Consider the following 57,671-nt stretch of genomic DNA (forward strand, 5'->3'; position numbering starts at 1 on the left):
GATCAAAGGGTTGAATCTGAAATCGACCATTAACATCGAGTTTGAAAACAACAAGTTCTTCTTCTTCAACCCCTCGACGGCCACCAGCGCCATCAACGTACCGATTCCGACCACGGCGGTTTCGATCCGGCAAAGCCTGGAAAACATCGGCTGGCTGAACGAAAACACCGCGACGTATTCACGCGCGTTCGGCGATCATAACTTCGAGGTGCTGGGTGGTTTTACCAATCAACGCTACCGTCAGGAATTCTCCCGGATTCAGGCCGACACCTACGCGGATGACCGGCTGCCAACCATCCAGGGCGCACTCAACATCAACCGGGGCGGCACCCAGAACGGGATCAATGAATGGACGCTCACCTCGCTGCTGTCGCGGTTGAACTACAACTACAAAGGGAAATACCTGTTTACGGCTTCGATCCGTCGCGATGGTTCTTCGCGATTCGGGGCAAACAACCGCTGGGGTACGTTCCCATCCGTTTCGGCGGGGTGGGTCATTTCAGATGAAGATTTCCTGAAAAGCACCCCACAGATTTCGTTTGCCAAACTGCGGGCCAGCTATGGGGTCATCGGGAACAACAACATCGGTAACTACACCCAGTATGCGCTGGTCAACAACACGGTCAACGCTGTCTTCGGCAATACCGTTGCTACCGGCGCCGTCGTTACGTCGCTGGCCAATGCGAATCTGGGCTGGGAAACCACCAAGCAGCTGGATTTAGGGCTGGACCTGGGCCTGTTCAACGACCGGATTCAGTTTACCTATGACTATTATCAGAAGAACACCACCAACCTGCTGTACAGCGTTCAGATTCCGCAGGAAGCCGGTTTCGGGAACTTCTTTGACAACATTGGTGAGATTAAATTCTGGGGTCACGAATTTGCGCTGAACACCCGCAATACCGAAGGCAAACTGAAATGGACGACCAACGCCAACATTTCGTTTAACCGCAACAAAGTGCTGCAACTGGCTCCGGGCATCGACCGGGTCTATGGAACCTTCCACATCACGCAGGTTGGACAGCCCTTCGGCCAGTTCTACGGACTGCAAAAAGAAGGATTTTACCGGAGTGCCGAAGAACTCGCCAATTCGCCGATCATTCCGGGCCGCTCGGCCATCGGGACCATCAAGATGAAAGACGTCAATGGCGATGGGGTCATCACCTACGGTGGTGATGCCGACGACCGGACCATCATCGGCACGCCGTTCCCGAAATTCACCTACGGCATTGTCAACAACCTGACCTACGGCAACTGGGATCTGGCGATCGTTGGCTCCGGCTCCTATGGCAATCAGCTCTGGATTCGTCACCTCTACAGCACGGCCAACCTGGACGGCGTTTTCAACATGGTAGCGGGCGTGAAAGACCGTTTCCGGGTTAAAAATGTGACGAATGCCGCTGGTCAGGGCGTGGCAACGACCGTGATCACGGAAGGAAGCGGGATGTTCGGTGCCACCAACAACGGGGGAAATTACACCGGTATCGAACGGGACTGGAACAGCTCACACTTCCTGGCCGATGCCTCGTTCTTCACGATCAAGAACATCACGCTGGGCTACAACATGGGCGCGGTCAATAAATTTTTCAAATCCGCCCGGATCTATGCTTCCGTTCAGCAGGTGTATGTCTTTACGAAATACTGGGGTGGACCAAACCCGGAAACCAGTGCGCAGGGGGATGGCAACGGCGATGGCGGAAACCTCAGCCAGGGTGTCGATCTCTCGAACTACCCGGTTCCGCGTACCTATACGCTGGGTGTTAACCTGAATTTTTAACAGACAAAATTCAGATCAACTTTCGACCATCTTTATCTCCTTTACCGGAATGAAAAAAACAATCATACTCTTTGGTCTTCTGGGGCTTCTATCGACGGGCTGCCAGGACGATTTTCTATCGGTCGTTCCCGAAACCAGTCTGAGTTCGGCCACCTTCTTCAAATCACAGGCCGATTTTCAGCAGGCTGTCAATGCCGCCTATGTGCCGCTGCGGCAAATCAACAACGAACGGGCCTGGGTGTTGGAAGAAATGCACTCCGACAATACCTACTACGCCCGGAACATCCTGTTTGGCGCGGTGGACAATACTGAAAACGTGGCCGACTTTGCCATCCCTACGGCCAATGGCGTGACCGCCAACGATAACGTCCTGGTGATTTACCGGCTTTATTTTCAGATCGTTGCCCGCACCAACCAGATTCTGGCCCTGATCGATGGCGTGGAATTCGATGCTGCCGTTAAAAGCAATCTGAAAGGACAGGCGCTGTTTCTGAGATCATATGCGTATTTTGAACTGGCCCGCCTGTTTGGGAAAGTGCCGCTGCATTTAACGCCGGTCACGAACCGCGAAGAAGCCGCCCTGCCCCTGGCTACGACTGACCAGCTCTACGCCCAGGTGGAAAAAGATGCGACGGAAGCCGGCAGTCTGCTACCGGGCAAAGCCACTCAGGAAGCCGGCCGGGCCACTTCCGGAGCAGCCAAGACGGTTCTGGCCAACCTTTACATCGTTCAGAAGAAATGGGCACAAGCCGAAACCGTGCTGAAGGATGTCATGGCCAACGGTGGCTACGCCCTCGTACCGGACTATGCCAACACCGTTTCTACGACCACCGCCAACAAAAATAACGCGGAGTCGATCTTCGAAGTACAGTACATGGAAGGGGCTGCGGGTTTCAATGGAAACCACATTTACCGCTTTATTCCCGCACCCATTACGATTGCCGAGTTGGCTCCGATAACCGGCACCTCGAATCCGCAGGCAATTTCGGGTGAAAACAACAACATTCCGACCCCCGACCTCATCGCGGCTTACGAAACCGGCGACAAACGGAAGGATCTTTCCATCGGTTATGTCACGCTGAGCCAGAGTGCCCGCGAAAACAAGGTGTATCCGTACATCAAAAAATACGCAAAAACGCATTCGGTTCACAACAACACCGGCCAGAACTGGCCCGTTTACCGGTATGCTGAAGTGATTCTTTTTATGGCCGAAGTGCTGAACGAACAGGGAAAAACCGCCGAAGCAGCTCCCTTCCTGAACCAGATCCGGACGCGGGCGGGGCTACCCGCAACCACAGCCGCCAACCAGACGGCCATGCGGGAAGCTATTTTCAAGGAACGCCGGGTCGAACTGGCTTTTGAAAACAAACGCTGGTTCGATCTGGTCCGGACGGGCCGGGTCAAAGAAATCATCGGTGCGTATGGCGCCCGGGTGAAAGCCAATCCGCTGGATTATTATTTTCCGAAAGGGGCTGTTCCTCCGCCAAATGCCTTCACGGTTTTGGACGATTACTATCCCCTTCCGGCCGTTGAAGCGGCTTTGACTCCGCATTTTTAAGCGTGGTTATTCTGCCGGTTTCGCTTTTGAAACCGGCAGAATAGTTCATAGTAGGCCTGACCTGAATGTTGTTGGTGCTTTCTTTTTTATTCAATCAGTAAGAAGGCTTTTCTTTTACCTTATTACACCACGGTTTAGCCACCGGAGAATACGATCAACGCCAAACCCGAAATAATCCGGAGCCGCAAGGCCCATTTTTCCAATTTAGAAGTATACGTGTAGAATCGAACCATCTCGCAGAACGGATACCCTACTCAACGGCTTTGCCCGACGTCCGGGTCGACAAGCATTTTTTACTGTATAAACCCTAATTACTTATGTTTTCTACGTACAGATCGGTCAAGTTAATGCTATCGGTCTCGGCACTTGCTCTGGTGGGCGCTTCGTGGGTCGGTTTAAACTACCCGGAAACAAACCGGCAGGGGGCCGAAAGTCCGAAGGTCGACAAACTAAAACTACTGCCCGGTTTCAAGGCAGAACATTTGTACAGCCCTTCCGAAAATAACCAGGGGTCCTGGGTTTCGATGACATTCGACGACAAAGGGCGTATGATCACTTCCGATCAATATGGGGGACTTTTCCGGCTTAAAATTCCGGCAATCGGTTCCGGTTCGACCAAACCAACTGTCGAAAAACTCAGCGTTGGCAAGGATACATTAGGAATGGGTTACGCGCAGGGGCTGCTGTATGCGTTCAATAGCCTCTATGTTATGGTAAACAACCGGTCGAATCCCCGGTTTCCCAAGTCCAGCGGTTTATACCGCCTGCAGGATACCGACAACGACGATCAATACGACAAGATAACCTTACTCCGGGAATTGAAAGGGGAAGGCGAACACGGTCCGCACAGCATCGTGTTGTCTCCCGATAAAAAATCGCTGATCGTGGTGGCGGGTAACCACACCGACGTACCCCCGATGGATGCGTACCGGCTTCCCTCCAACTGGAAAGAAGACAACCTGTTTCCGCTCATCAAGGACCCACGCGGCCACGCCAATGACCGGATGGCGCCCGGCGGCTGGGTTGCCACAACCGACCCCGAAGGCAAGCGCTGGGAACTGCTTGGCGCCGGTTTCCGGAACGAGTTTGATGTGGCATTCAACGAAAACGGCGATATGTTTACGTACGATTCGGACATGGAGTGGGATTTTGGCACGCCCTGGTACCGCCCGACCCGGATCTGCCACATTCCCAGTGGGGCCGAATTTGGCTGGCGCACCGGAAATAGCAAATGGTTACCCGGCAATCCGGACAACTTACCGCCCTTGCTGAACATTGGTCAGGGCTCGCCGACCAACGTATTCTACGGCGCAAATGCGAAGTTTCCCCAAAAATACCGCCAGTCCCTGTATGCCTTCGACTGGAGCTTTGGGATCATCTATTCCATCCATCTGAAACCGAAAGGTGCAACCTACGAAGGCGAACGGGAAGAATTTATCTCGGGTTCACCACTTCCGCTCACGGATGGCTCGATTGGCCCCGACGGTGCCATGTATTTTCTGGTGGGCGGTCGCCGGCTGGAGTCCGATCTGTACCGGGTTTATTACAACGGTTCTGAATCCACTTCGACCACTCCCCTGACACCAACCGTTACGGCTGAGCATAAACTCCGGACCAGTCTGGAACAATACCACCTGGAGCCCAACCCGGCAGCACTGGCAGCCGCCTGGCCCCACCTGAGCCACCCCGACCGTTTTGTTCGTTACGCGGCCCGGATTGCGGTTGAACACCAGCCCGTAGCCCAATGGCAGGACAAGGCACTGAGCGAAACCAACCCGCAACGGGCCACGCAGGCCATTGTTGCCCTGGCCCGGCAAGGCAGCGAATCCGCCAAAAGCGGAGCCATCAATACCTTGTTGAAGATCAATTTTGCACAGCTTCCGGAGTCGCAGCAATTTGACGTTCTGCGGGCTTTTGAATTGATTTTCCTGCGCATGGGTGCGCCAACCGACGCCGACAAAGCCAAAGTGATTGCATACCTGAATCCTCATTATCCGGCCAAAACCGCCTTGATGAACCGGGGTTTGAGTAAGGTATTGATCTACCTGGAAGCGCCGGGCGTGGTTGCCAAAACACTGGCGTTGATGGACAAAAAAGACGAGCCCGGTATGGCCGACCTCAACCTGACCCCTGCGACGGCTTCTTCGGATCTCATTTTGCGCAATCCGCAATACGGACTGGATATTGCCAAAATGCTGGAAAAAGTGCCACCGCTGCAACAGACCTATTACGCCGTTATGTTGAGCCGCCAGGAAACCGGCTGGACACCTGAACTGCGGAACAAGTATTTCACCTGGTTTGGCAATGCCTTCAAATACCAGGGCGGTCGCAGCTATGTAGGCTTTATCGACCGGGCCCGGAAACTGGCGCTGGCACACGTTCCCAAAGATCAGTTCGAGAAATACAACAAAATGTCGGGAGCGGACTTGCTGACGACGAACGGGAATGATCTGGCAATGGGCTACGCTCCGAAAGGGCCGGGCCGTCGCTGGCAGCTCGACGACGCCGTTGCGGCTGTCGGAACGGAATTAACGGGACGGAATTTCGAAGAAGGCAAAAAAATCTACGGTGCCGTTCTGTGCAGCCGTTGCCATTCGATTCAGGGTTCGGGCGGTGACATTGGCCCGGATTTGACGCAACTCGGCACCCGGTTTTCAAACAAGGACATGCTGGAAGCGATCATCAACCCGAACAAGGCCGTTTCCGATCAGTATGCGTCCACGATCTATTACCTGAAAAACGGACAGTCGGTATTGGGTCGGCAGCTTTCGGAAGACAAGACAAGCTACACCATTTCGCAGAATCCGTTTGCCCCGGATCAAACCCGGAAGATTCTGAAGAAAGATGTAACTTCCACCAAGTATTCTACCGAATCGGTCATGTTACCGGGTCTGATCAACAGCCTGAACCCCGAGGAACTGAAAGACCTGATGGCGTATCTGAAAGCCGGTGGCAATCCTGAAAACCCCGTCTACAAAGGCGGAACCGGAGCCGCAAAAGGTGATAAGTAAATAAACGCCCCTCGATCCTGAAGCCTCAGGATCGAGGGGCGTTGTTCGTTCAAGTGTAAAAATTGAAAATGCGATGTTGAAAAAAGCAAAGTATAAATTACTTCCAGTCGGATTTCTCCTGGCGGCCGTCCTAACCGGCGGTTTAACCACCGGCTGCGTAGGGCAAACGAAGAAAGAAAAGAAAGAGGGTTTCGTTAAAATATTCGACGGAAAATCCCTGAAAGGCTGGGATGGCGACCCGGTTTACTGGAAAGTCGAAAATGGCAATCTGGTGGGTGAAATTACGCCAACCACGCTCCTGAAAACCAACTCCTTTATCATCTGGAAAGGTGGCCAACCGGCGGATTTTGAACTGAAAGGCGAGTTCAACATCACCGAAAGCGGCAACTCCGGCATTAATTACCGTAGCGAGCAACTGACCGACATTCCATTTGCCCTCCGGGGCTATCAGGCCGACATCGACGGCGCCAACCGCTACACCGGTCAGAATTACGAAGAACGCAAACGGACGACGCTGGCGTATCGCGGCCAGAAAACGACCATCAAGCCGTACACCGGCCCCGCAACGCCGGAAGGAATCCGGTCCAATGTTAGCAAAAATGCCTGGAATGGCCTGACTGTAACCGGTTCACTGGGTAGTTCCGACTCCCTGAAGACTTTAATCAAGAAGGAAGACTGGAACACGTTTCACCTGATTGTGAAAGGAAATAAGCTGCAGCATTACGTCAACGGGGTTTTGATGAGCGAAGTGACGGACGAAGACACCGTCAACGGAGCCGCCAAAGGACACCTGGGTGTCCAGGTACACGTCGGCCCCCCCATGAAGGTGCAATACCGCAACCTGATGCTGAAGCAGTTGTAGATTTTTTATGGTATTCGGTTTACGGTTTACGGTTTACGGTGGGCTGACGCGAGAGAAAAGCATGCGTCAGCCCACCGTAAACCGTAAACTGTAAACCGTAAACGATACGTAGTTTTGACATCACCAAACTGGCATAAAAAACTTTCTCATCCGGCCCAATGGGGAGGCATCGAAACCGCCGTGCTCGATAACGGGGCCGGACGAGGCACCCGAATTGCCTGGATCAATACCGGCACCGGACTCCGTTACAAAGTGGTGATCGACCGGGCAATGGACATCGCCGATGCGTTTTACAACCAGCACGGTTTGGCCTGGCTGAGTCATTCCGGGATCACTCCCCCGCAGCCGTTTTCGGACAAAGGCATCGACTGGCTCCGGACGTTCAACGGCGGACTGCTCACCACCTGCGGACTGACGCACGTGGGCGGCCCCGAATCGGATGCCTACGGTGAACGCGGTCTCCACGGTGAAATCAGCAACATTCCCGCCGAAATCGTCTCCATCATCCAGCCCGACCCCGCCCTGGGGAAGCTGGATATGAGCATCACGGGCATCATCCGGCAGACGCGGGTTTTTGGCCCCAGCCTGGAACTCCGGCGCACGATTTCGGGCACGCTCGGCCAGCCGACGATCCGGATTCACGACGAGGTGATCAACCGGGCCAACACCCCGGCTCCGCACATGCTGCTGTACCATTTCAATTTCGGCTGGCCGCTGGTCGACGAAGGAACGGAACTGGTGTGGCAGGGGCCGTGGCAACCCCGCCACCCGGATCAGGAATACAAAATTTTCGTAGCCGGAAACGACTTCAAAAAATGCCCGGCTCCACTGGATGACCACAGCGGTTTTGGTGAGGAAGTCGCCATCATCGACCCCACGCCGGATGCCGACGGCTGGTGTACCGCCGGGCTCTACAACGCCCAACTCGGTTTTGCCCTGTCGATGCGGTTTCAAAAGGCGCAGTTGCCCTGGCTGACCAACTGGCAACACTGGGGCGCGGGCGAATACGTAACGGGCATCGAACCGGGCACCCACGCACCCATGGGACAGGCCAAAGCCCGGGAATTGAATGAACTGCTCTTTCTGGCACCGGGCGAAAGCCGCCAGTATGAAGTCGAACTGGCCATTTTGACCGAACAGGACACCATCACACGTTTTTTAGGAAAATAAGTTTAGGTAGATTAAAAAGTGACCCTTTCATGGAAACAACCGAAAAAGTGAGTGTAGCTCAAAAAGCATTAGAACAGGGACAAGGCATTCTGCGGCTGGCTCCAACCTGGGTGCCCCGCTCCTTCTGCGTACCCGGCCGCCGGATCAAGTTGCATCCCGATGATTATTACGTGCTGGGCGGAGAACGCGGTGGCATCGACGAACGCTGGCTGTCCTCGACAACCCCCGCCAAAAATGGCCCGCTGACCGGCGAAAACGAAGGCTTGAGCCAGGTGGTGTATTCGGACGGAACCACCGAAGAGAAAATCCTGCTGAAAGATGCCATCGATGAGCTGAAAGGCGAGCTGATTGGCGACCGGCTGTGGAACGAATACGGTGCGTGGCCGATGTATTCCAAGTTTTTCGATAACATGGGGCCACTCCCCCACCACCTCCACCACAACGACGAGCAGGCTGCGCTGATCGGGCAGTTGGGCAAACCGGAGGCCTATTATTTTCCCCCGCAACTGAACAACCACGGCGGTGATTTTCCGTATACATTCATCGGTATTGCCCCCGGCACCAGCAAGGAGCAGATCAAGGAATGCCTGCAAAACTTCACCAAAGGCGATAATAAAATCACGAATTATTCGATGGCCTACCGGCTCGAACCGGGAACCGGCTGGGATGTTCCGCCCGGACTGCTCCACGCACCGGGCAGTTTGTGTACCTACGAACCGCAGAAAGCGTCGGACGTTTTCGCGATGTACCAGTCGCTGGTCAACGAAGCCATTATTCCGGAAGAACTGCTCTGGAACGGCACGCCAAAAGACCGCATCGGCGACTACGACCAACTGATGGAAGCCATCGACTGGGATTTGAACGTCGATCCGCAGATGATGGCCAACCGGTACATGGTTCCATTGCCGGTGAAAGATACCGCCGAAATGGAAGCCGAAGGCTACCGCGAAGTCTGGGTTTGCTACAAATCCGATGCGTTCAGTGCCAAGGAATTGACGGTATTGCCGGGCCAAACCGTGACCATCAAAGACAGCGCGGCTTACGGGATTATCGTGATGCAGGGACACGGCAAAATGGGCGTTTGGGACATCGAAACCCCGGCCCTGATCCGCTACGGCCAATTGACCAACGACGAATTTTTCATCAGCGAAAAAGCGGCTGTCGAAGGCGTTACGATTGTCAACCCGTCGTCCACCGACCCCATCGTCATGCTGAAACACTTCGGCCCGGCGAATCCTGATCTGGTTCTATAAGTTTACGGTTTTCGGTATACAGTTTTCGGTGGCTGACGCACGCTGCTGGCCGCGTCTTTATAAGATGCGTCAGCTAACCGAAAACCGCAAACGGAAAACCGTAAACCGTAAACCGCATAAAAACCTTAAACCATATACCCTCCATGAGCACGAATAATTATCCTAAACTCCACAACGCCACCTGGCCGGGTGTGGTAGGAAAAGGCCCTGACTCTGAACCCCTGATTCCGATCGATACCATGCTGGAACTAACGGCGGCTGCCGAAGTGGACGGGGTGAAGTTCGACGGCGTCGATGTCGGCCTTTTCGACCCCAGTATTGACATTAACGATCCCAAAGAAGGAGCTAAAAAATTAGCCGATAAAGTTGCCGCCCACGGTTTGGTGATCGGTTCGCTGGTGGCCCCGATCTGGGGTGGTCCGGTGTTGGGCAGCAAGGAAGACCGGGCGGTTTTTATCGACATGGTCCGCAAAGCCTGTCAGTACGGTCAATACCTGAAAGAAATCGGCATTCGGACTTATGGCGTCATTCGGATCGACTCGGCCAGCTCGCCCGAAACCTGGGCAAAAGACCCGGCGGGGAGCACCAAACAGATTGCCGAAACGTTCCGCGAAGCCTGCGATGTAGCGGCTGAATATGGCGAAAAACTGGCCGCCGAAGGCGAAATCTGCTGGGGCGGGATGCACAGTTGGAAAGCGATGGTTGATACGCTGGTTGCCGTAGATCGTCCGAACATGGGTTTCCAGGCGGACATGTCGCACACACTGCTGTATATGCTCGGCTACAACAGCCCCGAAGACCGTATTTTGCCCGCCGACTTCGACTGGAATGACCGCGCGGCACTGGAAGAAGGACTGAAAAAAATGACTGCCGCCCTGCGCCCCTGGACCATCGACTTCCACGTCGCGCAAAACGACGGAACCGTTCATGGAACCGGCTCACACGACAAAACCGGTCGTCACTGCCTGGCCACCGACCCGAACGGCAAGCTCGACATTGCCAAAGATGCCGGGTACTGGCTGCGCGACGAAAACGGTAACCTGACCAAGGCCTTCAAACACATCTGCTGGGATGGTTGCATGTTCCCGAATGAGGTTATGTATAAACAACAGACCTGGAACGACATCCTCGCGGCTTTGATCAAAGTCCGTAATCAACACGGGTGGAGTGAATAACTGTATACGGTTTTCAGTTTTCGGTTTACGGTTGGCTGACGCATTCGTATTCGCGTGCGTCAGCCAACCGTAAACCAAAAACCGTAAACCGAAAACCTTACCTTAACAATGGCAACGAAAAAAGAACTCAGAATTGGATTGATCGGGACCGGTTTCATGGGCCGGACGCACTCCAATGGTTATAATCGCGTACCCAATTTTTTTCCGGAACTGGAATACACGCCGGTTTTGAAGGCGGTTTGCTCACGCAACGCCGAAAAAGTACAGGCTTTCGCCGATCAGTGGGGTTACGAATCCATCGAAACGGACTGGAAAGCCCTGATCGCCCGGGATGACATCGACGCGGTGGACATCTGTACGCCGAACGATACCCACGCCGAAATCGCCATTGCTGCGGCTGCCGCGGGCAAAATGATTCTCTGCGAAAAACCGCTCTCCCGCAATCTGGCCGAAGGTGAGCAAATGGTGGAAGCCGTTGACAAAGCCGGCGTTGCCAACACGGTTTGGTATAATTACCGCCGTCTGCCCGCCGTTTCGCTGGCGAAACAGATTGTGGCTTCCGGGAAACTGGGTCGGATTTTCCACTACCGCGCCAACTTCTTGCAGGACTGGACCATCAATGCCGACGTTCCGCAGGGCGGCACCGGCACCTGGCGCATGGATCTGGAAGCCGCCGGTTCGGGGGTAACGGGTGACTTGCTGGCTCACTGCATCGACACGGCCATGTGGATCAACGGTGGCATCACGGATGTGTCGGCAGTGACCGAGACGTTTGTGAAAGAACGGATGCACGCCCTGACCGGGAAAGTGCAACCCGTCGGCATCGACGACGCCTGTATTTTCCATTGCCATTTCGAAAACGGTTCGCTGGGCTTGTTTGAATCGACCCGCTACGCCCGTGGTCATAAGGCGCTGTATACCCTGGAAATCAACGGTGAACACGCGTCGATCCGCTGGGATCTGCACGACCTGAACCGCCTGGAATACTTCGATCACTCCGACGAGTCGATTGTGCGCGGCTGGCGTTCCATCCACGTCACGGACGGCGACCAACCCTACATGGACAAGTGGTGGGTGCCGGGTCTGGGCATTGGCTACGAACACGGTTTTGTGCACCAGGTGGCCGATTTCCTGAAAAGCCTGGAAACCGGCGAGCCTTGCTCACCGACGTTCAAAGACGCGCTGGAAACCCAGAAAGTGTGCGAAGCCGTTATCAACTCCGCCAAATCGCGGAGCTGGCAGGATACCGGCGTTGAATGGACGGAGAAATAATTCGATGGATCGTCCCTACGGGACTTGTCACATTCGATCCCTGCTTTTTCGGCGGGTTAAAACCCACCGCTACAAGATGATTCATCCCTCCGGGATTGTAAATTTGATAATCCCGGAGGGATAGATCATCTTGTAGCCTCCGGTTTTAACCGGGATGACATGAACGAGATAGACCTCAAATCCCGTAGGGATGACTCAATATTGTAGCCCCCGGTTTTAACCGGGGGACCAATCCCCGAATCATACCGTACAAACCAAACCGTTTTAACGGTTTCCGAATCATACCGGAAAACCGTTAAAACGGTTTTGATTTAGCCATTATTTATCCCTCATTCCCACGGTTTAAACCGTGGGCTGTTCGTTATGAATCCCGATTACATTCTCACCGTACGCGGGTTGACCAAAACCTTTTCGGGCGTCAAAGCGCTGAACCAGGTGCAGTTGAACCTGCGCAAGGGCGAGGTTCATGCGCTGATGGGCGAAAATGGGGCCGGAAAATCCACCTTCATGAAAATTCTGATCGGGCTTCACACGCCCGATTCCGGGGAAATTATCTTTGAAGGGAATGCCTTAAAGGACAGTAATGTAAACGAGATTCTGAAAAAAGGAATCTCGATGATTCACCAGGAAATCCTGATCGTTCCGGAACTGACCGTTGCCCAGAACATCTTTCTGGGGCGGGAGTCGAACCGGGGTTTCTTTAGCTGGATCGACGAGAAAAAACTGAATCAAAAAGCGGGTATTCTGCTGGAGCAGATGGGCGTCACGATTTCGCCCACGACCCCCATGAAATACCTGAGCGTTGCCGAAATGCAAATGGTGGAAATCGCCAAAGCCATTTCCAACGACGCCAAAGTAATTATCATGGACGAGCCGACCTCCGCGCTGTCCGACAAAGAAGTAGCCACGCTCTTCGGCATCATCCGGGATTTGAAGAAAAAGGGCGTCGCCATTATTTACATTTCCCACAAAATGGACGAAATATTTGACATCGCCGATACCATTACGGTTTTACGGGATGGCAAATACATCGACACCAAACCGGCCGCCGAACTGGACACGCCTGCGCTGATCAAGCTGATGGTGGGCCGGGAAATTGACAGCCTGTTTCCGGATTCGGCCACGCAGAAAGGCACTGAAATTCTGTCAGTTAAAAACCTCAGCCGGGCCGGAAAGTTTTCCGACATTACGTTTGCCGTTCACGCCGGAGAGGTGCTGGGCATCGCCGGTTTGATGGGCGCCGGCCGCACCGAAATTGCCCGCGCCATTTTTGGACTGGACCCCGTTGACAGCGGTGAACTGTATTTGAAAGGAAAACAACTTATTATCAAGACTCCACAGGATGCCATTCGATCCGGCATTGGCTATGTTAGCGAAGATCGGAAAAAACTGGGGTTCATTCCCGGCATGTCGGTGAAGCACAACATGACGCTGGCGAGTCTGCCGAACCACGCCAAAGGCCTGTTTATTCAGGACAAAAGCGAGACGGCAACGGCGGCCCAAATGATCGCCGACCTGCGGATCAAAACCGCCGGGGCCGATCAGAAAGTGACGTTTCTGAGTGGTGGAAACCAGCAGAAAGTTGTGATTGGAAAGGTATTGCTGGCGTCACCGGATCTCGTTATTCTGGATGAACCGACACGCGGAATCGATGTGGGGGCCAAGTTTGAAATTTATAAACTCATCAACCGGTTGGTTTCCGACGGCATCGCCGTGATCATGATTTCGTCCGAATTACCCGAAATTCTGGGCCTGAGTGACCGGATTCTGGTGCTGTCGAAAGGAAAACAGACCGCTTTACTGACCAAAGCGGAAGCGACACAGGAAACCATCATGCAGTACGCAGTGCATTGAATCATTACGCATCCTAACCCGAATGGAAAACCCTGTTCAAACCGACCGCAACCCGGTTGGGATATCGACCAAAAACCGCATCCGGGGGATCGGCCAATACGGTATTTTCATTGCCTTTATTCTCATTTGCCTGGTTCTTTCGGTTGTCACGCCCAGATTTCTGACGGTCTCCAACCTGACGATTGTCGTCACGCAGGTGTCGATCAACGCTTTGCTGGCTTTTGGGGTTACGTTTGTGATCATTACGGGCGGCATTGATTTGTCCATCGGTTCCATCGTGGCCGTTACGAGTGTGGTAGCTGCGTCCTTCGCCCATCCCGACACGTATCCCGTTGTCGTACCCATTCTAACCGGTTTAGCCGCCGGTTTGCTCCTCGGTGCTTTCAACGGTTTGGTCATTACGAAAAGCAAGGTGCCGCCGTTTATCGTCACGCTGGGAACGATGACCATCGGCCGCGGGCTGGCGCTGATTCTGAGCAAGGGCCGCCCGGTATCCAACCTCTCCGATTCCTTCAATTTCATCGGTGGCGGTCATCTGCTGGGTATTCCAAACCCGATTATCATCCTGGTCGTGTTCTTTATCATCTGTTCGGTGGTGCTCAAAAAAACCGTGCTAGGGCGCTACATGTATGCGGTGGGCGGCAATGAACAGGCCGCTCAGGCATCGGGTATTCAACTAAATAAAGTCAAAATGGTGGTGTATACGCTGTGCGGAGGACTCGCGGCCCTGGCCGGTATTTTGCTGACGTCGCGCATCACCACGGGTCAGCCCAACGCCGGCGTCGGTTTCGAACTGGACGCGATTGCGGCCGCCATCATCGGCGGAACCAGCACCTCGGGCGGAACCGGCACCATGACCGGAACGCTGATCGGGGCGTTGCTGATCGGGGTCATCAGCAACGGGCTGGATTTGATGAATGTTACCTCGTATTACCAGCAGGTCGTGATGGGCGTTATCATCATCGGCGCAGTGGTTTTGGATAGTTTGAATAAACCGAAAAGCTAATATTTTAAAACCCGGAGGGGTTAAATGTTAATAGCCAATTGAAAAAGTCCATGTTCAAAACCCCGGCAGGGGCGTACTGAAGGCAAGTCCATTTTTAGGACGCCCCGCCGGGGCTTTTAGGTTTATGAAAAACGTTCTATTGACATTTAACCCCTCCGGGGTTTGAACTGAATCAGTTTAACAGAAATCAACTTTACAAACCTTCCAGAGAATAGGAACAATAAAACAAGATGAAACAAATTACCTTCTTTTCTATTTTTGTTACCTTCTTCACTACCAGCCTGCTAACAGGTTGCAACCAATCTTCATCGGGCGAAAAAACCGGCGACAAAAAGCTGACCGTGGGCGTGACGATGCTCAGCATGCAGAACGAGTTCATTGTCAACGTCAGCGACGAGATCGACAAAAAAGCGAAAGAATCTGATGTGGAGTTGATCACCGTCGACGCCGAGCGTTCGGCCCTGAAACAGATCGAGCAGGTGGAGAGCTTTATTGCGCAGAAGGTCGATGTGATTATCATGAATCCCTGCGAGGTGGAAGCCAGCTCGCCCGCGGTGACGAAGGCGTTGGCTGCCAACATTCCGATCATCAACGTCAACTCCGAAACCACCGCCAAACCGTCGGCCTTCATCGGTTCCGACGACGTGGAATCGGCCCGGATTGCGATGAAATTCATTGCCGAAAAACTGGGCGGAAAAGGCAATGTGGTGATGATGCACGGCTACATGGGCCAGGCCGCCCAGATCAAACGCGAACAGGGCGCGCGGGAAATTCTGAAACAGTATCCGAACCTGAAACTAATTGCCCACCAGACCGGCGAGTGGGACCGGGCGAAAGCCATGTCGCTGATGGAAAACTGGATTCAATCGTATGGCACGACCATCAACGCGGTTTTTGCCCAGAATGATGAAATGGGAATGGGTGCCGTCAAGGCGTTAACCGACGCCGGTTTGAAAGACAAAGTGATCGTGGTCAGTATCGATGCCATTCCGGATGCGTTGCAGGCCGTCAAAAAAGGAACACTCGATGCAACAGTTTTTCAGAATGCCGAACAGCAAGGCGCCAAGGCCATTGAAACCGCCATCAAAATTGCAAAAGGGGAAGCCTATGAGAAGGAAACCTTGATTCCGTTCCAGTTGGTAACCAAAGAGAACTTGGCTAAATTTATGAAATAATATCACTATGGCACCAAATCGTATCATCTCTTGTTATAATATTTCACGAAATTGGACGCGTTTTTAGCGTAGCGCCAACGCTTCATATCTTCCTAAACCAGTAGGATTCTTCAACTACTACCGAACCCATTTATTTCCTATGCTCAAGCAGTCCTTTTATTTGATCGGTGTTTTGGCAAGTGTTCTCGGGGTGATCCAGGCCTGCAATACGGATTCAACGCATGGCGTTGAAGACGAAAAATTGCCGGATGTCGTCAGTTATAATTTTGATATTCGCCCCATTCTGTCGGACAAATGCCTGGCCTGCCACGGCCCGGATGCCAACAAACGGGAAGCGGGCCTGCGGCTCGATGTGGCCGAAAGTGCCTTCAAAGCCCTGGCCGAAAATCCGTCTGCTCACGCGCTGGTAGCCGGGAAACCCGAACAATCGGCGGCTTTTCTGCGCATCACCACCCAGGACACGTCCCTGCTGATGCCTCCCCCGGCGTCGAACCTCAAATTATCGACCCGCGAAATCAACCTGATCGAAAAATGGATCAAGCAGGGCGCGAAATATGAAAAACACTGGGCGTTTGTGGCCCCTAAAAAACCGGCCGTTCCGGAGGTTGACCAGACCGACTGGCCCAAAAACGAGATCGACCATTTCATTCTCCACAAGCAGGAACAGAAAGGATTAGCCCCCAACGAAGAAGCCGACAAAGAACGGCTGCTGAAACGGTTGAGCCTGGATTTGACCGGTTTGCCGCCGTCGCTGCCGCTGATGGATCAGTTTCTGGCCGACAACAGCCCGAATGCCTACGAAAAAGCCGTCGATCAGTTGCTGAAAAATCCGGCCTACGGCGAGAAAATGGCCCTGCACTGGCTCGATCTGGCCCGCTACGCTGATTCGCACGGTTATCAGGACGATGGCTACCGGACGCAGTGGCCCTGGCGCGACTGGGTGATCCACGCGTTCAACAAAAACATGCATTACAACGACTTCGTCACCTGGCAATTAGCCGGGGATTTGTTGCCCAATGCGTCGAAAGAACAACTGCTGGCGACCGGTTTTAACCGAAACCACAAAATCACCGAAGAGGGCGGGGTTATTCCGGAAGAATACCGGATCATGTACGTCACCGACCGGACCGATCTGTTCGGAAAAGGACTCATGGGTGTCACGATGGAATGTGCACACTGCCACGACCATAAATACGACCCGTTCTCCCAGAAAGAATATTACCAGCTTTTTGCGTTCTTTAATAACGTGAAAGAAGTGGGGATCGAGTCGGTGATCGGCGGCCCCGAAACCTACGCCAAAAAACCGCTGATGGAAATCAGCGACGACGAAGTCAAAAACATCCTGACGTTTGTCAACAAACCGGACACCAACCGCCTGATTGTGTCGGTTATGGGCGATATGGACCCCGACACGATGCGCAAAACGTACATCCTCAAACGGGGTGTCTATGACGCGCCGGGCGACGAAGTAGCCCCCGGAACGCCGTCGTCGATTCTGCCTTTCAACAAAAACTATCCCAAAAACCGCCTGGGGTTATCGCAGTGGCTGTTCGACAAAAAGAATCCGCTGACGGCCCGCGTGTATGTCAACCTGCTGTGGCAGGAATTCTTCGGGAAGGGCATCGTGAAAACCTCGGGTGATTTCGGGATGCAGGGCGATCTGCCGTCGCATCCGGAATTGCTGGACTGGCTGGCCGTCGATTTTATGGAACACAACTGGGACATCAAACGGCTGGTGAAACAGATGGTGACCTCGGCTACCTACCGCCAGTCGGCGGTGGTGACGCCTGAAAAGTTGAAAAACGACCCCGACAATGTCTTGCTGGCGCGTGGTCCGCGCTACCGGATTCCCGCCGAATTCATCAAAGACCTGGTGTTGTCGAGCAGCGGTTTGCTGAACAGAAAAATTGGTGGTCCCAGCGTGAAACCGTATCAGCCTCCCGGTTTGTGGGAAGGCGCAACCTCGGGCCGCGGGCTGCTGTCGACCTACAACCAGGATCACGGCCCGAGTTTGTACCGCCGGGGCATGTATACGCTCATCAAGCGAACCGTTCCGCCCCCATCGCTGGCCATTTTCGACGCCAGCAACCGGGATTTGTGCGAAGTGAAACGGCTGAAAACCAACACGCCCTTGCAGGCTTTGGTGATGATGAACGACCCCACGGTGCTGGAAGCGTCCCGCGTGCTGGCGGCCAATCTGCTGCAGGAGAACAGCGTGTCGAAGGATAAAATCAGCAAGGCTTTCCGCCTGATTGTGGGTCGAAAACCCAAAGAAAAGGAAATCGACATGCTGACGGCCTATTACGAAAAAGGGCTGAAGGAAATTAAAAAACCGGTCGCGGAAAAGGCCCTTGCGGTGGGCGAATACCCGATTCCGGAGAAAGTGGACAAGACGAAACTGGCCGCCATGATGCGGGTGATTTCGACAATTTATAACCTGGAAGAAACCATTACAAAGACGTAGCGATCATGGAAAAGGAAATCTTAGAACACGGCTTTAATTTCAACCGGCGTCGCTTCTTATCCCGATTGAGTTTAGGACTGGGCAGTGCGGCTTTAGGATCGCTGATGATCCCCGACCTGTTTGGCGGCAACAGTACTGATGAAGAAGGGCTTACGCCCGGCATTCCGCATTTTGCGCCCAAAGCCAAACGCGTCATTTACCTGTTCCAGAATGGCGCGCCGTCGCAGCAGGAATTGTTTGATTACAAACCCAAGCTCCGCGAAATGCTGGGGCAGGAAATTCCGCCGTCGGTGCGGGGAACGCAGCGGCTGACCGGGATGACGGCCAACCAGGCGTCGTTTCCGCTGGTGGGTTCGTTCGTCAATTTCAAGCAGTATGGCCAGTCGCGGGCGTGGGTGAGCGATCTGTTTCCGTATACCGCCAAAATCGTCGATGATCTGTGCATTGTGAAATCCATGTACACGGAAGCCATCAACCACGATCCGGCGCTGACCTTTCTGCAAACCGGCTCGCAGCAAGGCAACCGCCCGAGCATGGGTTCGTGGCTGAGCTACGGGCTGGGCAATGAAAACAAAAACCTGCCGAACTTTACGGTGCTGCTGTCACGCGGCATCGGCAACGGGCAGGGCGTGTATTCCAAGCTGTGGTCGAACGGTTTTCTGGATTCGATTCACCAGGGCGTGCAGTTCAGCAAGGGCGAAGATCCGGTCTTGTACCTGCGCGATCCCGAAGGCATGGACCGGCACGCGCGCCGGGATATGCTGGACAATCTGGCGGAGCTCAACGACCTGGCCTACCAGGAATTTGGCGATCCGGAAATTACGGCCAAAGTAAAGCAATACGAAATGGCGTACCGGATGCAGACGGCGGTTCCGGAAGTAATGGACCTGTCGAAAGAACCGGACGACATCATCAAGCTCTACGGCCCGGACTGTCTGGTGCCCGGCACGTTTGCCGCCAACTGTCTGCTGGCCCGGAAGTTATCCGAAAACGGCGTTCGGTTTGTACAGTTGTATCACCAGGGATGGGATCAGCACGGCAACCTGCCATTCGAAATTGCCAGACAAGCCAAGGACGTTGATCAGGCATCGGCGGCTCTGGTGACCGACCTCAAACAACGCGGTTTGCTGGACGAAACGCTGGTGATCTGGGGCGGTGAATTTGGCCGGACCAGCTACACGCAGGGCAAGCTCACGGCCGACAACTACGGCCGCGATCACCACCCGCGTTGCTTCACGATCTGGATGGCCGGGGGCGGTATCAAACCCGGCATGGTGTACGGCGAGACGGACGAACTGGGCTATAATATCGCGCAGAATCCGGTTCACGTCCACGATTTTCAGGCGACGGTTTTGCACCAGTTGGGCCTGAATCACGAAAAATTGATTTTCAAACACCTGGGCCGCCGGTACCGTTTGACGGATGTTTCCGGCAAAGTGGTCCGGGATATTCTGGCCTGATCAGTACCCTACTATTCCTAACCCACTGGATTCTTTGTTGTGATGACTAAAAAGGTCAAAAGTCTGGCGGAGCAGGCGTTGTTTGCTTCTGCCGTTTTTATTCTATTCCTGCTGTTTTTCGAGAGTAAAATTGTGGTGCCGACCTGGGTGCAGCCCATCGGGCGGATGCACCCGCTTTTTCTCCATTTCCCCATCGTAATCCTGTTGCTGGCGATGGCGATGGAACTGTTTCGCTTCAATGCGTCGTATGCCGCGAATGAATTTTACCGGGGTTTTCTGTCCAATCTGCTGCTGGTGGGCGTTTTGTCGGCCGGCATTACGGTGATCATGGGGCTGTTTTTGTCCAGGGAAGACGGTTATTCCGGGGAAGTGTTACAATGGCATAAATGGTCGGGAATCGGCCTGTTCTACCTTTCCTGCCTCATTTACTGGAGCCGCAACCGGGATTGGTACCAGGCCACGGTGGCCCGGTCGGGCGCGATTCTGGCCGTTGTTTTCCTGATTGGCGCGGGGCATTACGGGGCGGTTTTGACGCACGGCGACAACTTCATTACCGGACCGATCAGCAACCCGACCGTCGAACCGGTGGCACTCGATCAGGCGCTGGTTTTCGATCACGTCATTCAACCCATTTTCCAGCAAAAGTGCATCAGTTGCCACAACCCGGAGAAACTGAAAGGGGAACTGAACATGGCCGACGTCGACGCCCTGTTGAAAGGCGGCAAATCCGGCAAACTGTTCAAAGCCGGTTTCCCCGACCAGAGCCTGCTCCTCCAGCGCATCCACCTGCCGATGGAAGAGAAAAAACACATGCCGCCAACGGGCAAAACGCAGTTGACCAACGACGAAATCACGCTGCTGGCGCTCTGGGTGAAAAGCAAACCGGATTTCAAGAAAAAGGTCATCGATTTACCGCCGACTGATTCCTTACGGCGCATCGCTGCCACTTTGCTCAAACCCGCCGAACGGCAGGAGGTGGTGTATGAATTTGATGCGGCTGATGAAGAAACGGTTCAGAAACTCAACAATGATTACCGGACGATTGCGCCCCTGGCCCGGGAGTCACCGGCGCTGGCGGTCAATCTCTACAACCGAAACACGTATTCCGTGGATAAACTGAAGGAACTGAGCGACATCAAACGGCAGGTGGTTTCGCTGAGTCTGAACAAATTACCGGTGAAAGATGCGGATCTGAAAACGATTGCCCAGTTTGAAAACCTGCAAAAGCTGGATCTGAATTTCACCGACATTACGGGTAAAGACCTGAACGAACTGGCAGCCCTGAAACACCTCAACACCCTGACCTTATCAGGCACCAAAGTGACGTATGCCGACTTGCAAAAACAGATCGGCGATTTCAAAAGCCTGAAAACCGTCTCGTTATGGGAAACCAAACTGTCGGTTTCGGAGATTCAGCAGTTGCAGAAGGCCAATCGAAACATCGCGTTTATTGCCGGGTTTAAGGACGACGGCAAAAACCCGATTACACTGAACCCACCGCAGATCAAAAACAGTTCGGTCATTTTCGATAAACCGACGGCCCTGCAACTGAAGCACCCGATCAAAGGCGTTCAGATTCGCTTCACCACCGACGGCACCGAGCCCGACAGCGTCAACTCTCCGGTTTTCAACAGCCAGACGGTTCTGACGGACATGACGACCATCAAGGCCCGGGCGTTTAAAGACGGCTGGTTTGGCAGCAGTACGGCCACCTTCGATTTTTACAAGAGTGCTTTCAAACCCGACAGCGTCAATCTGTTGCTGCCGCTCAACCGCGTTCACCAGGCGGAGGGAGCCAAATCGCTGTTTGACTACAAACTCGGTACGTTCAACGCCAACAGCCCGGCCTGGGCCAACAACTGGACGGGCGTTCGCAACAACGACATGGTGCTGGTGGCCGAATATAAAAAACCGGTCACGGTTTCCTCCGTGGCCCTGCGCATCATGGTGGAAGAAGCCACCGGTATTTTTCCGCCGGGCAGCGTTGAAATCTGGGGGGGCGACAGCCGCGACCAGATGAAACTGCTCACGACGGTCAAGCCGAAAATGCCCGTCAAAGGCGAAACGCACGAATTAAAAACCGTTACCTGCCCCTTCAAACCGCAAACCGTCACGTACCTCAAAGTGGTCGCCAAACCGTGCACGCTGCCGGAATGGCACGGTGGCAAAGGCAAACCGGGGCTGGTGCTGGTGGATGAGATGTTTGTGAATTAAACACAGGCCCGTAAAAAGACGCACATTTTCAAGTGCTCAGAACCGCATGTTAATGGGTAATGGCATATGGATCAGAAGAAACACCCCTTCAATCGACCCGCGGAAATTGTTGTATGGCAACAGTTTTTGTCTGGCGATACCGTGGCTTTTGCCTGTCTGATGTCTTCTTATTTTCAGGTTCTGTTTCGGTATGGCAGTAAATTTTCGAAAGACAAGGAGTTTGTCAAAGACTGCATTCAGGACCTGTTTCTGATCATTTGGGAACGTCGTGACCGACTCAATTCGGAAGTTGCGGTGAAGCCCTACCTGATGGCGTCGCTCCGCCGGCTGATGAACCGCAGCGGCCAATCCCGAACCGGTTTATCGACTGAACTTCCCAGTGAAAACCAGGAGACCTTTGACATTGAATATTCGGTCGAAGAGGAGTACATTGAAAAGGAAAACGTCCGGGTCATCACCCAACGTTTCAAAAAACTGCTGGATGAACTTCCCAAACGGCAGAAGGAAGTTATTTATCTGAAATTCTTTCAGGAAATGGACCGTAACCAGATTTCGGAGGTGATGGACATTTCTCCCCAAACGGTATCCAATCTGCTTCAGATTGCCATCAGACAGCTAAAGGAGTACTGGAAAGTGGAACTCTTGACGCTGCTTCTGGTTCATTTTTACTGATAACCGGGGCAGGCCAATTGGCAGCATTCTATTTTTTTTCAAAATAATTCTAATTCTTTTGGTATCGCGGCTGTGATTTCGTCTATCGTATGGTATAGATGCACAGGTAGGTATGAATCAGTACAGAAGTTTCAAAACCGGCGATTTTGTCTGGGATCCTTTTTTTCGGCAGTGGGTTCTTACGCCCACCAGCGAGACGGATTTCTTCTGGAATCGATGGATGCAGGAAAACCCGGACCGCGCCGACCGGATTCACGAGGCCCGAACCGTCGTGCTGGCTCTTCAGGTGAAAGAATCTACGCTGCCCGCACACGAAATTGAGCAGGTTGTCAAATCGACAATTTCCAGAATCAATCAGCCGTCATCCTCAACTCCGGCATACAGGCAGCGCCCTTTACCGGTTTATAACCGTAGCTGGTTCCGGGTGGCCGCGTCGGTCAGCCTTATCCTGCTGGCCGGTTGGCTGGCTCTCCCCTATTTCCGTTCCGGGCCGCCTTCCACCCGGTCGGATGCGCCCTTCATGATTGCCAAAAATCAGGCACCGACCGTTACCGATACCGCGAATACATCATCCCAACCGGTCGTGATCCACCTCGGCGATGGCATTACCGTTACCCTCGCGCCCGCCAGCCGGATTCACTACGCCAAGAACTTTTCAACCCCCAAACGGGAAGTCTACCTCAACGGAGAAGCTTTTTTTGAAGTCGCCAAAGATCCGGCCCACCCTTTTTTAGTTTATGCAAACGGACTGGTTACCAAAGTTTTAGGAACCAGTTTTACGGTGAAAGCCTACGAAAGTTCGCGGGAAGTGATCGTTGAAGTAAAAACCGGGCGCGTTTCGGTGTTTGCCCAGTCGGACCCCAAAGCGAAGGAAAAAGCCATCAACCGCGAACTGGACGGGGTCGTTCTTTCCCCCAATCAGAAAATTGTGTATAAAACAGACGAAGTACGGATGCGAAAGACCCTGGTGGAAAAACCCGTGTTGCTCAAAACCGTTGTTCAGCCTTCGTTTCACTTTGAAGACAAACCCGTGAGCGAAGTTTTTGCGGCTCTCGAAAAAGCCTACGGTGTTCCGATCATTTATGACAGAGATCTGATGATGGATTGCCCCTTAACGGCTTCCCTGGACAGTATGGCATTATATGATCAGCTAACCATTATCTGTAAAGCCGTTGAGGCCCGGTATGAGCTGGTGGAAGGGCAAATTGTTATTCACGGCAAGGGATGTAAAACGAATTAAAGCGTACCTGTCAAGCGGGTTTATACACTGGCTGAATTCTTTTTCTGATCGTAATAACCTAAACCCTTAAATACTTTATGCGGTATGATGACCCCAAAGACCTGCAATCTGAAAAGGTGCCGGGCTGAGTTCGTTCGGTCCGGTTAAATCCCAACGCTTTCTTTCAAAACTGCTTTTCATGCTACTCCCCAAAAAAGGGGAGTCGGGAAAACTATTGCCTCTTCAAACTCCTATACCCTTAACTTTTATGAAAAAAAACATACAGTATCAGCAGTTCGTCTGTCGAATCTTCTGCCGAACCCTGGGTCTTACTGCAATTCAGACCTTGTTCGCTTTTTGTTTTGCCGGACTGGGCTACGCCAGCGACGGCGTAGCCCAGTCGCTTCTGAATCAGAAAATTACGGTTAGAGCGCAGGAAATGGAGATAAAAAAGGTACTGAGCCAGGTGGAACGGCAGGTAGACGTCCGGTTTGTGTTTAGCTCGAAACTGATTCAATCCAGCCGGAAAATCACGCTTTCTGCCGAGAACAAACCGCTTCAACAGGTATTGGACCACATCCTGAGCCCGCTGGGATTGCAGTATGAACTGACCGGAAAAGTCATCATTATCCGGCGCGAAGAGGTTGCCCCGACACCCCTCCCGCCCGTGGGCCAGGTGGCTCCCAAGCGTACGGTTTCCGGAAAAGTGCTCGATGAAACCGGCAAAGGACTGCCCGGTGTCAGCGTCGTTGTGAAAGGAACGCAGCGGGGTACGATTACGAACGGAGAGGGAGACTTTCAGATGGAAACGGAAGACAATGCCATCCTCGTTTTTAGCTTTGTCGGCTACAAAAGCCAGGAAAAGACCGTGGGCAACCAGAGCACCTTTTCCATTACGCTGGCTCCGGAAGACCGGGCGCTGGAAGAGATCGTGGTGGTGGGCTACGGAACGCAGAAACAGCGGGAAGTCACCGGTTCCATTGCATCGTTGCCCGCGGCCCAACTGGAAGACCAGCCAGTGGGTCAGTTGGCTCAAAAGCTTCAGGGACGGATTGCCGGTGTCCAGATCAACCAGGCTTCGGGAACGCCGGGCAGTGGAATGGCCATCCGGATTCGCGGAGCAGCTTCCATCAATGCCGGTAACACGCCCCTGTATGTGGTCGACGGCTTTCCGATTGTGGGCGGTATCAACAACATCAACCCCAACGAAATCGAAAATTTCTCCGTCCTGAAAGGCGCTTCGGCGGCTGCTTTATATGGGTCGCGGGCGGCCAACGGGGTGATTCTGATTACGACGAAACAGGCCAAAGAAGGCCGGACCACCATCCAGTTCAGCGCCACCTACGGCATTGCCCAGGTTCCGCAGCGGGGGCGGGCCAAGCTCATGAATGCGAAGGAGTTTTTACAGGACCGGAAGGAAATTTTTGAAGACAAAATTAAATACGAAGGCTACACGGGCGGCATACCGGAGCTGTATCAAAACCCCGAAGCCTACACCGGGAAAAGTACCGACTGGTATAACGAACTCTTGCAGACGGGCGGGCAGAACAGCTACAACCTGTCCATTTTATCGAACAAAAACAATTTCAGTTCGGCCACCACCCTGGGCTATTACAAGGAAAAGGGGGTGGTCTTGAACACCAATTACGAGCGATTTTCTCTGCGGTCCAACAATCAGTACAAGATCAACGATTTTGCCCGGGTCGGCATCAACATTGCTCCAACCTATCAGCGCAGTCTGAATCAGGAAACCGACGGTTTTTACAGCACGCTCTATTCGGCCATCATTACGCCCCCCATCTTTTCGCCCGATGACAAAAACCCCGACGGTTCTGTCAAACTGAGTTTTACCGGACCGGGGCTTTTTACGTTTCCGAACTGGAAAAAAACCTTGCTCGAAACCACCAACCGGACCAATTCCACCCGGATTTTGAGCAATGCCTACGCCGAGGTCGACTTTCTGAAAAATTTCCGGTTTAAAAGCTCCCTCTCGCTGGATCTGGAAAGCCGCAAACAGCGAATTTTCAACCCATCAACGGCGGGCGGTATTTTTGCCCCCCCGCCCAAACTGGCCACCGGCTCCTACGAAACGAATGAATATACCTCGTGGCTGACCGAAAACACCCTGAATTACAGCAAATCCTTTGCGGCAGACCACCATGTCGAAGCCCTTGTGGGGTATTCGGCCCAGCAGTTCCGGCAGGAAACCAACCGGCTCACGGGCACCAGCTTTCCGGACGATGCCGTTACCTGGATCGACGCGGCTGCCATCAAAAACGGAAACAGCAGCTCAACCGAATGGTCGTTGCTCTCGATGTTTAGCCGGGTGAACTACAACTACAAAGGAAAATACCTGCTGGCCGCTTCCATCCGCCGGGATGGCTCCTCCCGGTTTGGATCGGCAAACCGCTGGGGTTCCTTCCCCTCCATATCGGCGGGCTGGATTATTTCGGACGAAGGTTTTGCTCAAAAATGGAGCAGCGTGAGTTACCTGAAATTACGGGCCGAATACGGAGATGCGGGCAATTTTAACATTGGTAATTACAGCCAGTTTGGCAACATCGTCTCCACCAACTACCTGTTCGGAAATGCCCTCGTGCAGGGACGAAGCCCCAACACGATTGGCAATACCAGCCTGACCTGGGAAACCACCACCGGAATGGACATTGGTCTGGATGTGGGGCTGCTGAACGACCGCATTTCGCTGACGGCCGATTATTACAACAAAAGAACCAAGAACATGCTGTATCAGGTGGATATTCCGACGGGAACCGGTTTTTCCAACATCCAGGACAACATTGGCGAATTCCATTTCTGGGGGTATGAATTTGGTGCCACCACCCGCAATCTGGTTGGTACGCTGAAATGGACCAGCGATTTCAATATCTCTTTTAACCGCAACAAGGTCATCAAGTTAGGAACCAACGACACGCCCATCGGCGGCATCGGTAATTATTCCAGCACGATCTGGAAAACCGAAGTGGGCCATCCGATCGGGCAGTTCTACGGCTATGTGTTCGATGGGGTCTACAAAACGCAGGAGGAATTTGATTCACAGCCCAAACACAGTACATCCAAGGTGGGGACCATGCGCATGAAAGACATCAACGGCGATGGGATCATCAACACCCTGGATAAAACGTACATCGGCAACCCCAATCCGAAATTTGTGTATGGCATCAACAATACGTTTGCCTACAAAAACCTGGATCTGAATGTTGTGATTTCGGGGGCCTACGGCGGAAAAATGTACTATGCGCTGGCGGAATGGACCGAAACGCTGGAAGGCATTTTCAATGTCGAAACGTACATGAAAGACCGCTGGCGGTCGCCCGAAAACCCCGGTGCCGGTATTGTCGGACGGTCGCTGTCGGGAACCACCGAATTTCCGCGCAATGTGCAGGACCGTCTCGCGCTCGATGCTTCGTATCTGACCGTGAAAAACATCACGCTGGGCTACACCCTGCCGAAAGTATCGCGCTACATCACCAAATCCCGGATTTTTCTGAGTGTGCAGCAGGCGCTGGTTTTGACCAAATACAAGGGGGCCAATCCGGAAGCCAGTTTCAACGGGTTGAGCGGTCTGAGCGAAGGGGTCGACATCAGTCCCTATCCGGTTCCCCGGACGTTTGCGCTGGGTCTGAATTTGAATTTTTAATCGTATCGAAAAATCAAAGACATGAAAAAGCTTCTGTATATATCGTTTTTAACGACCTTGCTCCTGACGGGCTGTTCCGAAGATTTTCTGGAACGCGTGCCGGAAAGCTCCGTCACCTCCGGTAATTTTTACCAGACCGAAGCCCAGTTCGAACAGGCCATGGTGGGTGCCTATGCGGCTGTCCGGGACGCCAAAGGATCGATTGCCGCCTGGTGCATGGGCGAGATGCGTTCCGACAATACGCACCTTGAGTTCAACAACACCAACCGCGGACCGGCCTACATCGAACGCGAATACACCGATTTCTTTCTGGATGATGTGACCAGTACGCTGGTCGCCGACAAATACAACCGGTGTTACGTCGGCATTGCCCGCGCCAACAGCATCATCGACTACCTGCCCGGAGCGGGGTTGAGCCAACAGGTAGCCGACCGGCTGACGGGTCAGGCCCGGTTTCTGCGGGCGTTGTTTTACTTTGACCTGGTGCGGTATTTTGGCGGGGTTCCGCTGTATCTGAAAGCCGTATCGGGAGCCGGTGATGCCTATCTTCCGCGTTCGTCCGTCGACGAGGTGTATAAAGTCATTGTCGACGACCTGAAAGATGCCATTGCCAAACTGCCGGCACCGGCGTTTCCGCAAACAGGACGCGCCACGCAGGCAGCGGCTAAAATGCTGCTGGCCGATGTGTATCTGACGCAGAAGAATTTTGCGCTGGCCGAAACCGAATTGAAAGGGATTACCCCGATGGGCTTTGCGCTCCTGCCCGACTATGCTTCGGTTTTCAGTTTATCGAATAAAAACAGCAGGGAGTCGCTGTTCGAGATTCAGTATCAACAGGGCAATCAGGGGCAAAACAGCAACTTTCTGTATCCTTTTCTGCCGCTGGCTTCGGATGTCAGCAAGATCACCGGCATCACCTCCCAAAACCGCCAGGGGGGCGGCTGGAACGTTCCGACCTTCGAGATGATCGGCACCTATGAACCCGGCGACAAGCGGCTGGAAGCGTCGATTGGCATTGCGGAAGGAACCGGCGTGGTGGGCGACATGGCCATTGAAAGCCTGAAAAGCCCGGTTGGCTACGTCAAACCGGCGGGTAAAAGGGCGTATCCATACATTAAAAAGTATCTTCACCCCCACAGCCTGGAGCAGAATACCGACGATAACTTCCCGGTTTATCGTTATTCCGATGTGCTCCTGGGATTGGCCGAAGCCCTCAATGAACAAAATAAAGGCGCTGAGGCTCTGACCTATTTGAACCCGGTTCGGGTGCGGGCGGGTCTGGCCCCGTCGACGCAAACCAGTCAGGCGGCTTTGCGGGACCTGATTGCCCACGAACGGCGCGTTGAGTTTGCCTTTGAAAACAAACGGTGGCTGGATTTGGTCCGCACCGGCAAAGCCATCGAGGTGATGAACAAGAACGGGGAGTACATCAAGGCTTTTCATGCCGGTGAATCATATCTGCCCGGCACCAGTTACGCAGTGACCCAGAACCGTCTGCTCTTCCCGATACCGAACCGCGAAATATTAATCGGAAAGCTGCAACAAAATCCGGGTTATTAACGCGGAATGTAAGTAAGAAATCAGGATTAACCTGTTTTATAAATGAGACGCTCCACGGCGGTTTGTTTATAAAACAGGTCTTTTAACTTTTAGTCAAATTTTAGTCAGTCCAGACGTTACAATGAAAAGGCTTTCTTATTTGCTGTTCGTGGTGGCCGGTAGTGCAGGTGCTTTCCAATCCTGCTCTACGGGCTTGACGAGCGGGTCAGCGGAGGAGAAACTACCGGAAATCGTCAGCTACAACTTTGACATTCGGCCCATTCTGTCGGATAAATGCCTGGCCTGCCACGGCCCGGATGCCAACAAGCGGGAAGCCGGGCTGCGGCTCGATGTCGCCGAAAGCGCCTTCAAAGCCCTCGCTGAAAACCCGACGGCCCACGCGCTGGTGGCCGGAAAACCCGAACTGTCGGAGGCTTTCCTGCGCATTACCACGCTGGATACCTCCCTGCTGATGCCGCCACCATCGTCTAACCTGAAACTCTCCACCCGCGAAATCAATCTGATTGAAAAGTGGATCAAACAGGGTGCGAAGTACGAAAAACACTGGGCCTTCTTGGCTCCTCAAAAAACCGCCCTGCCACCTGTCGATCAGAAGGCGTGGCCGCGAAATGAAATCGATTATTTCATTCTCCACAAACAGGAGCAGAAAGGCCTGGCCCCCAACGAAGAATCCGACAAGGAGCGCCTGCTCAAGCGCGTCAGTCTGGACCTGACCGGATTACCGCCCACCTTGTCGATGATGGATCGGTTTCTGGCCGACAACAGCCCGAAGGCCTACGAGAAAGCGGTCGATCAGTTGCTGAAAAGTCCGGCCTACGGCGAAAAAATGGCGCTGCACTGGCTGGATCTGGCCCGGTATGCCGACTCCTACGGCTATCAGATGGATAATTTCCGGACGCAGTGGCCCTGGCGGGATTGGGTCATTCATGCCTTCAACCAGAACATGCCCTACGACCGGTTTATCACCTGGCAACTGGCGGGCGACCTGCTGCCGGTGCCGTCCGGCGGCTCCTCCAACAAGGAGCAGTTGCTGGCGACCGGTTTTAACCGCAACCATAAAATCACCGAAGAAGGCGCCGTCGACGAAGAAGAATACCGGGTGACCTACGTGACCGACCGCAACGACACCTTCGGCAAAGGGCTACTGGGGATCACGCTGGAATGTGCGCATTGCCACGACCACAAATATGACCCCTTCTCGCAGAAAGAATATTATCAGCTCTTCGCTTTTTTCAACAACGTCGATGAAATGCGCTCCAAATACACGGCCATCGACCCCGCCGTCGGCAAACCAGAGTCGTATGCCAAAAAACCGCTGATGGAAATCAGTAACGACGACGTAAAGAGCCTGTTAAAGTTCATCAATAAACCGGACACCAGCCGCCTGATTGTATCCGTCATGGGCGATCTGGATACGCTTCGCAAGACTTACATTCTGAAACGGGGCGTTTTCGATGCCTACGGCGACGAAGTGAAGCCCGGCACCCCCACGTCCATTCTGCCTTTCAACAAAAAGTATCCCAAAAACCGCCTTGGACTTTCGCAGTGGCTGTTTGACGAAAAGAATCCGCTGACGGCCCGCGTCTACGTCAATCGCATCTGGCAGGAATTCTTCGGGCGGGGCATCGTCAAAACCGCCGGTGACTTCGGGATGCAGGGCGAACTTCCCTCCCATCCGGAACTGCTGGACTGGCTGGCCGTCGACTTTATGCAGCACGGCTGGAACATCAAACGGCTGGTCAGGCAGATCGTCACGTCGGCCACCTACCGCCAGTCGATTGTCGTTTCCTCCGAAAAGTTGCGGGCCGATCCGGAGAACGTGTTGCTGGCCCGGGCACCGCGTTACCACCTACCGGCCGAACTGGTGAAAGATCTGGTGCTGGCGAGCAGCGGTCTGCTGAACCGGGCCATCGGTGGCCCCAGTGTAAAACCGTATCAACCGTCCGGGCTGTGGGAAAGTGCCACCGCCGGGGGCGACGGCATGTTGTCGACCTACAACCAGGATCACGGTCCGGCGTTATACCGGCGCGGCATGTACACGTTCATCAAGCGAACCGTTCCTCCCCCCTCAATGGCCATCTTCGATGCCAGCAACCGCGACCAGTGCGAAGTAGGAAGGAGCAAAACCAATACGCCATTGCAGGCCCTGGTGATGATGAACGACCCCACGGTGCTGGAAGCCTCGCGGGTGCTGGCGGCCCGCTTGTTGCAGGAAAACACCGGGATGGAAACCAAAATCGGCCAGGCCTTCCGGCTGATTGTCAATCGAAAACCGACCCAGCCCGAACTGGGCGTACTCGTGACCTATTTCGGGGAGGAAATGCAGACGATGAAAACGACGGAAATTGAAAACGTGCTGGCCGTCGGGGAATATCCGGTTCCCGAAAAGATCGACAGAAAGCGGCTGGCGGCCCTGATGCGCGTGGTATCGATGATTTACAACCTGGAAGAATCCATTACTAAATCCTGACCGTCATGGAAAAAGAACTGCTGGACCATTTGCTGACCTTCAACCGGCGTCGGTTTTTCTCGAAACTGAGTTTGGGCCTGGGCAGTGCTGCGCTGGGTTCGCTGCTGATACCGGATCTGTTTAGCAAAAACAGTGATTCCGACGACCCTGATTTCATTCCCGGAATTCCGCATTTTGCGCCAAAAGCCAAGCGGGTCATTTATTTGTTCCAGAATGGCGCGCCTTCTCAACTTGAGACGTTTGACTACAAACCCAGGTTACGGGAGTTGTTTGGCAAAGACCTCCCGCCGTCGGTGCGGGGAGGTCAGCGACTCACCGGTTTCACGGCTACCCAGGCGTCCCTGCCCCTGGCCGGATCGTTCGTCGATTTCAAGCAGTATGGGCAGTCGCGGGCGTGGGTGAGTGATCTGTTGCCGCACATGGCCAAAATTGTGGATGATCTGTGCATTGTGAAATCCATGCACACCGAAGCCATCAACCACGACCCGGCCATCACGTTTTTTCAGACCGGTGCCCAGCAGGGCAACCGCCCGAGCATGGGTTCGTGGCTGAGCTACGGGCTGGGCAATGAAAACAAAAACCTGCCCAATTTTACGGTATTGATTTCGCGGGGAAAAGGCAACAGCCAGGGGGTGTATTCCAAACTGTGGTCGAACGGTTTTCTGGATTCGATTCACCAGGGGGTGCAGTTCAGCAAGGGCGAAGATCCGGTCCTGTACCTGCGCGACCCCGAAGGCATGAGCCGCCAGTCGCGCCGGAAAATGCTTGACCGTCTGGCGGAATTGAACCAGTTGGCGTATGAGGAAGTGCATGATCCGGAGATCAATGCCAAAATCAAGCAGTACGAAATGGCGTACCGGATGCAAACCGCCGTGCCGGAAATTACGGACCTGTCGAAAGAACCGGACGACATCATCAAGCTCTACGGCTCCGACTGTCTGATTCCCGGAACCTTTGCCGCCAACTGCCTGCTGGCCCGCAAGTTGTCCGAAAACGGCGTGCGGTTTGTGCAGTTGTATCACCAGGGTTGGGATCAGCACGTCAATTTGCCCGTAGAGATTACCGGCCAGACCAAAGACGTCGATCAGGCGTCGGCGGCTTTGGTGACCGACCTCAAACAACGCGGAATGCTCGACGAAACGCTGGTGATCTGGGGCGGTGAGTTTGGTCGCACCTGCTTTAGCCAGGGCAAGCTGACTAAAGAAAATTACGGCCGCGATCACCACCCGCGCAGCTTCACGATCTGGATGGCCGGGGGCGGCATCAAACCCGGCATGGTGTACGGCGAAACCGACGAATTCGGTTATAACACCATTGCGAACCCCGTTCACGTCCACGATTTTCAGGCGACGGTGTTGCACCAGTTGGGCCTCAATCACGAGAAGCTGGTTTTCAAACACCTCGGCCGCCGGTATCGGTTAACGGATGTTTCGGGGAAGGTGGTGCGGGATATTCTGGCGTAGCGAAATCAACACCATTAAAGGTTGCAGGTCGATTTCCAAACTATAAACACTTACCTATTTGACCATTAACACCATTCCTGTACCCGAAGGAGTTAAAATACGGTTCTACGAAATATCAGGGACCAACCGCCAACACCTGTCTAATTAAAAACCGGTTCGATTCTGACAAACACAAAAAAAATCCGGGCCTCTCGTCAATTTGACAAATAACCCGGACTTTTTATTCAATTACCGCCTACGTCGGTGGTTCAGTCCACAAACTGACGGCGGAGTTTGTCACTGGCGTCCCGCAGACCGGCGGCCCAGCTAGCGCCGGTTCCTTCGGCAAAGAGATCATTGCCGGGAATGCCCAGCCGCCAGCGCACCGTTTTGTTGTTTTCGGGATTGCGTCCTTCTTCGCGCAGGTAGATATCGGCGGCTACGATGTCATTCCTGAAACGCATCACCCGGCGAAGCTCGCTCTCCACCTGGTTTATCAGTTCGGGCGTTTCGTCGAAGCCGACGGTTTGCAAATCGATTTTAATGCTATCAACAGAATATTCCATGATGTGTCGATGGTTGGTTAGTGGTTTGCACTGAATTAAAACCGGTAGAGAGCCGTGATCATCACCGGACTGCGGTTGTTGAGTAGTTTGACCTCATCCATTAAATACACCTCGCCACCGTGGCGCAGCGTCAACAAGGCGGCCTGATCGATCAAAGAAGTATCACCGTCATTTTCATTTTCGTGGATGGTTGCCGTCAGGGTTTCTTCGTCAAAATGCCCCCACGCATGGGCATCGTGCCGCACAAACAGGGCTTCGATGCGTCCCGTCACGGCGGCTTCCAGAATCTGGCGCAGATCGCGCGAGGCCAGCTCACTCCCGCTGTTGTTCTGGTATTGTCTGATCCGTTGCAGACGCGGCCCCTCAAAGTAATCACCCAGCTGTTCATTGGCCATCTGATGCAATTCATCAATCTGAACGTGATCAAAATTGCCCGTTAGCCCGCCATCGTGCAGGTACGGATACGAATTGACCTGCCGGTAGATGGGCTGGTAGTAGGCAACCGATGCCAGAAGCAACGGAATCGTCTGGGTGCCGTTGAGCTTCATAACGGCCTCGTCGACGAGCCGGAAATAATCGGCCAGCAGATGGTCTTTGTCTTTGTTGTCGTTATCGTCACTCGCATACATTGCCGTCATACCGCCCGCCCCTTTTGTACGGCCCTGCAATTCCTGCTCAAAATCGTAATACTTCGTTACCTCTTCCATACCGGACGGCATTACCTCCCCGGTTTCAACGACGGAGATCGCGTATTGATCCGCCTGATAGAGCACAACGCCGTTTTTTCCCAGTTGCAGCAGGAAGTATTGCCGGGAAGGCTGCACGTACGACAGCAGGGGTCTTACCCAAAACTGCGGACCAATTTTATGGAAATCGTCCAGGGGTATCGGACTGTCAAACGTGAAAAAGTGGTCGGAGCTGCGGAAAACTGCCAGGCCCTCGGAGCGGTGCCGCCAGAATTGCGGATCATCCAGGAGCGCGTCCAGCGGCATCATCAATGCATCAATCTCGTTGCTCGGGAGCGCCTGCGCTTCAAGTTCAAGCCGAATGGCCTGGACGTGGTTTTTGAACGCTATGCTATCCTGGCCTTCCAACACTTCTTTACCCCGGCGGTGGGTCGGAATAAAAATCGAAATCGAGTGTTCATGAGCATGATCAGCCAGTTCCAGCAGGGCTTCTTTGTTAAAATCTAAGGACGTCATCGCGTGAATAGGATTAAAAACCGGGGCGGTTATCGATTGGCAGAAACCGCATCGAACCCGGTCAGGTTAATAAGAACTCTAAAAAGTAAACCCGCCGGTTGCGACAATGTTGGGTATACTTTCAGAACGGGACCGGATTTTTAACCCTAAACAGCGTCAGTGAGGGGATAGGCAGGTTTATTTCTTTTTCGAAAAATTACTTACTCCACAATCCAGCGAACGGCATTGTTATACCGCCCTTCCAGCACGATCTTGTAAAAACCGGTGGGCAATTTAGAGACGTCGATGACGGTTTTTTCGGCCTTCACCGGCACTTCGTCCATCAGCCAATACTGGTCGCGCTGGCCTTCTTCGAAGTGATTGGTGGTCGTGAGCCAGATTTTGACGGTGCCTTCCGGGTCGGCGGCTCGCCAGCTCAGGGCGATTTTTCCGGCTTCTTTTTTTGCCGTCGGCTGGGTCAGCGACAGTTGGCCGGTCAGTGGAATGCCGTCAATTTCAATGGCTTGTTCTTTCGGAATGGAAACCTGCAGATGCCGGGCCAGCGTCGGCATGATGTCGACAATGCCGGGGGTAGCCTTGCGGAAATAAGGATTCAGGTTTTTGGCGTTCGTCACCATCCACGTACTCCGCTCCCGCTCCGACTGCCCGCCGTGGTTTTTGCCGGTATCCGCGCTCCGGCCGTGGTCGGTCGTGATGAACACCTGCCAGTCTTCGCCAAACGTTTTTTGTCGGTACTGCACGGCCTTCCACAACCGCCCCATCTGATCGTCCATCATCCGGATGGCCTCATGGAACCGCTCACTGTCGCCATACCGATGGCCCATGTCGTCCGTGTATTCCAGGTATACCCACGACAGATCCGGGCTTTCCTGCCGGATGTAAGCCGCAGCTTCGTTCACCACTTTTTCGTCGATCTGGTGAATATACTGCTTGTCTTTGTCGTGCGGAAAATGGAGCGTGTCCAGCTCAAAACCGTCGAACGAATAGTCGAGACGCAGGTGGCCCGTGGCCGGAAGCCCTTCGCCCACCAGTTTGGTGCGGTTGTCGAGCCAGGTCGAGAAAACGGCGGTTTTTTTCTGGGGATATTGCGATTCAAAAAACCGGAAGATGGTCCAGTACTGATAGTTCGGGTCTTTAATGTCGTTGTCCCAGACGTTGTGCTTGTTGACCCACGTTCCCGTCAACAGGCTGTTGTAGCCCACCGCCGAAATCGTCGGCGTCTGCGAATACGTCCCTTTCTGACCACCGACGTACGCCCGGACATACCCGCCTTCCCGGGCAATCGCGTCCAGATTCGGTTTGGCAATCTTCTCGATTACATCCGCCGAAATGCCGTCGACAATGACAAACAACGCCTTTCGCTGGCCCGGTTGGCCAACGCTGGTGTGCGTCCTGACTAAACACAGAATCAGCAGGAGGAACGGTACAATCCGAGGCTTCATCCGGTTCTATTCCGCCAGGTAATTTCCGATGCCAACCACAACCGTCGAAAAGACCACGGTGGCAATTCCGAGGGTGATGGTGCGCATGGTTTGCCGGTTGGCTCCGCGCCACTCGTGCAGATACAGCCCCCAGAAGCTACTGAAAGCAATGATGAACGCCATGTGCAGGGTCCAGCCAGAAAACCGGTATTCGCCCATTTTGCTGTCGCCCATGCCGTAGAAGAAGAATTGTAGGTACCATGTCACCCCGGCCATCGCGCAAAAAATGATGTTCCGCAGGGCGGGTGCCGTCACATTGCCGTAATCGGTATACGTTTTATTCTTGATATTGAGGTAGATACACCAGATGGCGTTGGTGGTCAAACCACCCAGCAGAATGAATACGAGGGGTGCATTGTTCATGTAGAGCGGGTCGGCACCGTTCTTGACTGCCAGATCGGCAATGGGTTGTCCGGCCGTTAGCCCGAACGAAAAACAGGCACTCATGATGCCCGAAAAAACCGCCACGAGAACGCCCTTCCTGAGATCGAATTCGGCAATGGTTGCCTTCTTCTGGTCGTCCGTCATCGACTTTTCCTTCATCATACCGGCAATACCGCAAATCGAAATGCCCAGCACACAGACCGCCAAACCCAGAATGATGACCTGACCGGACAGTGTACTCATCAAGGTACCGAACTGCCCCTGCCAGATGGGCGGAACGACGGTTCCGAAAACCGCACAGAGTCCCAGCACCACGGCCATACCGAGCGACAAGCCCAGATACCGCATCGTCAGGCCGAACGTCAAACCGCCGAAGCCCCAGAGAACACCCCAGAAATACGACCACCACACGGTTTCGGTTGGGGCTGCGGCCAGCACGTCAAACAGATTCGGAACGGTGAGCAGACCGAAAATCAGCGGAGCAAACACCCAGGAAAAAATACCGCCCACGAGCCAGTAACTTTCCCAGGACCAGCCCTGTACTTTTTTATACGGTAGATAGAAACTGCCGGAAGCAAACCCTCCGAGCGCGTGCAAGACTACTCCCCAAATGACGGCCATGTATAGTGATTTTTCAACAAATCTGTGTAGTTTCCGGAGAAAGACCTTCCTGCGCTCTCCTGAACTCATAAAGCGAAAATTCTGCCCGGTCTAACGATGTAGCCCCTGAACTATTTTTTTAGAAGACCGTACAGGGCAGGAGACCACGGTATAGTTAGCTCATTCTAACTCAATACTTTTGCCCCGTAGAATACTATTTCATCATAGGTTAGTAGGATAAGCCCGTTAGATTTCTAATGGGCTTATTTTGTTTTTACGGCTTCAGGCACTTTTCCTCCCATTTTCTTTCAACTTTTTTCTAACCACAACGCTCAACGTTGTGTTGGCCAGTCATGAACAAATTCGAAGGAAAAAATATCCTGATTGTCGGCGCATCGTCCGGCATTGGTCAGGCAACCGCCCAACGGCTTCAGACGGCCGGGGCCACGGTTTTTACGGCGGGTCGGCGACAACCCGAAGGCATTCAATCCACCCACCTGACGTGGGACGCCACCCAACCCGGTGAGTCCGACCTGAGCGGTTTACCCGATACCTTACACGGGCTGGTGTATGCGCCCGGTTCCATCCGGCTGGCCCCGTTTGGCCGGTTAACCCTCGATCACTTTCAGCAGGATTTCACGCTGAACGTGCTGGGAGCCATCGCCATCCTGAAAACCGTCATGCCCGCCCTCCTCCAGTCCAAGTCGGCCAGTGTAGTGTTGTTCAGCACGGTAGCGGCCCAACTCGGCTTCGGGCTGCATTCGTCGGTCAGCGTATCGAAGTCGGCGGTGGAAGGCTTGACAAAATCCCTGGCGGCCGAATATGCCCCGCACAACATCCGGTTTAACACCGTGGCGCCCTCCCTCACCGATACACCCCTGGCACAAGCCGCCGGACTGGTGTCGCCCAACCGGCTCGAAGCGGCTGGCAAACGGCATCCGCTGGGTCGCATCGGCACCTCCGCCGACATCGCCGGGATGGTCACGTTTCTGCTGTCGGAGGAGTCCGGCTGGGTCACGGGCCAGATTCTGGGCGTCGATGGTGGAATGAGTACGCTCAAATAAGCAAACCGCTTTCAATCCTGCGCTTATTCCAGTTAATTTGTATAGATTTCATCAGCCTATACAAATGAGAAAATTACGCTACGGCATCGGGCTTCTCAGCCTGATGCTCACCCACCTGGCCTGGTCACAGACGAAACTCGTGGAAACCGTCACCCGCAAAGAAGGTGAACTGATTATTCCGTACCAGAAGTACGTGTTACCCAACGGGTTGACGCTGGTCATTCACGAAGACCATTCCGATCCGATTGTCCACGTTGATGTCACCTACCACGTCGGATCGGCGCGGGAAGAGATCGGCAAGTCGGGGTTTGCCCACTTTTTCGAGCACATGATGTTTCAGGGCTCCGATCACGTGGCCGATGACGAACACTTCAAACTCGTGACCGAAGCCGGCGGCACCCTGAACGGGACCACCAACGGCGACCGCACCAACTATTTTGAAACCGTACCCAGCAACCAACTGGAGCGCGCGCTCTGGCTCGAAGCCGACCGGATGGGCTTTCTGCTGGACGCCGTGACCCAGAAAAAATTCGAAATTCAACGGGCAACCGTGAAAAACGAACGCGGTCAGAATTACGACAACCGCCCCTACGGTTTGTCCTACGAGTATACCGCCAAGAACCTGTATCCCTACGGCCACCCGTATTCCTGGCTCACCATCGGCTATATCGAAGACCTGAACCGGGTGAATGTCAATGACCTGAAGAACTTCTTCCTGCGCTGGTATGGCCCCAACAATGCGGTTTTGACCATCGGTGGCGACGTGGACCCCAAACAGGTAGTGCAATTGACGGAGAAATATTTCGGCAGCATTCCGAAAGGACCGGAAGTGACCAAAACCATTGTGCCGCCGGTGGTGGTCGACAAAGACCGCTACGTGTCTTACGAAGACAACATCCGGTTTCCGATGCTGCGGATTACGTACCCGACTGTGGCGCGTTTCCACCCGGACGAAGCCCCTCTGGACGCGCTGGCCCAGATTCTGGGCGGTGGCAAAAGTTCGCTGTTCTACAAAAACCTGGTCAAAACCGAAAAGGCGGTTCAGGCCAACGTCGGCCACCCGGCCAATGAACTTGCCGGGGAATTTACGTTTACGGTGCTGCCTTTTCCAACCATGCGGCTGGACAGCACCGAAACGATCGTCCGGAACACGCTGGCCGAATTTGAAGCCCGGGGTGTCACCGACGACGACCTTGCCCAGTTTAAAGCAACCCGCGAAGCCGAAATTATTGATTATCTCTCCAGTGTTTCCGGCAAAGTTTCACAACTGGCTTCTTTTCAGACCTTTACCGGCTCACCAAATTATCTGCCGACGGAACTGAAACGCTATCAGGCGCTGACGAAAGCCGACATCATGCGGGTTTACAACCAGTATATCAAGGGCAAAAACGCCGTTATTCTGACGGTTTATCCCAAAGATAAAAAGGAGATTGTGGCGCATCCCGACAACTATACGATTGCGACGGAAGGCTACAAGGCCCCGGATTACGGCTACGATGGCCTGAAATACGTCAAAGCGAAGGATTCATTCGACCGGAGCAAAAAACCGGCTTCCGGTGCCAGCCCAACCCTGAAAGTGCCGCCGTTCTGGTCCGACAAACTGCCGAACGGTTTAAAAATGATCGGGACTAAAAACGATGAAATTCCGACGGTTACCCTGCTGTTTTCGGTAAAGGGCGGCCACACGCTGTCGGCCAAAGACCCTTCCAAAGCCGGGATTGCCCAGCTTACGGCCGCTTTGATGAACGAAGCGACGCAGAATTTCAGCAACGAAGAAATCAACGCCAAACTCGAAAAACTGGGCAGCAGCATCCAGATTTACGCCAGCACGGAAGAAATTCAGGTGTCGGTTTCGTCGCTGACCAAAAACCTGGACGCGACGCTGGCGCTGGTGGAAGAAAAAATGTTCCGCCCCAAGTTTGCCACGGAAGACTTTGTCCGGTTGAAAAAACAGCAGCTCGAACTGATCTCGAACCAAAGCACGCAGCCGGTGGTAATTGCCAACAAAGCCTACAGCCGACTGCTCTACGGCGCGGATAACATCCGGGCGATTCCGACCAGCGGTACGGTTAAAACCGTTGAAAACATTTCGCTGGACGACGTGAAAGCCTTCTACCAGCAGAATTTCTCGCCCTCCGTCACGAACCTGGTCATTGTGGGCGACGTTGAAAAAACCGCCATTCTGCCGAAGCTCGACTTCCTGAAAAAGTGGGCCGCCAAACCAGTCGCTTTACCCAAAGCACCCGTTGCCAAAAAAATCGACAAAACCCGTATTTACCTGATTGACAAGGACAAAGCGGCTCAGTCGGAAATCCGGATCGGGTATTTGACGGATTTACCCTACGATGCCACGGGCGAGTATTACAAAGCCGGGCTGGCCAACTACATCCTCGGCGGTGCGTTCAACAGCCGGATCAACATGAACCTGCGCGAAGACAAGGGCTGGACCTACGGCGCGCGTTCGTCGTTCGGTAGCACCAAAACGCCCGGTCCTTTCACGGCTCAGGCCGGGGTGAAAGCAGCCGCTACGGATAGCTCAGTGGTCGAATTTGTCAAGGAACTGACAAACTACGGCAAAACCGGGATTACGGAAGACGAACTGGCCTTCCTGAAAAGTTCGGTCGGCCAGCGGGACGCCCTGCGGTATGAGACCTCGTTCCAGAAGGCGCTTTTCCTGAACCAGATCATCGACTACGATCTGCCGGGCAACTTCGTGGAGCAGCAGAGCCAGATTTTGCAAAAAATGACCAAGAAAGACATCGACGCCATTGCTAAAAAACGCCTGCCTGTCAACAACCTGATCATCACGGTCGTGGGCGACAAATCGGCCGTCAAACCGGGTTTGCAGCGGCTGGGCTACGAAATTGTTGAACTCGACAAGGAAGGCAATCCCGCCGTGGCCGAAGGCACCGCCACCCCGGCTTCGCTCGGTGGCGCGTCGTCGACCAATCCGAAGAAATAAATTCGAAATTGAAAATACAAATACGCCAAAAGCCACTCCCGGGAGTGGCTTTTGGCGTATTTAATAATCGCACAGGCTGTTTCAGAATGCCGGGTATAAAAACTGTAACTATTTAGCGGGGCTGCTATTGCATCTTATAAATTTGTTTTTAACTTTGAATCACAAAGTACTTTTGATAAAACAAAGCCTGGACGCTGTTCGGAATACGGCTGGGATGCACTCATCCATTGGGTATTATCCGGAAACGCCAGGTCAACCTTTTTTACAAGCAGAGAAACAAATCGTATTCACTTTAAATTACTGCGTCATGAAAGATGAAATTCTATCAAATCTCGACAACCCCGGACAGCTTGAGCGTTTGTATAGAGCCGACAAACCAACGTTTAAACGCGCCTTCAAAGCACTTTATCCCGATTTGAAAGACAATGCCCTGCTTACTTTTTGGAATGAACGAATCAATTTTGCGCAGGAAGACATCTCCTGGGGTTCGAGAAAAGATCTGATCGTCGTCCTTATCGCTTCTCTCGTAGCCGGAAGCATCGCCAAATTACCGGTATTTTTATCCATCGATAAAGAATATTTCTATACCCGAAACATCGGTTTTATCATTTTTCCGGTTTTGGCATTCTACTTTGCCTGGAAGAATCAATTATCCATCGGTAAGCTTGTTTTTATAGCAATCTCATTTCTGGTAAGCATAGTTTTTATCAATTTCCTGCCCGACGTTAAAAGAAGCGACACGCTGGATTTAGCGTGTATCCACGTCGTCTTGTTTTCGTGGTCGATACTCGGTTTTGCTTTTGTTGGTGAAACGCGCAATGCCGATGAGAAACGACTTAACTATCTGAGATACAACGGCGACCTGATCGTTATGACCACCCTCATCCTGATCGCCGGCGGCATCATGACCGGTTTAACCATCGGTCTGTTCAAATTGATCGGTTTTGAGATTGAAAAGCTTTATTTCGATTACTTTGGCATTTTCGGGCTTTCTGCCGCCCCCATTGTTGGCACATATCTCACCCAGACCAATCCGCAATTAGTCGGTAAAGTTTCACCGGTAATCGCCAAAATATTCAGTCCGCTGGTCGTCGTGATGCTGGTTATTTATCTCGCGGCCATCGTTTATTCCGGCAAAGATCCCTACAACGACCGGGAGTTTTTACTGCTTTTCAATGCGCTACTAGTCGGCGTTATGGCTATCATCTTTTTTTCCGTGGCTGAAATATCGAAAACCACAAAAAGCCAGATGGAAATCTGGATTCTTTTTCTGCTGTCGGCGATCACGATCGTGGTGAATGGCATTGCCTTGTCGGCTATCCTGTTCCGGATTTCAGAATGGGGCATTACGCCCAACCGAACCGCCGTGCTGGGCAGTAATGTTTTGATTTTAATTCACCTCCTGCTGGTAACGGCGCAACTATTCAGGGTCCTTTCCAAAAAGACGACCATAGCCAGCGTTGGAAAAGCCACGGCCTACTACCTGCCCGTTTACGCCCTGTGGACCATCGTTGTGACCTTTCTTTTTCCGGTGCTGTTTGGGTTTAAATAGCTGGTTGTCTCGTGTTATTACCGCCTGATCTCCTATCCGTCCTGGAATCAGGAACCGCTCATCCAGTCCGGTGAGCGGTTCCTGAAAAAAAATTAAGAAATAGCTTGTACTTCATATACCGATCGGTATATTTGCAACATGAAATTTACCCCGCGATCGGAAACCACCCGCCAATTCATCATTGAAACTGCCGCAGGCATTTTCAACACGAAGGGCTATGCGGGCACGTCGCTATCGGATCTAACGGAGGCCACGCGGCTGACGAAGGGCAGCATTTACGGAAATTTCGAGAACAAAGAAGACGTTGCCCTGGCGGTTTTCAATTTCAATGCCGCCCGCCGGAACAAGCTGGTTCGGGCCAAACTCAGCCGGGCTGAACGTCCGAAAGAGAAGCTGCTGGCCTTTATCGATCTGTTCGGTCAGGAACAGATTCAGCAATTTCCGGAAGGCGGTTGTCCGCTGCTGAATGCGGGCGTTGAAGCCGATGATACGCACGAGCCCCTGCGGCAACGCGTAGCGGAAGAACTGATCGAAACCCAGACCGAACTGGCGTCCATCGTCCGAGCGGGCATCCAGGTAAACGAGTTTCAGGCGGATACGGACGCCGAAAAGGTGGCTGTTGCGCTGGTTGCGCTCATTCAGGGCGGTATTTTCATCGCCCGAACGACCCGGAATCCATTTTATTTGGATACGGTGCTGGAAACCGCCCGGAAAATGGTGGCCGACATCGAAATAAAATCAACACCTTAATTTTTTTTGAGTCTATATATACCGATCGGTATATAACATTTACCCAATCAAGTTACAGTCTATTTTACAAACATGAAAACGCAGAACAACACGGTTTTAATTACGGGCGGCAGCGCCGGGATCGGTTTTGAAATCGCCAAACTATTCGCCCAGAATGGCAATCAGGTCATCATCACCGGCCGGAATGCCGAACGACTGAAACAGGCGGCAGCGCAACTGGACAACACCACGCCCATTGTCTCCGACGTCAGCAATCCGGCGGATGTCGATCAGTTGGTGGAACGCTTGAACAAAGACTTCCCGACCCTGAATCTGGTCATCAACAACGCCGGGCGGGCTTTCTATTATTCTTTGTCCGAAGACGGCATTCAGGCGAGCGACAAAGCCGGTGAGGAAATGACGACCAACTACCTTTCCATCATCAGTCTGACGGAAAAGCTACTGCCACTCCTGAAAAAACAAAGCGAGGCCGCGCTGGTCAATGTCTCCTCCATTGTCGCCTTTGTTCCCGGCCACACGACAGCCACCTACTCGGCCAGCAAAGCGGCTTTGCACGCCTATACGCAGGCGATGCGGTATACGCTGGCGAAAGATACGGCCATCAAAGTATTTGAATTGATGCCGCCGTTGGTCAATACCGACTTCTCGCAGGAAATTGGCGGCATCAACGGCATCTCGCCCACGGTCGTAGCCCAGGATCTGCTGACGGCCCTCGAAACAGATACCTACGAAATCCATGTCGGCAATACCGCAACGCTCTACAAACTCTTCCTCTCCTCACCCGAAGAAGCCTTTCTGGCGTTGAATACCGGTCGATAAAAGCGGTTTTTTCTGCCTTCGCAGGCTATTGAGGGCCTTTTTTATGCCTATCTTTGGGCAATGGCGTTGAATCGGCCGCCCTACTGCTATGGAAAAACCGTTGGTCAATGGCTCGTATCTGCTGGAAAAATTTCAGGGGAAAGGGGGCTGGACGTATGCCGCACTGCCCGAAGTGAAACCGGACAAAAAAGCGTATTTCAACTGGGTAAAGGTGAACGGAACGATCGACGGTTACGCGATCCAAAACTACAGCCTGATGCCGATGGGCAATGGCAAGCTGTTTCTGGCGGTGAAGGCCGAAATCAGGAAGCAGATCGGCAAGAAAGCGGGCGATTGGGTGGAGGTAGTGTTATATCCCGCTCAGGCTCCGGTCGATACGCAGAAGGACCTGCTGCTCTGCCTGGAAGACGAACCAGCCGCCCACCAAACGTTTTTAAGCTACACCAAAGCCGAGCAAAAAGCGTACGTAGACTGGATCGATTCGGCCAAAACGGAGGAAACAAAAATTGACCGGCTGGCCGAAACCGTCAACCGGCTGCTGAGGAAGCAAAAATTTTCGGAGAAGTGAAGGGCGGTTTACGGACTAATTGATTTAAACGAAAAAAACGCCGGATTCATAGTTGGCTTATCAGCCCACTGCTTTAGCCGTGGGTATAACGAAAAGTTCCACCTACTAAACAGAACCGTTTCAACGGTTTTCTGGCCGATAAAACCGTTGAAACGGTTCCAGAATGATTCGGTTTCGTTTCAACTTCCCACAGCTAAAGCAGTGGGCTAATAAAAACAGCCACTTCGGCGGTTATTTTGTTTAATCAATTAGTCCGTGGGTCCGTTTTAAATCTTAACCGCCTGCCGGGCCAGCAATTTCCAGTCGCCTTTCTGCTTGACCCAAACGAGCAAAACCGAGAGTTTGACCGTGCCGGCCACCCCCTTGTTGTTGGTCGTTCCCGACAGTTTGTGCCGCACCCAGGCGGTGTTATCCACGATGGAAACGCTCTGATCGGTCAGATCAATCGTCACAAAATCAGACTCTTTGCTCACCAGAGCCTTGACAAAGGCGGTTTTGTCTTCCAGCAATCCGTTCGAGTGTCCGTACGTCAGTTGGTCAGTGACGAGGGATTCGAGCGTTGCCTGATCCGCGTCGATGATGCCTTTTCGGAGTTTCTCAACGGCTTGCTCGACGGCCTGTTTTTCATCTTTTTTACCGGGCTCGGTGGCCATCAGGTTGCCGGTTACCAACAACAAAACAAGCAGGCATTTCAGGGTTTTCATGGTCGTAAAAGTAAGGGTTACTCGTTAGGAATAAGACAAAAGAACAAAGAAGTGAGACAAGAGAATAAAGAGGTGAGACAAGAGATCTGAGACAGAAAACGGGTGAATAATTTCCGGTTTCTATTCTCACTTCTTTATTATCTTGTTTTTAGAACTTACGTCTGATACATTTATTTGCATTTAAAAAGCCCCTAAATCCCCTAAAGGGGACTGTCAAATCCGGATCACAAAGTCCCCTTTAGGGGATTTAGGGGCGAAAGTCCTGGTCTTATACACCCAGCAAAACATACGTTTTCCCCGGTTCCGTCGCCAGGTCGTAGAGATAAACGCCGTTGGCGGGGGTTTCGGGTTTAGTCGTCTGGTAGCGATTCTCCGGTTGTTGAAAAAACGCATTCGGATTGGTGCCTTCGGCGGTTTGAAGCCGGGTTTTCCCATCGCTCTTCAGCGCACTCGTCACCCGCAACCGGCAATTGCCGCCCAGCGCCGAGCGAACGGCCACGCGCGTCAGTTTGCCGTTTTTCCAGCTCATATCGAGTTCATAACCGCCCCGCGTCTTCATTCCTTTCACCTCGCCGGTGGCCCAGGCATCAGGTCGGGCGGGTAGCAGGTTGAGCAAACCGTCGTGGCTCTGCACCAGCATTTCGCCAATGCCCGATGTGCCGCCAAAATTTCCGTCGATCTGAAATGGCGGGTGCGCACAGAACAGGTTGGGATACGTGCCGCCCCCTTTGGCGTAATCGGTCCCTTCCATGCCCGTCAGCTTCAGCAGTTCGCGCAGGAGTTTGTAGGCATGGTTGCCGTCGTGCAGCCGCGCCCAGAAGTTGATTTTCCAGGACTTGCTCCAGCCCGTTCCGCCATCGCCCCGGATTTCGAGGGTTTTGCGGGCCGCATCGGCAAACTGGGGTGTGGTCAGCGGAGAAATTTCGCGACCCGGATGCAGGGCATACAGGTGCGAAACGTGGCGGTGCTGCGGGTCTTCGTCCTGCCAGTCTTTGTACCACTCCTGCAAACTGCCGCTTTTCCCGATCTGCAACGGAAACAATTTGCTTTTTTTGTCAGACAATGTTTTCCGAAAATCCGCATCGATTCCCAGTTGCGACGAAGCCTGAATGACGTTTGAAAATACGTCCCAGATCAGGCCCATGTCCATCGTGGTGGCCACGGAAACGGATTGCTTGACGCCCTTATCCGTGATAAATACGTTTTCCGGTGATGTAGACGGTGCCGTTACCAGACGTCCCTGCGGGTCTTCCACCAGCCAGTCGAGGCAGAACAGGGCTGCATCTTTCATCAGTGGATAAGCGTAGGTTTGCAGGTATTTCTTGTCGCCGGTAAACAGGTAATGGTCGTACAAATGCTGACTCAGCCAGGCACCGCCCACGGCCCAGTTGGCCCACGACGGACTGCCCTTGCCCTTGTCGCCAACGGGATTCGACGCGCCCCAAATGTCGGAATTGTGATGAACCGTCCAGCCCCGGGCGTTGTAAAAGTTCTTCGTGGTTTCACGACCGGTTTTTGCCATGTAACCAATCCAGGTCAGCAAGGGCGTGTGCAGTTCCGACAGGTTGACCATTTCCGCCGGCCAGTAATTCATTTCGGCGTTGATATTGGTGGTATAGTTGCTGCTCCAGGGTGGCCTGACCATCGGATTCCAGAGTCCCTGGAGGTTGGCCGGTGGTCCGCCGGGACGCGAACTCGAGATGAGCAAATACCGCCCGAATTGAAAATACAGCGTTTCCAGTTCCGGGTCGGCACCGCCTTCGGCATACCGCTTCAGACGTTCGTCCATCGGCAGATTGACCGCCGAAGCGGTTTCCAGCGTAAAACTGGTGCGGTTAAAATACCGTTGGTAATCAGCCATATGAGCCTTCCGAAGCGCATCCACGGTTTTGGTGAGTGCTTTTTTCAGGTAGCCGTCGGCCAGTTGTTTTTCATCCCGCCCTTCCCGGTCGGGGCATTTGTCAAAACCGTTGAAACTGGTAGCCGCCGTCAGCAGCAAAACCGCTTCCGTCGCATTTTGAATGCGAATGCCTGCTGTATCGGTCGAAACCGTGCCATCCGTCGAGCGCACTTTCACCCGCCAGTCGAAACGCATGCCCTTGCAACCCGCAGAATCGCCGTAAATAACCGGTTTTGGATTGTAGTCGACGTAATTCGGATCAGCGTGGGCGGGCGCTTTTCCACGAATAACCAGTTCATCGCGCCCCTGTACTGATTTGGTAACCGGATGCGGACTTCGGGCGGCTGCCGATACCGTCAGGGCTCCTTTTTGATCCGCCGTCAGCCGCACCACCACGACCTGATCGGGCGCGGAGACGAAGATTTCGCGGGTATAGTTGACGCCATTTACCCGAAACCGGGTGGTCGCCGTAGCATTTTTTATATTCAGATCGCGGTAGTAATCAGTCGGTTGTCCCGAAAAAGTTTGTTTCAGCAACAGGTCACCGAGCGGTTGGTAGGCTTCCGTATACAGCCCCTGCATGTGCTGCGTCAGTTGGGCCGCTGCTTCATAATCTTCCCGGAAAAGCGCTTCCCGAATTTGGGGTAAATACCGGGCCACACCGGGATTGGGATTCCGGTTGACCGGCCCACCCGACCAGAGCGACGATTCGTTCAACTGAATCAGTTCGTCACCGGCGCGTCCAAAAACCATCGCCCCCAGCCGACCATTGCCGACTGGCAGAGCCTCATTCCAATTGCGGGCAGGCTGACGATACCAGATTGTGGACGGATTCTGGGCAAATACGGCATGAATAATCAGCCACAGCAAACCAGTCCAGATAAATCTTCGATTGATTAGGGAATACAGTCGTCTAAAAAGAAGAATGAAAAAGAACATGTGTTTGAAAGCGAATGAAAGCTGCAAATTACTACACGAACCGGACTTTACAGCACATTAAACCACGGGCAAGCCCGATTCTGGGAAACCGCTCCCGACCGTTCCCTCAATAGTTGCCTGATTAGCAAGGAATTACTGGAAAGAGAACCGCATTTCGGACGGTTGAATTAAACACCCTGCGTCTCCGGCTGATTTGGGGAATCCCTAAAACCGCCGGGAACGGCTCCTTTTCACCATTTGCTTTCCCGTTTCTCCGGAATCCCACTTCACTTCGCTCCGAATCGGGGCCGTCCCTTCGTCAAAATTAGACATAGCGTCTGAATGCGTCAAGGTGAATTGTTTCAAAATAAACAGCAATTATCCTAAATCCAATCCGGTTACCGGGCGATTAGACAGGGCTTTGCAATAAACCCAAAAACCGCACAATAACAACATTATCAGACACTTAGGATTAAACCTTACGAATTTGCTAGTTCGTATCAGCTTTCTTCTCTGTCCTGTCCTGTTTGCCTGCGGTCTGTTTTTAACGACTCAGTCTACAGTCATCTCTCTTTATCATGAAGGCAACGCTATACCACAACCGGAAATCACCCAGGCTCCACTGCCATTTCTGTATCGACTTATCCGTCTGGACTCGTGGACCTTTCCCGGGCTTTTCGGTACCAATGATCGGCCTCATCGGACTCTTTCTGCTGGCAGCCACCGAGTCGCATAGCCAGACCACCCTGAACGGAATGATCCGCGACGGAACCGACAAACCGCTGCCGTTTGCGAGCGTGGCGCTGCTCAACGCGGTCGATTCGAGCGTGGCCAAAGGAACCGCCAGTGATCAGCAGGGGTTGTATGCCTTCGAGAACGTGCGAACCGGCCGGTATGTGGTCCGGGCGACGGCGGTTGGCTACCAGAAAACGCATTCGGCCCTGGTGGAGGTCACCACCGGCACGACAACGGTGCCAACCCTGACGCTGTCTGAGGTAAGCAGCAAACTGGCCGAGGTGCAGGTGACGGCCAAAAAACCGTTTGTCGAGCAACAGATCGACCGCATGGTGATCAACGTAGCGAACAGCATCATCGGCAGTGGCAGTTCGGCCCTGGAAGTGCTGGAAAAAACGCCGGGCGTAACCGTCGACTACCAAAACGAACGACTCCAGCTCCGGGGCAAAGAGGGCGTCATCGTGCAGGTCGACGGAAAGCAGACCTACCTTTCGGCCCAGGACGTCATTGCTCTCCTGCGGAGCATGTCGAGCGACAACATCGATAAAATTGAGCTGATTACGAACCCTTCGGCCCGCTACGATGCGGCTGGCAATTCGGGCATCATCAACATCAGGCTCAAGAAAAACGGCAATCTGGGGACAAACGGAACCGTATCGGTGGCCGGGGGTTCGGGTCGGTTTGACCGGGAGCGGGGAAGCCTGCAACTGAATCACCGCACGCAGAAAGTGAACTTTTTCGGCAATTACAGCCTGAACCGGGGCGGCAACTACTGGGATTTTCAGCTCGACCGCAACCAGCCCGACCCCAGCCCGTCGGATGCTTTACGGCGCAATCTGGTCAGCCAGTACACCTACCTGACGTTTCGGGATCTGGGTCAGAACGCCAAGGCCGGAATCGATTATTCGCCCACCAAAAACACTACGATCGGCATCGTCTGGACGGGTTTCTGGAGCGATCACCGTGAAAAAGGACCCGCCGGAGCCACCTTCCGGCGAAACGCGGGCGGCCCGGTTTATCTGCAAACGCAAACGCATAAAACCTATGACGTGCTGAGTCAGAATCAGGTCGGTAATCTGAACCTCCAGCACACTTTCGGTGAAAAGAAAGGACAACTGACGATGGATGTCGACCTGGGGCATTTTACCCGGCAATATACCAACAGCCTGCTCACAGAAACCCTCGTTTTGACCAGCGATAGCGATGTTCAGCCCCCCGCCGATGCGCTCCTGATTACGCAGCCGTCGACGGTGGACATCCGGACGTTCAAAGCCGACTACAACCGAACGCTGTCGAACGGCTGGAAGCTGGAAACGGGTCTGAAAAGTGCCTTCGTAAAAACCGATAACGACCTCCGCCTGAGCAGCGGCCCAGCCGGAGCTCTGGTGCCGGACCCGGCCCTTTCGAACCATTTTCAATATACCGAGCGGGTGAATGCGGGGTATATCAGCTTCTCGGGGCAGTTGGGCCGTGGCGATGGTCCGAAGACCGAAATCCAGGCGGGTTTGCGGGCGGAACACACGCACTCGGAAGGCAATTCACTGACACTGAACCAGATCGTCGCCCGTGATTACCTGAAGTGGTTCCCGAGCCTGTTCGTGTCGCGCGCACTGTCGCCCAACCAGACGCTGACCTTTTCGTATAGCTACCGGATCGACCGGCCAAACTACCAGAATCTGAACCCGGCGCGGGGGTATGTCGATCCGTATGCCTACAGCCAGGGCAATGCGTACCTGAAACCCCAGTTTACACATGCGCTGGAGGGCAAACTCAGCTTCAAAAACGGCATTTTCACCTCGCTGGGAGCCAATTACACCACCGACCTCATGTTTTTCACCATCCATGCCACCGAAGGGAATAAGACGTACGTCACGATGGAGAACCTCGGCCGCTCGCAGGGGTACGTCGCAACCCTGAGCTGGCCCATAACGGTGATGAAAGGCTGGCAACTGCAAACCAATGTGCTGGGCTACTACAACCGCTTTCGGTATCACTACGAAGGCACGATCCTGCAAATCGAGAACGTTGCGGGCCGACTGAACGGCAACAATGCCTTCACACTGGGTCACGGCTGGACGGCGGAACTCAACGGCTGGGTCAGCACCCCCGCCGTGAATGGCATCTGGACGTCGCCCTGGCTGGGCGCGCTGGACACCGGCATTCAGAAAGCGGTTTCGTCGGCTCTCAAACTGAAATTCAGCATTCAGGATGTGTTTCATACCAACCGGTTTCGCCCCAGCGTCAATACGCCGATGGCCAACCAGAAGGGCGTTTTGACCTTCGATACGCGCATCGCCCTGCTCAACCTGACGTATTCTTTTGGCAATCAGCAGGTAAAAGCCGCCCGGCAACGGCGAACCGGTTCCGATGACGAAATCCGGCGAACCAATTGACGAACAGATTTTACGGTTTCGCTAGGCCTTGTTATACACTTTCAAAACCGATTCACGCAGCATCTTTCCGGCACCAAAGGTCACAAAATCAATCAGTTCGGCAATATCTTCGGGCTTTACCCAGTTGGCCGGATCGGCGTCGGGCATGGCTTTGCGGTTGGTCGGCGTATCGATGGTGCTCGGCACCAGAACCGTCGAGATAATGTTTTTGTCTTTGCCGGCGGCATTGAGAATTTCGGACAACTGGATCACCAGCGATTTCGAGAGCGCATAGGCCATCATGCTCTTCCCGGCCGACGGAACCAGGGCCGGGCGGGCACCAATCAGCACAAACCGTCCGCCCTCCTTCTGCTGGCTCATCTGCTCAAAAACCGGGCGCGCCACCTGGTAGGTCGTCTGAAAATTCAGCCGGAACAGGTGGTCGATGGCGGCAAAATCGGTGTCCGTAATCGACCCCATCGCAAAACCGCCCACCAGCAGGATGGCCGCATCAATGCCACCGTGTTCGGCCACCACCTTCTGAACCAGCGCCTGACAACCCGCTTCGTCGGTCAGGTCAAGCTCGTGCGTCACCAGATTGGGCTGCGCGTCGAGCGTGTGGCCGCCCGGTTCGAGGGTGGCAATAACGGTATGGCCGCTGTTCAGCAACTGTTGGGTAATGGAGCGGCCCAAACCTCCGGCTCCTCCGGTCAATAATACGGTTGACATAGCGTGTTGTCTTGATCAGGCTAAAATTCAAATGTAAGGAATGGAACGTACCTATACCAAAACAAAACCGGATTGAATTACATTTGAATAAATGAGTCGTCCCTAAACACACTATGAAAATAGTCCGTCTTTTTTTGCCACTGATCCTGATTGGCGTGTTATCGGTTGCTTTCCGGCAAGACCACCCGACCGAAGCGCCCGACGAACACCGGTTTCGGAAAGTGGAACTCACCGGCAACCTCCGCGATCTGGTCGAACTGGACATTGCACCCAACGGCGATGTGTACTACATCGGCCACCGTGGTGAGCTGTATGTCCACCGGGTTACGACGAAAGAAAACAAACTGCTTGGAAAAATCGACCCGCAACCGTCGGAAGCCACACTGCAATCCATTGCCCTCGATCCGGGATTTATGCAAAACCGGCATCTGTATTTGTACTATGCTCCGAAAACCCGCCAGAACGTCAACGTGCTGTCGCGCTTCACACTCCGGGGCGATTCGCTCGATCTGAGTTCGGAGAAGATGATGCTGGAAGTGCCCGATTCGTGGGAATGCTGCCACTCGGGCGGGGGCATGACGTTCGATCAACACGGAAATCTGTACCTGACCACCGGCGACAACACCAATCCGTTCGGCACCAATTTTGCCCCGCTCGACGAACGGCCCGGCCGGGAAATTTTCGATGCCCAGCGTTCGGCGGGCAATACGCACGATTTGCGCGGGAAGATTCTCCGGATTCATCCCGAACCCGACGGCACCTACACCATTCCGAAAGGCAATCTGTTTGCCGATTCCAAAGACACACTCACCAGACCCGAAATTTACGTCATGGGCTGCCGGAACCCGTTCAAAGTGACGGTCGATCAGGACACGGATTTTGTGTACTGGAGCGAAATCGGCCCCGATGCCAGCGATACCGAACCACGCGGACCCCGGGGTTACGACGAACTGAATCAGGCCCGCAAAGCCGGTAACCACGGCTGGCCGTTGTTTATTGGCAACAACGAACCGTATGCCAAGGTGGATTTCACGACAGATTCCGTCCTGTTTCAGTTCGATCCGCAGCATCCCATCAACACCTCGGTGAACAACACCGGTTTGCGGGATTTGCCCCCGGCCCAACCGGCTTTCCTGGCGTATCCCTACGACGTGTCGGCCGAACACCCGGAATTAGGCTCCGGCGGGCGAACGCTGGTGGCGGGGCCGATTTACTATTTTGATCCCAAAAACCCCTCCCCCATCAAATTTCCGGCCTATTTCGACCGCAAGCTGTTTCTGGGCGAATGGATGCGGAACTGGATGAAAACCGTGTCGTTCGATGAGCAGAAAAACCTGAAAGCCATCGAATCGTTCATGCCCTCCACGGCTTTTCGCAAACCGATTGCCATGCGATTCGGGCCGGATGGCGCTTTGTACCTCATCGAATTTGGGGCCTTGTGGGGCGGAAACAGCGATTCGCGCCTGGTCCGGATTGAATACATTGCCGGAAACCGTCCGCCGGTGGCGAAGCTGGAAAAAACGACCGAAGCCGGGGGCGTCCCGTTGCCAGTTCAGTTTTCGGCCAAAAACTCGCTGGACTACGACAAAAACGACCAACTCGCTTACCGTTGGTTCATCAACGGAAAACCGCTCAGTCAGACGACCGCCGACCTTTCCTACACCTTCCGGAAGCCGGGCAATTACCGCGTTAAACTGGTGGTCAGCGACCGGGCGGGACTGCGTTCGGAAACCGAAACCGTGGTGAGTGCGGGCAATAATCCGCCCAAAGTAACCATTGAACTGGCCGAACCGGGGCGATTGTATGGCCCGGCGGTTTCATACCGGACGAAGGTGGAGGATGCGGAAGATGGCCGCGTCGATCCGGCCCGAATTCAGGTAAAACTGACGTATCTGCCCACCCGAAAAACCGTTTCGCTTTCGGAGAAGGGCGAATTGACATTGCCCAACCAACGGGGTTACACCTGGATCGAGGAGAACGACTGCAAAGCCTGCCACGCGCTGAACGACAAATCCGTCGGGCCGAGTTTTCGGGAAATTGCGGTGAAGTACCAGCCGAAAAAAAACGATCCGGCACTCATTGGGCAACTCAGTAAAAAGATTCTGAAAGGCGGTTCCGGCGTGTGGGGGCCGACCAACATGAGCGCCCACCCGCAACTTTCGGATGAGGTAACGGCGGAAATGGTGCGCTATATTCTGTCGTTGTCAGACGAAAAAACCGAGAAAAAAGTCCCCGCCGAAGGAAAATTCTCTACCGATCCGGTCGCTCAGGGAACGTACGTGCTGACGGCCACCTACACCGACAAAGGCCACAAAACCGCCCGCCCGCTGACCCGCCAGTCGACAGTGATGCTACGACCGCCCGTGCTGACGGCCCAGGATTTTGATGCACATTACGAACTTCAGCGCAGTGACATTCTGTACGACATTCACAAGGCAGGCTGGGTGATGATGCGCCAGTTTGATCTAACCGGTATTCGCGCCATCGACTTCACCCTCGCAACCGAAACCAAAGGCACCAGCATCGAAGTCCGGATCGACAGCCCTTCCGGCGAGTTACTGGGTGAAATGGACACGCCCGCAACCGGAAAGCGGAGGCAATGGGTCGAGAAAACCCTGCCCATCAAACCGGTGACGGGTGAACACGATGTCTATATTGTTTTCCGTAACCGCCTGACGGTCGTGGACTTGATGGAAGTGAAAGAGGTTCGGTTCAGGAAGGATATACCGTAATTACAATCGACTTCGACGTGGGCGTCAGACTTCCTTCGGCAAACTGATCGATGGGCAGCAGCACGTTGGTTTCCGGGAAATAAGCCGCCGTACAGCCGCGCGGAATGTTGTAGGGAACCACGATAAACCGCTCGGCGGTGCGGATTTTTCCGTCATACCGGCTTTGCAGATTCACCACCTGCTGCGGTTTTAGTCCCCGACTTGCGATGTCATCGGCGTGCATGAACACCACGCGCCGTTCGTTGTGAATGCCCCGGTAGCGGTCATCGCGGCCATACACCGTCGTGTTGAACTGGTCGTGGCTCCGGATCGTCATCAGCAGCAGTTCGTCGGGTTGCAAGGCGATCTGGCTGGGGACATTGATCGAGAAGTGCGCCTTGCCATCTTTGGTCGGAAACTTCCGTTCGCGGGGGCCGTTGGGCAGGTAAAAACCGCCCGGTTTTCGGACACGCTCGTTGTAATTGTCAAAACCGGGAACGACTTTTTCGATCAGGTCGCGGATGTAATCGTAATTGGTAATCGCCTGGTCCCAGTCAACGGTGTTCGGGCGGTTTCGGAAAACCGCTTTGGCCAGTTCAGCCACAATCGCCGGTTCACTTTTCAGATGCTTCGAAACCGGTTCCAAGGTTCCGTGCGACTGTTGAACCACGCCGGTGGTGGCTTCGGTCGTCACAAACTGATCGCCCGAAGCCTGCGCATCCCGATCGGAACGCGCCAGGCACGGCAGAATCAAGGCCGTTTCGCCGTGGATCAAGTGGCTGCGGTTCAGCTTGGTAGACACCTGAACGGTGAGTCGGCAGCGTTGCAGGGCCTCGGCGGTGTAGTCGGTATCGGAAACCGCCATCAGGAAATTCCCGCCCATCCCGAAAAAAACTTTAGCGTCACCTTCGTGCATGGCTTTCACGGCTTCGACTACGCTAAAACCGTGTTCGCGCGGAGGTTCAAACCCAAAGACGGTTTTCAGTTTGTCCAGAAACTCCGGTTTCGGTCGTTCCCAGATGCCCATCGTCCGGTCACCCTGCACGTTGCTATGCCCGCGAATGGGAGCCGCCCCCCCGCCTTCGATGCCAATACTACCTTTAAGCAACAGCACATTAATCACTTCGTTGATTGTCTGAACAGAATTGCGGTGCTGCGTCAGCCCCATCGCCCAGCAGATGATGATCTTCTTTTTGTGTTTGAGCATATCGACCGTCTGTTGAATCTCCGCCAGCGACAACCCGGTTTGTCCCACCAGTTCGCTCAGGTCATAATGCTCCAGACTGCTGAGAAAATCCTGATAGCCAGCCGTGTATTCCTCAATGAAAGCATGATCAATGACTTTGCCCGGCGTTTTCTTTTCTTCTTCCAGCAGCAGTTTACAAATCGCTTTCAGGAAAGCCAGATCGGAGTTGATTCGGATTTGCAGGTAGAGATCGGTCAGTTTTTGTCCGCCCAGTACCATATCCCGCACACTCTGCGGAAACTGGAAGGCCAGTAAACCGGTTTCCACCAGCGGATTGACGGCAATGATGGTGGCCCCGTTGCGCTTGGCCTGTTCGAGGGGCGTCAACATGCGCGGGGCGTTGGTGCCGGGATTCTGACCCATGATCATGATCACCTCCGCTTTTTCCAGATCTTCATATACAATGGATGCCTTGCCCAGCCCGAGGGTTTCGGCCAGTGCAACGGAGGTCGATTCGTGGCACATATTGGAACAATCCGGCATGTTGTTGGTGCCATATTGCCGGACAAACAACTGGTACAGAAAAGCCGCTTCGTTGCTGGTTCGGCCCGACGTATAGAAAACCGTTTCATCCGGCGAATCGAGCGCGTTTAGCTGGTCGGCGATAAGTTGAAAGGCGTCATTCCAGGCAATGGGTTCGTAATGCGTCTGCCCTTTCCGAATCACCAGCGGTTGCGTCAACCGCCCCTGCTGACCGAGCCAGAAATCGTCTTTTTGCAATAAATCCGCCACCGAATACCGCTGAAACAGAACCGGCGACGCCGTGTGTTTCGTCATCACTTCGTCGGCGACGGCTTTGGCACCGCTTTCGCAATATTCCGCAACCGATGAGCGGTGGTCGTCGGGATCGGGCCAGGCGCAACTCGGGCAATCGTAACCGTCTTTCTGATTCAATTGATAGAGGGCTTTCCAGCCGCGCACCAGTTCCGTCTGGCGAAAAACGTGTTTAAAAGATTCGGTTACGGCGGTCAGACCGGCGGCTGTTTCTTTCGGTTGGGTAATTTTCAGGCCGGTTAAGCTATCGGGCGCAAGTTTCATGATTTATTCTGTTACCGCCCTGTCAGCGGTCGAAGACCCTGACAGCGGCAAATAGATGATAAATACAACTATGGGACTTTAATTACGGTTATTTAACC

The 57,671-nt window shown here is 53.7% G+C and carries 36 protein-coding genes (1 of these 36 cut by a window edge); 28 read left to right on the forward strand and 8 right to left on the reverse strand.

The features are described 5' to 3' along the window. The 20 genes from ACO064_RS07280 to ACO064_RS07375 form a co-directional block, all read left to right on the forward strand. Window positions 1-1,777: the 3' portion of a SusC/RagA family TonB-linked outer membrane protein gene (locus tag ACO064_RS07280; protein WP_421826729.1), read on the forward strand. 1,433 nt of this gene lie to the left of the window's left edge; 1,777 of the gene's 3,210 nt are visible here — the last part of the coding sequence; its start codon lies beyond the left edge, outside the window; the stop codon is at window positions 1,775-1,777. Window positions 1,778-1,826: 49 nt separating this feature from the next. Further along, window positions 1,827-3,335: a RagB/SusD family nutrient uptake outer membrane protein gene (locus tag ACO064_RS07285; RefSeq protein WP_421826730.1), complete on the forward strand. Its 1,509-nt coding sequence runs from the start codon at window positions 1,827-1,829 to the stop codon at window positions 3,333-3,335. Window positions 3,336-3,652: 317 nt separating this feature from the next. Next, entirely contained in the window at window positions 3,653-6,346 is a 2,694-nt protein-coding gene (locus ACO064_RS07290) for a c-type cytochrome (RefSeq protein WP_421826731.1), read from the forward strand. A gap of 73 nt (window positions 6,347-6,419) precedes the next feature. Then, window positions 6,420-7,208, forward strand: coding sequence for a 3-keto-disaccharide hydrolase (locus tag ACO064_RS07295; protein WP_421826732.1), 789 nt, complete (start codon window positions 6,420-6,422; stop codon window positions 7,206-7,208). A 114-nt stretch (window positions 7,209-7,322) separates the two neighbouring features. Beyond that, window positions 7,323-8,378: an aldose 1-epimerase family protein gene (locus ACO064_RS07300; protein WP_421826733.1), complete on the forward strand. Its 1,056-nt coding sequence runs from the start codon at window positions 7,323-7,325 to the stop codon at window positions 8,376-8,378. Between the two features lie 29 nt (window positions 8,379-8,407). Continuing rightward, window positions 8,408-9,631, forward strand: coding sequence for a class I mannose-6-phosphate isomerase (locus tag ACO064_RS07305; RefSeq protein WP_421826734.1), 1,224 nt, complete (start codon window positions 8,408-8,410; stop codon window positions 9,629-9,631). A 143-nt stretch (window positions 9,632-9,774) separates the two neighbouring features. Beyond that, on the forward strand, window positions 9,775-10,806 hold the full coding sequence (locus ACO064_RS07310) for a sugar phosphate isomerase/epimerase family protein (protein ID WP_421826735.1): 1,032 nt from the start codon (window positions 9,775-9,777) through the stop codon (window positions 10,804-10,806). Between the two features lie 108 nt (window positions 10,807-10,914). Next, on the forward strand, window positions 10,915-12,078 hold the full coding sequence (locus ACO064_RS07315) for a Gfo/Idh/MocA family protein (RefSeq protein WP_421826736.1): 1,164 nt from the start codon (window positions 10,915-10,917) through the stop codon (window positions 12,076-12,078). 363 nt (window positions 12,079-12,441) lie between these two features. Next, window positions 12,442-13,932 carry a sugar ABC transporter ATP-binding protein gene (locus ACO064_RS07320; RefSeq protein ID WP_421826737.1) on the forward strand — a complete coding sequence of 497 codons (1,491 nt, stop codon included), beginning with the start codon at window positions 12,442-12,444 and terminating at the stop codon, window positions 13,930-13,932. Between the two features lie 22 nt (window positions 13,933-13,954). Then, on the forward strand, window positions 13,955-14,938 hold the full coding sequence (locus ACO064_RS07325; RefSeq protein WP_421826738.1) for an ABC transporter permease: 984 nt from the start codon (window positions 13,955-13,957) through the stop codon (window positions 14,936-14,938). A gap of 230 nt (window positions 14,939-15,168) precedes the next feature. Continuing rightward, complete coding sequence (locus tag ACO064_RS07330) at window positions 15,169-16,113, forward strand: sugar ABC transporter substrate-binding protein (RefSeq protein ID WP_421826739.1); 945 nt, start codon at window positions 15,169-15,171, stop codon at window positions 16,111-16,113. 139 nt (window positions 16,114-16,252) lie between these two features. Continuing rightward, entirely contained in the window at window positions 16,253-18,577 is a 2,325-nt protein-coding gene (locus ACO064_RS07335) for a PSD1 and planctomycete cytochrome C domain-containing protein (protein WP_421826740.1), read from the forward strand. Between the two features lie 5 nt (window positions 18,578-18,582). Further along, window positions 18,583-20,037: a DUF1501 domain-containing protein gene (locus ACO064_RS07340; protein WP_421826741.1), complete on the forward strand. Its 1,455-nt coding sequence runs from the start codon at window positions 18,583-18,585 to the stop codon at window positions 20,035-20,037. A gap of 42 nt (window positions 20,038-20,079) precedes the next feature. Further along, window positions 20,080-22,251, forward strand: coding sequence for a c-type cytochrome domain-containing protein (locus ACO064_RS07345; RefSeq protein ID WP_421826742.1), 2,172 nt, complete (start codon window positions 20,080-20,082; stop codon window positions 22,249-22,251). Window positions 22,252-22,317: 66 nt separating this feature from the next. After that, entirely contained in the window at window positions 22,318-22,923 is a 606-nt protein-coding gene (locus ACO064_RS07350; RefSeq protein WP_421826743.1) for an RNA polymerase sigma factor, read from the forward strand. A gap of 112 nt (window positions 22,924-23,035) precedes the next feature. Continuing rightward, complete coding sequence (locus tag ACO064_RS07355; protein ID WP_421826744.1) at window positions 23,036-24,163, forward strand: FecR family protein; 1,128 nt, start codon at window positions 23,036-23,038, stop codon at window positions 24,161-24,163. 247 nt (window positions 24,164-24,410) lie between these two features. Next, window positions 24,411-27,800: a TonB-dependent receptor gene (locus ACO064_RS07360; RefSeq protein ID WP_421826745.1), complete on the forward strand. Its 3,390-nt coding sequence runs from the start codon at window positions 24,411-24,413 to the stop codon at window positions 27,798-27,800. A 21-nt stretch (window positions 27,801-27,821) separates the two neighbouring features. Continuing rightward, window positions 27,822-29,360: a RagB/SusD family nutrient uptake outer membrane protein gene (locus ACO064_RS07365; protein ID WP_421826746.1), complete on the forward strand. Its 1,539-nt coding sequence runs from the start codon at window positions 27,822-27,824 to the stop codon at window positions 29,358-29,360. 121 nt (window positions 29,361-29,481) lie between these two features. Then, window positions 29,482-31,830, forward strand: coding sequence for a PSD1 and planctomycete cytochrome C domain-containing protein (locus ACO064_RS07370; RefSeq protein ID WP_421826747.1), 2,349 nt, complete (start codon window positions 29,482-29,484; stop codon window positions 31,828-31,830). A gap of 5 nt (window positions 31,831-31,835) precedes the next feature. Then, window positions 31,836-33,293, forward strand: a complete 1,458-nt coding sequence (locus ACO064_RS07375) for a DUF1501 domain-containing protein (RefSeq protein ID WP_421826748.1) — start codon at window positions 31,836-31,838, stop codon at window positions 33,291-33,293. Between the two features lie 248 nt (window positions 33,294-33,541). Here the strand turns inward: ACO064_RS07375 and ACO064_RS07380 are convergent, their stop codons facing one another. The 4 genes from ACO064_RS07380 to rhaT all read right to left on the reverse strand — a co-directional run bounded on the left by ACO064_RS07380 (window position 33,542) and on the right by rhaT (window position 37,526). Beyond that, window positions 33,542-33,838 (reverse strand): HPF/RaiA family ribosome-associated protein, encoded by a 297-nt coding sequence (locus ACO064_RS07380; RefSeq protein WP_421826749.1) that lies wholly within the window; start codon window positions 33,836-33,838, stop codon window positions 33,542-33,544. A 35-nt stretch (window positions 33,839-33,873) separates the two neighbouring features. Further along, complete coding sequence (locus tag ACO064_RS07385) at window positions 33,874-35,040, reverse strand: hypothetical protein (RefSeq protein WP_421826750.1); 1,167 nt, start codon at window positions 35,038-35,040, stop codon at window positions 33,874-33,876. A 200-nt stretch (window positions 35,041-35,240) separates the two neighbouring features. Then, window positions 35,241-36,482, reverse strand: coding sequence for an alkaline phosphatase family protein (locus tag ACO064_RS07390; RefSeq protein ID WP_421826751.1), 1,242 nt, complete (start codon window positions 36,480-36,482; stop codon window positions 35,241-35,243). 6 nt (window positions 36,483-36,488) lie between these two features. After that, window positions 36,489-37,526 (reverse strand): L-rhamnose/proton symporter RhaT, encoded by a 1,038-nt coding sequence (gene rhaT, locus ACO064_RS07395; RefSeq protein ID WP_421826752.1) that lies wholly within the window; start codon window positions 37,524-37,526, stop codon window positions 36,489-36,491. 332 nt (window positions 37,527-37,858) lie between these two features. Between rhaT and ACO064_RS07400 the strand changes: the two genes are divergently transcribed. The 6 genes from ACO064_RS07400 to ACO064_RS07425 all read left to right on the forward strand — a co-directional run bounded on the left by ACO064_RS07400 (window position 37,859) and on the right by ACO064_RS07425 (window position 45,220). Beyond that, window positions 37,859-38,569, forward strand: coding sequence for an SDR family NAD(P)-dependent oxidoreductase (locus tag ACO064_RS07400; RefSeq protein WP_421826753.1), 711 nt, complete (start codon window positions 37,859-37,861; stop codon window positions 38,567-38,569). A gap of 64 nt (window positions 38,570-38,633) precedes the next feature. Beyond that, on the forward strand, window positions 38,634-41,531 hold the full coding sequence (locus ACO064_RS07405; RefSeq protein WP_421826754.1) for a M16 family metallopeptidase: 2,898 nt from the start codon (window positions 38,634-38,636) through the stop codon (window positions 41,529-41,531). Window positions 41,532-41,838: 307 nt separating this feature from the next. Beyond that, the gene (locus tag ACO064_RS07410) at window positions 41,839-43,083 is read left to right on the forward strand and encodes a hypothetical protein (RefSeq protein WP_421826755.1); all 1,245 of its coding nucleotides are present in this window, start codon (window positions 41,839-41,841) and stop codon (window positions 43,081-43,083) included. Between the two features lie 138 nt (window positions 43,084-43,221). Continuing rightward, a complete protein-coding gene (locus ACO064_RS07415) occupies window positions 43,222-43,833 on the forward strand; it encodes a TetR/AcrR family transcriptional regulator (protein WP_421826756.1) in 612 nt (203 codons plus the stop codon). 72 nt (window positions 43,834-43,905) lie between these two features. Then, entirely contained in the window at window positions 43,906-44,652 is a 747-nt protein-coding gene (locus tag ACO064_RS07420; protein WP_421826757.1) for an SDR family oxidoreductase, read from the forward strand. Between the two features lie 88 nt (window positions 44,653-44,740). Next, on the forward strand, window positions 44,741-45,220 hold the full coding sequence (locus tag ACO064_RS07425; RefSeq protein WP_421826758.1) for a YdeI/OmpD-associated family protein: 480 nt from the start codon (window positions 44,741-44,743) through the stop codon (window positions 45,218-45,220). Between the two features lie 266 nt (window positions 45,221-45,486). Here ACO064_RS07425 and ACO064_RS07430 read toward each other — a convergent pair whose 3' ends face one another. Then, window positions 45,487-45,924 carry a nuclear transport factor 2 family protein gene (locus ACO064_RS07430; RefSeq protein WP_114407392.1) on the reverse strand — a complete coding sequence of 146 codons (438 nt, stop codon included), beginning with the start codon at window positions 45,922-45,924 and terminating at the stop codon, window positions 45,487-45,489. Between the two features lie 268 nt (window positions 45,925-46,192). Next, window positions 46,193-48,694: a glycoside hydrolase family 95 protein gene (locus ACO064_RS07435; RefSeq protein WP_421826759.1), complete on the reverse strand. Its 2,502-nt coding sequence runs from the start codon at window positions 48,692-48,694 to the stop codon at window positions 46,193-46,195. 734 nt (window positions 48,695-49,428) lie between these two features. Between ACO064_RS07435 and ACO064_RS07440 the strand changes: the two genes are divergently transcribed. Next, window positions 49,429-51,870, forward strand: a complete 2,442-nt coding sequence (locus ACO064_RS07440; protein ID WP_421826760.1) for an outer membrane beta-barrel protein — start codon at window positions 49,429-49,431, stop codon at window positions 51,868-51,870. Window positions 51,871-51,891: 21 nt separating this feature from the next. Here the strand turns inward: ACO064_RS07440 and ACO064_RS07445 are convergent, their stop codons facing one another. Beyond that, window positions 51,892-52,578, reverse strand: coding sequence for an SDR family NAD(P)-dependent oxidoreductase (locus ACO064_RS07445; RefSeq protein ID WP_421826761.1), 687 nt, complete (start codon window positions 52,576-52,578; stop codon window positions 51,892-51,894). A gap of 113 nt (window positions 52,579-52,691) precedes the next feature. On the opposite strand from ACO064_RS07445, the gene ACO064_RS07450 reads away from it, so the two are divergent. Continuing rightward, on the forward strand, window positions 52,692-55,310 hold the full coding sequence (locus ACO064_RS07450; RefSeq protein WP_421826762.1) for a PQQ-dependent sugar dehydrogenase: 2,619 nt from the start codon (window positions 52,692-52,694) through the stop codon (window positions 55,308-55,310). Here the strand turns inward: ACO064_RS07450 and ACO064_RS07455 are convergent. Next, window positions 55,291-57,573: an FdhF/YdeP family oxidoreductase gene (locus ACO064_RS07455; protein ID WP_421826763.1), complete on the reverse strand. Its 2,283-nt coding sequence runs from the start codon at window positions 57,571-57,573 to the stop codon at window positions 55,291-55,293. The two genes, ACO064_RS07450 and ACO064_RS07455, sit on opposite strands and share 20 nt — an antisense overlap. Between the last annotated feature and the right edge of the window lie 98 nt (window positions 57,574-57,671).

The sequence above is a fragment of the Larkinella sp. genome (assembly GCF_965227735.1).
Classification (GTDB): domain Bacteria; phylum Bacteroidota; class Bacteroidia; order Cytophagales; family Spirosomataceae; genus Larkinella.

What these genes read in the sequence shown, in the direction of transcription:
- ACO064_RS07330 (WP_421826739.1), top strand. Translation starts at nt 15,169, where the DNA reads ATGAAACAAATTACCTTCTTTTCTATTTTTGTTACCTTCTTCACTACC.
- ACO064_RS07420 (WP_421826757.1), top strand. Translation starts at nt 43,906, where the DNA reads ATGAAAACGCAGAACAACACGGTTTTAATTACGGGCGGCAGCGCCGGG.
- ACO064_RS07360 (WP_421826745.1), top strand. Translation starts at nt 24,411, where the DNA reads ATGAAAAAAAACATACAGTATCAGCAGTTCGTCTGTCGAATCTTCTGC.
- ACO064_RS07290 (WP_421826731.1), top strand. Translation starts at nt 3,653, where the DNA reads ATGTTTTCTACGTACAGATCGGTCAAGTTAATGCTATCGGTCTCGGCA.
- ACO064_RS07285 (WP_421826730.1), top strand. Translation starts at nt 1,827, where the DNA reads ATGAAAAAAACAATCATACTCTTTGGTCTTCTGGGGCTTCTATCGACG.
- ACO064_RS07400 (WP_421826753.1), top strand. Translation starts at nt 37,859, where the DNA reads ATGAACAAATTCGAAGGAAAAAATATCCTGATTGTCGGCGCATCGTCC.
- ACO064_RS07295 (WP_421826732.1), top strand. Translation starts at nt 6,420, where the DNA reads ATGTTGAAAAAAGCAAAGTATAAATTACTTCCAGTCGGATTTCTCCTG.
- ACO064_RS07335 (WP_421826740.1), top strand. Translation starts at nt 16,253, where the DNA reads ATGCTCAAGCAGTCCTTTTATTTGATCGGTGTTTTGGCAAGTGTTCTC.
- ACO064_RS07405 (WP_421826754.1), top strand. Translation starts at nt 38,634, where the DNA reads ATGAGAAAATTACGCTACGGCATCGGGCTTCTCAGCCTGATGCTCACC.
- ACO064_RS07370 (WP_421826747.1), top strand. Translation starts at nt 29,482, where the DNA reads ATGAAAAGGCTTTCTTATTTGCTGTTCGTGGTGGCCGGTAGTGCAGGT.
- ACO064_RS07410 (WP_421826755.1), top strand. Translation starts at nt 41,839, where the DNA reads ATGAAAGATGAAATTCTATCAAATCTCGACAACCCCGGACAGCTTGAG.
- ACO064_RS07390 (WP_421826751.1), bottom strand. Translation starts at nt 36,482, where the DNA reads ATGAAGCCTCGGATTGTACCGTTCCTCCTGCTGATTCTGTGTTTAGTC.
- ACO064_RS07425 (WP_421826758.1), top strand. Translation starts at nt 44,741, where the DNA reads ATGGAAAAACCGTTGGTCAATGGCTCGTATCTGCTGGAAAAATTTCAG.
- ACO064_RS07450 (WP_421826762.1), top strand. Translation starts at nt 52,692, where the DNA reads ATGAAAATAGTCCGTCTTTTTTTGCCACTGATCCTGATTGGCGTGTTA.
- ACO064_RS07325 (WP_421826738.1), top strand. Translation starts at nt 13,955, where the DNA reads ATGGAAAACCCTGTTCAAACCGACCGCAACCCGGTTGGGATATCGACC.
- ACO064_RS07350 (WP_421826743.1), top strand. Translation starts at nt 22,318, where the DNA reads ATGGATCAGAAGAAACACCCCTTCAATCGACCCGCGGAAATTGTTGTA.
- ACO064_RS07345 (WP_421826742.1), top strand. Translation starts at nt 20,080, where the DNA reads ATGACTAAAAAGGTCAAAAGTCTGGCGGAGCAGGCGTTGTTTGCTTCT.
- ACO064_RS07455 (WP_421826763.1), bottom strand. Translation starts at nt 57,573, where the DNA reads ATGAAACTTGCGCCCGATAGCTTAACCGGCCTGAAAATTACCCAACCG.
- ACO064_RS07440 (WP_421826760.1), top strand. Translation starts at nt 49,429, where the DNA reads ATGATCGGCCTCATCGGACTCTTTCTGCTGGCAGCCACCGAGTCGCAT.
- ACO064_RS07355 (WP_421826744.1), top strand. Translation starts at nt 23,036, where the DNA reads ATGAATCAGTACAGAAGTTTCAAAACCGGCGATTTTGTCTGGGATCCT.
- ACO064_RS07430 (WP_114407392.1), bottom strand. Translation starts at nt 45,924, where the DNA reads ATGAAAACCCTGAAATGCCTGCTTGTTTTGTTGTTGGTAACCGGCAAC.
- ACO064_RS07445 (WP_421826761.1), bottom strand. Translation starts at nt 52,578, where the DNA reads ATGTCAACCGTATTATTGACCGGAGGAGCCGGAGGTTTGGGCCGCTCC.
- ACO064_RS07375 (WP_421826748.1), top strand. Translation starts at nt 31,836, where the DNA reads ATGGAAAAAGAACTGCTGGACCATTTGCTGACCTTCAACCGGCGTCGG.
- ACO064_RS07340 (WP_421826741.1), top strand. Translation starts at nt 18,583, where the DNA reads ATGGAAAAGGAAATCTTAGAACACGGCTTTAATTTCAACCGGCGTCGC.
- ACO064_RS07380 (WP_421826749.1), bottom strand. Translation starts at nt 33,838, where the DNA reads ATGGAATATTCTGTTGATAGCATTAAAATCGATTTGCAAACCGTCGGC.
- ACO064_RS07385 (WP_421826750.1), bottom strand. Translation starts at nt 35,040, where the DNA reads ATGACGTCCTTAGATTTTAACAAAGAAGCCCTGCTGGAACTGGCTGAT.
- ACO064_RS07365 (WP_421826746.1), top strand. Translation starts at nt 27,822, where the DNA reads ATGAAAAAGCTTCTGTATATATCGTTTTTAACGACCTTGCTCCTGACG.
- ACO064_RS07320 (WP_421826737.1), top strand. Translation starts at nt 12,442, where the DNA reads ATGAATCCCGATTACATTCTCACCGTACGCGGGTTGACCAAAACCTTT.
- ACO064_RS07315 (WP_421826736.1), top strand. Translation starts at nt 10,915, where the DNA reads ATGGCAACGAAAAAAGAACTCAGAATTGGATTGATCGGGACCGGTTTC.
- rhaT (WP_421826752.1), bottom strand. Translation starts at nt 37,526, where the DNA reads ATGGCCGTCATTTGGGGAGTAGTCTTGCACGCGCTCGGAGGGTTTGCT.
- ACO064_RS07310 (WP_421826735.1), top strand. Translation starts at nt 9,775, where the DNA reads ATGAGCACGAATAATTATCCTAAACTCCACAACGCCACCTGGCCGGGT.
- ACO064_RS07415 (WP_421826756.1), top strand. Translation starts at nt 43,222, where the DNA reads ATGAAATTTACCCCGCGATCGGAAACCACCCGCCAATTCATCATTGAA.
- ACO064_RS07305 (WP_421826734.1), top strand. Translation starts at nt 8,408, where the DNA reads ATGGAAACAACCGAAAAAGTGAGTGTAGCTCAAAAAGCATTAGAACAG.